Here is a 54,317-nt window from a genome sequence, read left to right on the forward strand (position 1 = left end):
CCGACCACTGCTCGTCAGAAAGATCCCCTCGCCCCACACCGAGATCATCACGGCACAGGGCGAGAGACGGAGCCCACTTCTAAAACACGGCCTAGTCGCGTTCCACGCCGTCGCGCCAGATGACGGTGACCGGGCGGCCGAGGCCGCGGGCGTACGTCACGATGTCGCCGGTGCCGCCGAGGCCCCGGGCGGGGCGGCCGTCCCAGACGGCCAGCAGCCGGTCGCAGTGGTCGGCGATATAGGTGCCGGCCGCGTAGTAGGCCTCGTCCGTGGAGTGCGGGAAGCCGAGCCTGACCTCGCGTGCGGCACGGGCCTTGAGGGCCCGGTAGCGGGCCAGTTCGGCGCCGTCGGCGAAGCAGTCCTCGTAGTCGCCGCTGGGGATGACCGCGGTCAGCCGGGCGCCATGGGCGAGGGCGAGGTCGGCGAAGATCTGGTCGGCCCCGACGGCCAGGCTGGAGAGCGCTTCCACACAGCCGTCGATGCCGCCGAGCGCCGCCCGCATCGTCGCGAGGACATGCTCGTGCACCTCCTGCGGAATGCTGCGATGGCCGGTCACTCCGATGCGTTTCACGGACCTGGAACCCCCTGGGGTGTCTGCCGGGGGTCCCGGAGGGCATCCCTCCGGGAAGGCACAGCATCCGCCCCCGTTGCTCCTGCGCGACCGTCCTGCGGCACATCATCTCAAAAGCCGCGGGGTCCGCGGGAGCCCCCGCCCGCGATTCGGGCGGGGGCTCGGGGTGTTCGACCGGCGCATTCGAGGCTCGGCCGGCTCCGGAGCGCGGAGCCGGCCGGACCGGCGTCAGTAGACGCTGACGCCGTACGCGCTGAGCGCCTCGGTGACCGGCTGGAAGAACGTCGTGCCGCCCGAACGGCAGTCGCCGCTGCCGCCCGAGGTCAGGCCGATCGCCTTGGAGCCGGAGTACAGCGGGCCGCCGGAGTCGCCGGGCTCGGCGCAGACGTTCGTCCTGATCATGCCGTAGACGATCTCGCCGTTGCCGTAGTTGACCGTGGCGTTCAGCCCCGTGACGCTGCCGCTGTGGATGCCGGTGGTGGAACCGCGGCGGGTGACGGACATCCCGACCGTGGCGTTGGCCGCGCCGGTGATGTCGACGCTGCCCACGGTGCCCTCGTGGCTGACGGAGGCGTTGTCGTAGCGGACGATGCCGTAGTCGTTGTTCGGGAAGCTCGACCCGACGGTCGGGCCGATGGACGTGGTGTTGGAGGAGTTGGTGTACCAGGGCGGGTTGCCGTCGGTGCAGTGGCCCGCCGTCAGGAAGTAGTACGTGCTGCCGCTGCGGACGTTGAATCCGAGCGAGCAGCGCCAGCCGGGCGCGTAGATGGCGTCGCCGCCGGAGAGCAGCTTGCTGAACGTGCCGGAGGTGCGTTCGACGCGCAGGGCTCCCGCGTTGGCACCGGCGGATTCCTTGATGTGCCGGATCTGCGCGTCGGTGACCCGGCTGTCGACCGTGACGACGACCTTCTTCGTCACGGGGTCGACGTTCCAGGCCGTGCCGGCCACATCGGCGCCGAGCACGGCGTCGCTCGCGGCGGAGAGCTGGTTCGCGCTGTACGTGCCGGTGGTGCTGGCCTGCGCGCTGGGTACGGCGAGCGCGGCGACCGCCACGAGACCGGCGGCCAGGGCGACGGCCCGGCTGCGTCTGGCGGTACCGCTGAGGGGGGTGGTGCGCTTGATCCTCACTTGTTCCCTCCCGAGGGGGGTCGGGGGTCCGCCTGTGGGGTGGTCGGACCCGTGAGGCGCAGTCAGGCGCACGGCGGCCGTCCGCATTCCGGAACCGCCGTGTCCCTGACAAGCGCTGCAGCGGAGTATTCAAGGCGTCAACTTCCGGCGCAAGACCACCTTTTGGCCTCAGGTCGCGTCCCCCCAACAACCGACGGCCCCGGCGCGGGACACTCCGCCGGGGCCGTCGCTTACGGCGGCTCAGCCGTCGATCCGCCGCCGCTCCCCCGCCTCGACGGCCACCGGAAGCGTGTTGCCGGGCGGCGGGAAGGGGCAGATGAAGTGGTCGGCGAAGGCGCACGGCGGCAGCAGCGCCCGGTTGAGGTCGACGGTCACCGACCCGTCCTCCGCCGGGGCGGCCGGCCGCAGGAACCGGAAGCGGTAGCTGCTGTTCCCGCTGGTGGCGTCCGCGAAGACCGCCCAGAGCGAGCCGTCGCTCTCCACCGCGACCCGCAGGGTGTGCGGGTCGCCGTCCAGGGTGAAGGAGATCTCCCCGCCGAGCCCCAGCCCGCGCTCCACGCCGTCGGCGTTCTCCACCCGCACGCTGTGCGCGGCCTCGTACGGGCGGAAGGTGCCCGGCACGCTCCAGCGCGGATCGTAGGGCGTGGCCTCGATGGTCCGGAAGGCCCGCCGGGCCGGCGCGTCCGGGTCGAAGTCCCGTACCGCCCACAGACCTTCACGGCTCAGCACCACCAGCCTGCGCCGCCCCGCGGCCACCCGGGAGGCGTCGATCGGGCCCCGGTCCGCGCCGAGCAGCACCCGCCCGGCGAAGGGCTCCCCGTCGACGGTCAGCCCGTCCTCGGGCCCCGCCGTGAGCGCGATCCGGTCGCCGTCCTCCCGCCAGGTGCCCGGGACGGCCGGAATTCGACCCTCCGGGTGGTCCGAGAGCCAGTGGGTGCCGGTGAGGGAGAGCGGCCCGTACGGTGCCGCGACCGCCGCCGTCCGCTCCTCGTGCCAGTGGTTCCAGTCCCGTACCGCCTGCGCCTGCGCTTCCGTGCTCATGGGATCAACCCTTCCACACCGGCTCGGCGAGTCCGAGGTGCGACCGCAGCGTCGAGCCGGTGTACGCGGTGCGGAACACCCCCTGTTCCTGGAGGAGCGGGACCACCCGGTCGACGAATTCGCCGAGGCCGCCCGGGGTGAGCCGGGGGACGAGGAGGAAGCCGTCGGCGGCCCCCTCGGCCACGTACTCCGTCAGCCCGGCCGCCACGGTCCGCGGGGAGCCGACGAACGGCTGACGGTCCGTCGAGCGCTGCGGCCTGATCCCCGCCGCCCGCCGCCGCGCCTCGGCGTCGCTGTCCCCGAGCACCACCCCGATGCCCGGCAGGATCTTCAGCTCGTCCGGGCGCCGTCCGTGCGCGGCCAGGCGCTCGTCCAGATCCGCGCGCAGCGCCCGCCCCCCGGCGGGGGTGCCGAGCGGGGCGACGAGCACATCGGCCGAGGCCGCGGCGGCGGCGCGGTCGCCCGGCGCCTCCCCGGTCCGGATGACCACCGGGCGCCCCTGCGGGCAGCGCGGGACGGTGAACTCTCCCTCGGCGGTGAAGTGCCGGCCCCGGTGGGCGAAGGGGCGCGGGGTGCCGTCGGGTTCCCAGGAGTCCCACAGGGCCCGGACGACGGTGAGGAACTCCTCGGCGCGCTCGCCCGCCGGGTCGCCGCTGCCGGGCTCCACGGCGGCGTGCCACCCGGCCCGGCCCGCGCTGAGGTGGTCGAGCGTGGCGAGCCTGCGGGCGAGGAGGTACGGCCGACCGGGCGCGGTGCCCGCGGTGGCGGCCAGGCCGATCCGGTCGGTGACGGCCGCGAGCGCGCCCAGCGCGGTGAGCGGATCGGGGTATCCGGCCCCGCTCCCCGCGTCCCGCGCTCCCGCGTGCGCCGGCGGCCGGGGCGGCTCGGGGAGGAGGAGGAAGTCGAACAGGCCGCGCTCGGCCGTGCGTGCGAGGCGTTCGAGGGCGGAGAACTCGTTCCGGGCCGTCGCACGGGGGGCCGTCCGGGCACTCGTACCGTTCGCATCCGGGAAGTGCACGGCGAGACACATCTGTTCCGGGGCGTTCGTCACACCCGTTCCCCCTCCCGCCTGCGGCGGCCGGCCGGGCGGGCCAGCCCCAGGTGCTCGCGGAGCGTCCCGCCGGGATGGAAGGTGCGGAAGAGGCTGCGGTGCTGAAGCAGGGCGACGGTCCCGTTGACGATCCGTTCGAGATCGCGTCCGGGGGTGATCGGGGTGAGGTGGAATCCGTCGACGGCTCCGCAGCGGTGCCACCGGGTGATGAGGTCGGCGAGGTCGACCGGGCCGCCCCGGTAGTACGTGCCGTGCCCGGCGAGCGGCGGCCCGCTCGCCAGCCCGGGTTCCGGGGGTGCTTCGGCGTCCCCGAGATCGACGGTGAGCGCGGCGAGGACCCGCAGGTCACCGGGGCCGCGTCCGTGGTCCGCAGCGCGGCGGAGCACATCGTCGCAGATCTGCGCGGTCCGCTCCGGGGTGGTGGCCCGGACCAGGACCACATCGGCGTGGCGGGCCGCGACCGCCCTGGCCGGTTCGGCCGTGCCGTCCACGACGGTCACCGGGCGGCCCTGCGGGGGCGGCGGCGGTGCGGCGCCCCGCCGCCGGGGAGCACCGTCCGCCTCCGCCTCGGGCGCCCCGTCCGCCCAGCCGTCCCACAGCCGCTCCCCCGCCCCGGCGGACGCGGCGGCCGCGCGCCACAGTCCGGCCGCTGGTGCGGCGCGGCGGCCGAACAGCCGGGCCTCGGCCTCGGTCGTCGACACGTCCACGTGCCAGCCCGCCCGGCCCCGGCTGACCCAGTCCAGCGTGGCCACGGCGGAGGCCACGGCGAACGGTTCGGTGTGGGTCGTGGCGATCCTCGGGACGAGCCCGATCCTGCGGGTGGCGGGCGCGACCCGCGCGAGCACCGCGAGCGCGTCCGGCCCGGGGCGGGCGAAGGAGTCCCCGAGCGTGACGAAGTCCAGGGCTCCGCGCTCCGCGAGACGGGCGAGCCCCGTGTAGTGGGCCGGGTCGTACCGGGGCGGGCCGCCGATCTCGGCGGCCAGATGGAGCGGTCGGAAGGGAGACATGACGGGCTCTTTCACCAGGGTCGGGGAGGGTCCGCGCCACGACGGACCGGTACGGCATCCGGCCGTACGGCGCCCGGCGCGGGCGGGGCCCCTCGGGAGGGTCAGGACCGGTCCGGCGGATCGGGGACGGGTCCGGGTACGGGTGCGGGGTCGGGGCCGGAGCGGGAGCCGCCTCCCCGGCGGGGCCGGGGCGACGCCGCGGTGCCGCGCGCCGCGGCGCCGGAGGTCACGGCTCCGTTCCGGGGCGCGTCACCGCCCCCACGGGACCCGGAACGGGGCTCCGCTCCCCCGGCCGTGGCGGCACCGGCCTCCTCGCCCCCGGCCGCGATCCGCCGCAGGGACTCCAGGGCGGCGCGCGCGGTGGCGTCGTTCTGGGCGAAGGCCGGGCCCCCGGTGCGCGGTCGGGTGAAGGCGCCGCTGGTCCGGGCCGAGGTGTGGGGTCCGAGCGCGAAGCGGCGGGGGTGGGCGGTGCCGTCGCGGCCGAGGATCCGGCCGTCGGCCGGGTCGACCGCGAGCAGCCCGGTGGCGGTGGCCGAGGCCCCGTCCTCGTACAGCGCGCGGAGCAGGGCGGAGCGGGTGCGGCGGGTCGAGGGGTCCGGGAGCCGGGCCTCGACCAGCGCGCGGGCCTCGGTCCGCTCCCCCGGGACGGTGGCGCCGGCGGCGCGGAAGAGGCCCTTCTCCTCGTCGGTCTCGACGGTCGTGCCGGCCCCGAGGAAGCGGACGATCCCGGCCTCGGACAGGGCGAGGAGCTGACGCAGCCGGGGGCCGGGCGGTCCGGAGGCGAGATAGCTGAAGAAGCCGTGCCAGTGGTCGCCGATGTCGCCGAGCCCGGCCAACTGGCCGTATACGGAGAGGAGTCCGAGGAAGACCGCGAGGTCCTCGCTGTGCTCCGGGTCGTGACGACGGGCGAGGTCGGCGGCGATGTAGGCGCGGGTCGCTTCCTGGAACGCCTCGGCGGAGTCGTACCGCACGCCCTCCAGCGGGCGGTCGAGCGCGTCCAGGTCGAGCCGGTCGGCGGGGTCGGGGACGGCGGCGGCTATCAGGTCCCTCAGCTCGGCGCTGCCCGGTGCGGCGGCCTCGTACTTCTCCTCGAAGGAGGCCCAGTCGGACGCGGTGCGCGCGGGGTGGGCGGTGAAGAGCCGGTGGTAGTGGGCGTGGCCCAGCTCTTTGTCGATATGGGGCCAGAGGTCGCGGCGGAAGTCGAGCGGGCCCTTCCTCTCCCGGAGTTCCGCGGTCCGGCCGGGCCCGAAGAAGCGCGGCAGGGCGGGCCGCTCGCCCTGCCACCCGTAGCCGATCTTGGAGTGGTACGGGACGCCGCGCCGCGATCCGACGTACAGCACGGGTTCCCGGCCGGAGGGCAGGTACGCGCCGTTCTCGTACCGACCGCCCCGGCCCTCGGTGAGCAGCACCATCAGATCGATGAAGGCGAGTCCGAAACCGCGCACGATGACGGGCTCGCCCGGGGTGAGGGCGTCGAGATCGGTGTCGGCGGTGAAGTCGGGCGGCAGGTGGACGAGCCCGTGGCGGCGGGCGAAGTCGGCGAGCCGGCGCTGTTCGGGGTCCGGTTCGCCGTCCAGGTGGCCGAGGGTGAGGACGACGAGGTCGGCGTCGAGCGGGGGGCCGCCCTCCAGATGGACCCGCTGGCGGCCCTCGCGCGGGCCGGTGACGCGCAGGGCGCGGCGGCGGTGCTCGTGGACGGTGACGGAGGGCGGCAGCGCGGCGACGGCCTGTTCGTACACCCAGCGCAGATAGGCGCCCTGGAGCCGCCTGCTGGGGAAGTCCTGGCCGCGCAGGCCCTCGATCTCGGCGCGGAGCCCGGGGTCGTCGGTGACGGACGCGGCTTCGGACGCGCGCAGTCCGGCCGCCCAGGCGTCCAGGGCGGGTCCGGGCCGGACGGGGCCCTCCAGGCGGACGGTCTCGTCGGTGAACATGGTGACGTCCTCCGCCATGGAGTTCATCCACAGCAGGGGTGACTGGCCGTCACGCCAGATCCGCCCGGCGCCGGGCGGGTAGGGGTCGACGAGGTGGAGGTCGAGCGGGCGGTCGCCCCACAGGGCGGGGGCGTTGGCGGCGAGGCGTTCGACGAGGCCGGTGCCGCGGGGGCCCGCGCCGACGACGACGAGGGACACGGCGGGCGTCACCGGGCACCCGCGCGGGTGCGGCGGTGCGGGGCGGGGAGGACGGGAGCGGGTGCGGAAGGCACCGGCGGACGAGGGTGCGGCTGCGCGGGCATGCGGAGACTCCGTGGATGCGGCGATCGAGCACGGCGCGCGCCCCCGGCACGGAGAACAGCTTTCGGTACAGCACGCGGACGGGCCCCTCAGCCCGGTCCGGTGCTTCGAGACAATCCCGGTGCACGGGGTGCTGTCAAGCCTGTCCACACTGTGAGCCGTGCGTCCGGGGGCAGTTGACGGTTCACCCGGATGCCTGGTCCACTGGCGCCATGCATTCGCAGCAGTGGCTGGTCAGGCGCTCCCACATCGACTTCGGTCGCGTGTGGTCCTGTTCCTGTTGAGCGCGCCCCCTGCTTCTCCCGTTCTCCCGCTCGCGCCGTGACCGGCGTACGAGCCCCTTTCCCAGCGCGCCCCCGGACACACAGCTCCGCACCACCCTCCCCTCACCGGTCCCGTCCGTCGGACGGGACCACGTCCGTACGCCGGTTTCCGAAGGTGACGCGGCCTCAGCAGCTGCAGTCGCAGCAGTCACAGCCGTCGCAGCAGTCGCCGCAGTTGCTGCAGCAGTCGCACGCGTCGCAGCAGTTGCCGCAGTCGCACTGGCTGCACAGTCCTTCGCGGCGCTGCCCGCTCCACGGGTCCTCGAAGGTGCCGCAGCACATCTGGCAGGTGCAGGCGAGTCCCGCCCACACCAGGCAGCCCATGATCAGCCCGCGCCGGTCGCGCGGGGGCTCGGGCGGCGGCTGCGGCGGGCCGAAGGGCGCGCCGGGCCCCGACGGGGCGTACGGATTGCCGGGAGCCGGGCCGAACGAGCCCGTGAGCACGGTTTCTGACGGTCCGCCGGTCGCGGTGAGCAGGCCGCCCTCCCGGTGCGAGCAGCTGTCCGTGGCGAAGGCCCGGTCGACCGAGCGGCGCAGTTCGTGGGCGAGCAGCACATGGGCGAGGCGGCCGTCGGTGAACTCGGCGTCGCGCAGCGCCAGCCGTATGCCGTGGAGTGCGTCGTCGCAGAGCCTGCGGGCCTCGGCACGGGAGGTGCCGGTGGCGGTGAGCGGGTTCCAGGCTCCGGACGCGGCGTCGGCCTCCTGGTCCTCCACGGCGTCCAGGAGATGGGCGAGGCGCCCGAAGAGCCGGCCCGCCTCGGCCAGGGGTTCGGCGTTCCGGGGCCGGCCCGCGAGGACGGCGGTGTGGGTGAAGGCGGCCGCGGTGGCGGTCTCGGTGGGTTCGGTGACCGTGAGCACCGGGGTGCCGGGGCCGGCGAGCCGTTCGATGCCGGTCTGCCGGTCGACGGCGTCGACGAGGACGGCGGTGTCGAAGCCGAGCCGGGCCCCGGCGCGAGCCCCGGCCCGGTCCCAGCCGGCGGCCACGCGACGGGCGGCGGCGGCCACCGGGCGGCGCGCCAACAGCCCGTCCCGGTCGGCGACGTGGTCGCGCACCTTGGCGGAGGCCAGCACGAGGGAGACGGCGGCGGCGAGCCGGGCGCCCTCGCCGTGTGCGACGGGCGCGGTCCGCATCGCGCGGAGCGGGCAGGGACCGGCGGTGCGGCGCCGGCCGGGGGCGCGTTCGGCCTGAGCCTCCGTCAGCACCGAGACGATCAAACCGTCATAGTTCGTGACGATCCGGGCGAACTGCCCGTGGTCGGAGCGAAGTGCCAGACAGAGCCCGCAGAGATGGGCCATCCACTCGGTCTTCAGCCCCTCCGACAGGCGGTGGGCACAGGGCCTGACGATTCCGAACACGGCCATCCCCCGGGAGTCGTTCAGTTGTACGCGGCGCTCGGCCGCCTGCGCGACGTGCATCGTATCGAGTGATCCGTTCACCCGTACGTCCCCCAGGTCACCCATACGGACCGGAGAAGCATATTTTCCTATGTCCAGGGGCCGTATGCGGGACGTACCTTGACGAATCGCCACATGTTCTGCACCAGTACCGTCACGAATGCCCTGCGCGCCGCCTATCCCCTTGGCGCACGATCCGCATGATGGACGACCATAGGGATACGAAAGACATGCGGAACACCAAGGAACCGCGGTGAGAGGAGGCGTCCATGGGATCGGTGCGCAAGGCGAGTGCCTGGCTGGGCCTCGTGGAGGACAACGACGAGCGGTACTACGACGACGAGGAGTACGTCGAGGGCGCGCGGACCGGGACGACCGGTCAGGCCCAGGCCTGGGTGACCGACCCCCGGGTGAGGGTGGCCACCGAGACGGCCGAGGAGACGGGCCGCCGCATCGCCACCGTGACCCCCGAGAGCTTCCGGGACGCCCGGAGCATCGGCGAGCTCTTCCGGGACGGCGTCCCGGTGATCATGAACCTCACGTCCATGGACGCGGCCGACGCCAAGCGCGTGGTGGACTTCGCCGCGGGCCTGATCTTCGGACTGCGCGGCTCGATCGACCGCGTGGCCACCCGGGTCTTCCTGCTGAGCCCCGCCGACACCCACGTCGTCAGCGGCGAGGCCGTCGGCCGGCCGGCCGACGGCTTCTTCAACCAGAGCTGAGCAGGGTGCTCACCGGAAAGCGTCGAGACCGGTGAGCGCCTTGCCCAGTACCAACTGGTGCATCTCCACGGTTCCCTCGTAGGTGAGCACCGATTCCAGATTCGTCGCATGCCGCATCACCGGGTACTCCAGCGAGATCCCGTTCGCGCCGAGGACCGTGCGCGCGGTGCGGCAGATCTCGATGGCCTCCCGCACGTTGTTCAGCTTCCCGAAACTGACCTGCTCGGGGCGGAGCCTGCCCGCGTCCATCCGGCGGCCGAGGTGGTGGGCGAGCAGGATGCCCTTGTGCAGTTCGACGGCCATGTCGGCGAGCTTGGCCTGGGTGAGCTGGAAGCCGCCGATGGGCTTCCCGAACTGCTCACGCGTCCGCGCGTAGTCGACGGCCGTCTCGAACGCCGACCTGGCCGCGCCCATGGCCCCCCAGACGATGCCGTAGCGGGCGTGGCTGAGACAGCTGAGCGGGCCGCGCAGCCCGGTGGCGCCGGGCAGCACCGCGTCGGCGGGCAGCCGCACCCCGTCCAGGATCAGCTCGCTGGTGACCGAGGCGCGCAGCGACCACTTGTGCCTGATCTCCGGCGCGGAGAAGCCGGGGGTGCCGGCGGGGACCAGGAATCCGCGGATGCCGGCGGCCCCGCCGTCCCGGTCGGTCTGCGCCCAGACGACGGCGACCCCGGCGACGGAACCGTTGGTGATCCACATCTTGCGGCCGTTCAGCACCCAGTCCTCGCCGTCCCGCTCGGCGAAGGTCCGCATGCCCGCGGGGTCGGAGCCGTGGTCGGGTTCGGTGAGGCCGAAGCAGCCGATGGTCTCACCGGCCGCCATACCGGGCAGCCACCGCCGCTTCTGCTCCTCGGAGCCGAAGCGGTGGATCGCGTACATGGCGAGGGAGCCCTGGACGGAGACGAGCGAGCGGATGCCCGAGTCGGCGGCCTCCAGCTCCAGGCAGGCCAGTCCGTACTGGACGGCGGTGGCGCCCGCGCAGCCGTAGCCCTCCAGGGACATGCCCAGCGCCCCGAGCGAGCCGAGTTCGCGGGCCAGCTCGCGGATGCCGGGCAGTTCGCCGTTCTCGTACCACTCGGCGATGTGCGGCAGAACCCGGTCGGTGGCCCAGGACCGGACGGTGTCGCGGATCGCGAGGTCCTCGGCGCCCAGCAGATCGTCGATGCCGATCGGGTCGCGGGGGTCGAAGGGCGGCAGTTTGGCGGACGGGGCGGTGGACATGAGGGGGTGCCTCCGGCGGCTCGCACGGTACGGGGGTCGATCGGGCGACCGGGGTCGGTGGACGACCGGGGTCGGCACGCCGAAAACTAGCAGTGCTAGTCGGGCGCCGTGCCGACGGTACGGCTCAGTGTGCCGTGCGTCCAGAGCCCGTGGCCTCGGCGGGGCGGCGGCGCGCCGGGAGGCGGAGCAGGACCTCGGGCCGGTCCTGGGACGGCGGCTCGCACGGGGCGGGGACGGCGCCGCGCACGGCGGTCTCCGCCGCGGGGCGGGGCGCGGGCATCGGGTGGCCGGAGCCGGCGCGGGCGGGCTCGCGGTGCGGCGGCGGGCACTCCATCAGCCGGGGCAGCCGGAGTGCGGCGAGCGCCCCGAGCAGCAGCAGACCGGCGCTGACCAGCAGGGTGAGGTGCAGTCCGGAGACGAACGCGTCCCGGGCGGTGCTGCGCAGCAGGGCCCCGAGCGGGCCGCCGAGCCGGGCGGCCTCCTGGTATGCCTCGCCGAGGGAGTGGGCGGCGGCGGCGCCGGCGGCGGCCGGGACGCCCTCCTTGGCGAGTCCGGCGAGGCCGGGGGCGTACGCGGCGTTCATGACGCTCCCCAGCAGGGCGATGCCCATGCCGGCCCCGAGCTGGTAGGAGGTCTCGCCGATCGCGGCGGCGCCGCCCGCCCGGTCGGCGGGCGCGTCGCTGAGCATCGACTCGTACGCGCCGAACAGCGTGGACTGGAGGCCGAAGCCGAGCACCACGAAGGCGGCGGTCAGCAGCGCGGGCCGGTCGTGCGCGCCCATCGCGGTCAGCGCGAGCACCGCGGCGGCCGTCAGCACGAACCCGGCACCGACCATCCGGCGCGGGCCGACCCGGCGCAGGGTGTACGAGCCGGTGGCGCCGGCCGCGATGGCGGCGAAGGTGAGCGGGAGCAGCCGCAGCCCGGTCTCCAGCGGGCTCAGGCCGAGGACGAGCTGGAGGTACTGGACGGCGATCAGCTCCAGGCCGACCAGGGCCAGCATGGCGAGGACGATGCAGCCGACCGCGGTGGAGAAGGCGGGCCGGGCGAACATGCCGATGTCGACCAGCGGATGCGTGCGCCGCTTCTGCCGGCGGACGAAGGCGGCGAGCAGCCCGGCCCCGGCCAGCAGCGGAAGGACGGTGGCCGGGGCGAGCGGCCCCTCGCCGCCGCCGGCCCGTTTGACGCCGAGGACCAGGCCGAGGACCCCGGCGGCGGCCATCAGCGCGCCGAGGACGTCCCAGGGTCCGTCGTGGCCGCCCCGGGACTCGGGGAGCAGCAGCCGGGCGACCGGCAGGATCAGGGCCATCAGCGGGATGTTGATCAGGAAGACCGAGCCCCACCAGAAGTGCTCGACGAGGAAGCCGCCGATGACCGGCCCGGTGGCGGCGCCCACGGCGGCGACGGCGCTCCACACGCCGATGGCCACGGCCCGCTCCCGCCGGTCGGGGAAGACCTGCCGGAGGAGGGAGAGGGTGGCGGGCATGATCATCGCGCCGCCGACGCCGAGCAGCGCACGGGCGGCGATGAGCACCCCGGCGCTGTCGGCCAGGGCCGCGACGGCGGAGGCGACGCCGAAGAGCGCGTAGCCGAGCAGCAGGACGCGCCGTCTTCCGACCCGGTCACCGAGCGTGCCGAAGAGGATCAGGAGCGAGGCGCAGACCAGCGGGTAGGCGTCCACGATCCACAGCAGGGCCTCGGCGCCGGGGCGCAGGTCCTCGGTGACGGCGGGGACGGCGACGTGGAGCACGGTCGCGTCGAGCGCCACGAGCAGCAGGCTGAGGCAGAGCACGACCAGGACGACCCAGCGGTTGGCGCCGCCGGCGGCTTCGCGCAGACGGATGCGGGCCGTGGTCGTTCCTGACATGCAGCTACCTCCCAAGAAGTCGCTCGCGCTCGGCGGGCGCCCCGGGGACGCGGCACCCGCTGTCCCCCGGACCCGGCATCGACGGGCGAGTGATCCGCAGCGTACGCGAGTTCGGCAGGGCCACACGTGGCCGATCTCATAGCCCCCGGCGCCGTCGAGTGTGGCGTACGCCACTGCGCCGGGTTCCGCCGCCCCCCTACCCCGCCCCCGGCCGCGACCTGCGCGGACCGGTCCGGGAGCCGGTCCCGGGGGCCGTCCGGCCCCCTCGGCGCCCCTCGGGCGAAGCCCTCCCGTAACCGGACCGCCACCGTCCGTTCAGCCCGGAGAGCCCGGGGATACGGCTGGAATACGCGCCGGTAGTTTTTTCCGTCCATCACCGAATGCTTTTATGGAAAGACCTCCGGCGGAATGCGGAAAAGGCGATCGGGAAATCCGTCGCGGCCATGGAAAACGGGCCCGGACGAGACACGGGCCACATCACATCGTCATCACAAAGCGCCCGGATCGACCGGGTCACCCACTCACTCGCTGTAACGTCGATTGGGTGCGTACCGACATCTTTGCCCGCCTGGACCGGGAGCCGGAGCCGCCGAAGATAGAGACACCGCGGATGAGCCGTCACCGCATCGCTCTCTTCGGCGGGACGTTGGCCTTCTATGTGGCCATCGTCATTGCCGTGCTCATGTCGTCCTGGCTGGTGGCCCTGGACTGGAAGGTCATGCTCTTCCGGCCGTACCAGCAGTGGCCCGGCATCCACGCCTTCCTCGACTACTACGTCGTCCTCGGGCAGCGCGGACCGACGGCCGTGATGGTCGCCTGCTGGCTCGGCTGGCGCTCCTGGCGCCAGCACACGCTGCGGCCGCTGCTCACGCTCGGCGCCTCGCTGCTGCTGCTCAACCTGTCGGTGGGCGCGGTCAAGATCGGCCTCGGCCGGCTCGGCCCGCACTACGCGACCCGGATCGGATCGGCGGAGCTCTTCGCCGGCGGCGATATATTTCCCTCGGGTCACACCGCGAACGCCGTCGTGACCTGGGGCATCCTCGCCTATCTGGCCGCCACGCCGAGGGCCAGGCGCTATCTGTCGGCCATGTCCGCGCTGGTCTCCCTGGGCGTCGGCCTCACGACGGTCTACCTCGGCACGCACTGGCTCAGCGACGTGCTCCTCGGCTGGGCCGCGGGGCTGCTGATCCTGCTGGGCCTGCCGTGGGTCGAGCCACTGATCACCCGGGCCGAGAACTGGATCTTCGCCGCCCGCGAGTGGCTGTCCGCCCGCGGCCGGACCCCGGCCCCGGCGGGGCCCGTCGCCGCCGACACCCCGCGCCCCGCGCCCGCGGCCCTGCCGGCCGTCGGCGAGGGCGCCCCGCGGAACACCGTCCGCGAGACCACGGGGGGCGGGCACCCCCCGGCGGTCGTGACGGCCACGGGGGCCCGTCCACGCGCCCTCTCGGGGCCGTCCGGGCACCAGGGCCACCCGGCCCGCTCCGAGCGGCCCCCCGTCCCGCCGTCCGGCAGCCGCCGCCCGGCCCCGCATCCGGACCGTGCGCCGCGCGGCGGCGCGGCCCCGGCCCGGCCCGTGACCGGCGGCTGACCCCGGACACGGCGAAGGCCCCGACTGCGGTCGGGGCCTTCGCCGTGTCCGGGCCGGAGCGGGCCTCAGCCCGTCCAGCAGCGCCGGACGACGCCCGCCTCGACCTCGAAGTTGATCCGGCCGGCCTGGAACTCCATGGTGATCACGGTCCCCGGCGGCAGCGCTCTGACAGTGGCCCAGCCGCGCTCCCGGGCGCGCCGCTCGGCGGCCTCGGAGGGGAGGCCGACATACGCGCCCGGCGTGTCGTCGGGCTGGGCCGGGGGGTTCGGTACGGGTGCCATACCCCTCACCGTAGGCGGCCCGGGACGGCGGCGGAAGCGGGGGCACCACCCGGTCGCAGGGCATCCGCATGCCCCGCGCCGGTCACACTTGTGTCACAAGATCACTACACACGTTCGCCCCATAACCCTTCGGCCTAACGTGCGATTTCGCAACGGGCACACAGTAAGCACACAGTCTCTGAAAGGATCATCACACCGGGCCGAATGGGCGACGGAAACAAGCGGAATAACCACTACCGGTTGACGCCCGTTTCCCTCTCCCCTGTCCACTCGTAAAGAAACACACCACCGGGAATTCACTCATCCTTATCGCAGCCTTATCCGGAGGAGGTGATATCCACACCATCCGACCGCCCCGCCCCTTCGGCCCCCTTCCGCCCGTATACCGGACATCCGGAACCTCCGCATTCCGCCCCCGCTCCGGGCCCCCGCCGACGGCTGGCGACCGATCGTCCCGGACGCTCCGCGGGCCCCGCCCGCGCGGGCCCGCGCGCCCCCGGCCCGGTGCCGGTTCGATTCCGTTCGCCTTCCCGCGTGACCCCGGCGGCGGATCGCCCGTTGTCTCCTTCATGAGCCGGGAACCGCCCGGCGCACGTACCGAGTTCGAGGAGCCACCCGTGCCGCGCATGCTCGACGTCAGCGAGGACGTACGCGCCGAGATCGGCGACGCCGAAGCCGACCGGCTGCTCATCGGCGACAACGCCCCCGGCAGCTACGACTGCACCTCCTGCCGGACCCCCGGCGACTCCGAACAGGAGCGCACCAGCACGGTGCTCTTCGTCGGCGAGGAGACCGCCGTCCTCGCCTTCGCCCACGCGACCTGCATTCCCTCCCAGGTCGTCCAGGTCGCCGAGGAGCAGTTGCAGGGGGCCGTGCGCAGCATCACCGGGGGCGATCCGGAGGACCTCGACCGGGCCCCCGATCAGGCGGTGCTCGGCATCACCAGCGGCCTCGTCCTGATCGACGACGAGCTGCACCCCGCCCTGGTGGTCGAGCCGACCGGGCCGATCGCCCGCCCGGGGACCGACGGCGCCGGCGGCGACGAGTTCCTTCCGCTCCTGCTGGAGCAGGGCTTCCGCCCGGTGCACCGGATGGACCAGGTCCCCGAGGTGCTGCACGGCTGGTCGATCCTGCTGGCCATGGGGCAGCTGCACGCGGTGCTCCAGCCCGGTACGGGCGGCGGTGCCCCGGTCGCCTGGTGGCAGGCGCACGCGCCGCTCCAGGTCACCGAGGGCTGGCGGACCGCCGCCAACAAGTCGCAGACGGTGCTGGTGTACGCGGCGCCGGCCGGCTCGATCGGCCAGCAGCCCCGCGAGGACCTGCTGCGCGACGCGCTGGAGAAGGCCACGGCGAGCGGGCTGCTGGTCGCCGCCGCGATGCCGCTGGCCGGGACCTGATCATGGCCGCGCGACCGGCGCGCGCCGGTCTTTCTCCCGTGGGGCCGCATCCGACGGCGGGCGGGGTCGTTGGCACCTACGTGCACGCATACGACCCCTCTCACCAGCGCCCGAGCCCGATCCCCGCGATGCGTCCCGCGCGGGACCCCTCGGGCGGCCCCTCCCAGACCCCGATCTACGACGCGCTGTACTCCGAGTACCGCCGCTCGTTCCGGGCGCTGCCGGGCGACCGGAGCGGCGAGGAGGGTCTGGCGATGCCGGCCTTCGGCGCCGGACTCTTCGCCACCCGCGCCCCGCTGGGCGTCCACTCGGCCGCCTCCGGACCGGGTGGCGGTGCGGGCGGCCCCGGCGCCTCCACGGGCCGTGCGGGCGGTCTGGGCTCCTGGCAGCGGGTCGGACGGCACGCGGGCCGCGGCAGGCCGCCGGCGGCCCTGCCACCGGGCTCCGGGGGCGCCTGACGCGGGACGCCCCCGCACGACGGAGCCCCTGGCCCACTCGTCCGGCGAGTGGGCCAGGGGCTCCGTCGTGCGTCCCCGTGCGGGGCTACTTGTTGCGGCCGCGCTTCTCCCGGACCCGCACCGAGATGTGGATCGGGGTGCCCTCGAAGCCGAACTCCTCGCGCAGGCGGCGCTCCACGAAGCGGCGGTAGCCGTGCTCCAGGAAGCCGGAGGCGAAGAGCACGAAGCGCGGGGGCTTGGTGCCGGCCTGGGTGCCGAAGAGGATGCGGGGCTGCTTGCCGCCGCGCACCGGGTGCGGGTGGGAGGCGACGATCTCGCCGAGGAAGGCGTTCAGCCGGCCCGTGGGGACCCGGGTCTCCCAGCCCTCAAGGGCCGTCTCGATCGCCGGGACCAGCTTCTCCATGTGCCGGCCGGTGAGGGCCGAGACGTTGACCCGGGGGGCCCAGGCGACCTGCCCGAGCTCCGTCTCGATCTCGCGCTCCAGGTAGTAGCGGCGCTCCTCGTCGAGGGTGTCCCACTTGTTGAAGGCGAGGACGACGGCGCGTCCGGCCTCCACGGCCATGGTGACGATGCGCTGGTCCTGGACGCTGATCGACTCGCTGGCGTCGATCAGGACGACGGCGACCTCGGCCTTCTCCACGGCGGCGGCGGTGCGCAGCGAGGCGTAGTAGTCCGCGCCCTCCTGGAGGTGGACGCGGCGGCGGATGCCGGCCGTGTCGATGAACTTCCAGGTGATGCCGCCGAGCTCGATCAGCTCGTCGACCGGGTCGCGGGTGGTGCCTGCCAGCTCGTTGACGACGACGCGCTCCTCGTTGGCCACCTTGTTCAGCAGCGAGGACTTGCCGACGTTGGGGCGGCCGATCAGCGCGATCCGGCGCGGTCCGCCGGGGGCGCTGCCGAAGGACTGCGCGGGCGCCTCGGGGAGCGCCTCCAGGACGGCGTCGAGGAGGTCGCCGGTGCCGCGGCCGTGCAGCGAGGAGACCGGGTGGGGTTCGCCGAGGCCGAGCGACCACAGCGCGGTGGCGTCCGCCTCGCCGCTCTGCCCGTCGACCTTGTTGGCGCAGAGCACGACGGGCTTGCCGGCCCGGCGCAGCAGCTTGACGACGGCCTCGTCGGTGTCGGTGGCGCCGACGGTCGAGTCGACGACGAACACGACGGCGTCGGCCGTCTCGATGGCGTACTCCGCCTGGGCGGCCACGGAGGCGTCCAGGCCCAGCACGTCCTGCTCCCAGCCGCCGGTGTCGACGACCTTGAAGCGGCGGCCCGCCCACTCGGCCTCGTAGCTGACGCGGTCGCGGGTGACGCCCGGCTTGTCCTGGACGACGGCCTCGCGGCGGCCGATGATCCGGTTCACCAGGGTCGACTTGCCGACGTTCGGCCGGCCGACGACGGCGAGCACGGGCAGCGGGCCGTGACCGGCCTCACCGATGGCGCCCTCGACGTCCTCGGGGTCGAACCCCTCCTGCGCGGCGAGCTCCATGAACTCCGCGTACTCGGCATCGCCAAGCGCTCCGTGCTCGTGGTCCGAGCCGCCGGAGTGAATCTGGTCGTTCATGAAGTCCGTTCCTCTTTGCATCATCATCGATGGACCGCGCCGCGCGCGGTCCACTACTCATGTCTTACCCGGTACGCCCGGTGAGGCGTCCGGCGTGCTCCAGGTGGCCGGTCAGCCGGGCCCGGATGCGCAGCGTGGCCTCGTCCAGCGCCGTGCGTGTGCGCCTGCCGCTTCCGTCACCGGCCTCGAAGGGTGCTCCGAAGACGATGTCGACGCGGCTGCGCAGCGGCGGCAGTGCCGATATCAACCGTCCGCGGCGCTCGGTGCTTCCCAGGACGGCCACGGGGACGATCGGCGCTCCGCTGCGGACCGCGAAGTACGCCAGTCCGGCGCGCAGCGAGGCGAAGTCCCCGTCGCCCCGGGTGCCCTCGGGGAATATCCCGAGCACCCCGCCGCCCTCCAGCACCCCGAGGGCCCGGGTGACGGCGGTGCGGTCGGCGGTCGTACGGTCCACGTCGAGCTGACCGATTCCGCGCAGGAAGGGGTCGAGCGGGCCGACGAACGCCTCTTTCTTGATCAGGAAGTGGACGGGCCGGGGCGCGGTGCCCATCAGCATCGGCCCGTCGATGTTGTGCGAGTGGTTCACCGCGAGTATGACGGGTCCGGAGGCCGGGACGCGCCAGGCGCCGAGGACACGGGGCCGGAAGAGCCCGTACATCAGGCCGATCCCGATGCCGCGTCCGATCGCCGCTCCGCGCGGCGAGGGCGCGGACGTGACGGGTGTCACTTCGCGGCCCGCGTCTCCCCGACGAGGGTAACGACGCACTCAATGACCTGCTGGAGGGTCAGCTCGGTGGTGTCGACCTCGACGGCGTCGTCCGCCTTGGCGAGCGGGGAGGTCTTGCGGCCGGAGTCGGCCGCGTCCCGCTTGATCAGCGCCTCCTTGGTGGCGGCCAGGTCGGAGCCCTTGACCTCGCCGCTGCGGCGGGCCGCGCGGGCCTCCGGGGACGCGGTGAGGAAGATCTTGATGTCGGCGTCGGGCAGCACGGTGGTGCCGATGTCGCGGCCCTCGACCACGATGCCCTTCTCCGCGCCGGCCGCGATGGTGCGCTGGAGCTCGGTGATGCGGGCGCGGACCTCGGGGACGGCGCTGACCGCGCTGACCTTGGAGGTGACCTCCTGGGTGCGGATGGGTCCGGAGGCGTCCTCGCCGTCGACCGTGATGGTCGGGCCGGCCGGGTCGGTGCCGGAGACGATGACCGGCTTGCCGGCCGCGGTGGCCACCTCGACCGGGTCGTGCACGTCGATGCCGTTGTTCAGCATCCACCAGGTGATCGCCCGGTACTGGGCACCGGTGTCCAGGTAGCTCAGGCCGAGCTTGGCGGCGACGGCCTTGGACGTGCTGGACTTGCCGGTGCCGGAGGGGCCGTCGATGGCGACGATCACGGCGGCCGGGGCGGTCCGGACGGCGGCGCTTGCGGTTTCCACGGTGGTGGACACCTTCCTGGTTGCACGGGGCGGGCGGGACGGGACGCGTGAAACCCGCCCCGCACCAGGTTACCGAGTGCCGGGGCGGGTCCGACCACCCCTGTGGACAACCGCGCGCACCGCCTCAGGGACGGATCGACCAGCCGCGCTCGCGCAGGGCCGCGGCGAGGGACGGGGCGGCGCTCGGTTCGACCATGAGCTGGACCAGGCCGGCCTGCTGGCCGGTGGCGTGCTCGATCCGCACGTCCTCGATGTTGATCCCGGAGCGGCCCGCGTCCGCGAAGATGGCGGCCAGCTCGCCCGGCCGGTCGCTGATGAGGACGGCCACGATCTCGTACGAGGACGGGGCGGCGCCGTGCTTGCCGGGAACCCTGACCCGGCCGGCGTTGCCGCGCCGCAGGACGTCCTGGATGCCCTCGGTGCCCTCGCGCCGCTTCTCCTCGTCGGCGGACTGGAGGGCGCGCAGCGCGGAGACGGTCTCGCCGAGGTCGGCGGCGACCCCGGCGAGGACGTCGGCGACGGGCCCGGGGTTGGCGGAGAGGATCTCCACCCACATCCGGGGGTCGGAGGCGGCGATCCTGGTGACGTCGCGGATGCCCTGGCCGCACAGGCGCACCGCGGTCTCGTCGGCGTCCTCCAGCCGGGCCGCGACCATGGACGAGATCAGCTGCGGGGTGTGGGAGACCAGGGCGACGGCCCGGTCGTGGGCGTCGGCGTCCATGACGACGGGGACGGCCCGGCAGAGCGCGACCAGCTCCAGGGCGAGGTTGAGCACCTCGGTGTCGGTGTCCGGGGTGGGCGTGAGCACCCAGGGGCGGCCCTCGAACAGGTCGGCGGTGGCGGCGAGCGGGCCGGAGCGCTCCTTGCCGGCCATGGGGTGCGTGCCGATGTACGGGGCGAGGCCGACGCCGAGCGCCTCCAGCTCGCGCCGCGGTCCGCCCTTGACGCTGGCGACGTCGAGGTAGCCGCGGGCGACCCCGTCGTTCATGGCGGCGGCCAGGACGGTCGCGGTGTGGGCCGGGGGCACCGCGATCACGGCGAGGTCGACCCGGCCCTCGGGCGGCTCGTCCGTACCGGCGCCGAGCGCGGCGGCCGTGCGCGCGGACTCGGGGTCGTGGTCCACGAGGTGGACCGTGATGCCCCGGCCCGCGAGGGCGAGGGCGGCGGAGGTGCCGACGAGGCCCGTTCCGATGACGACGGCGGTTCTCACTGGGCGATGTCCTTGCGCAGGGCGGCGGTGGCGCCGAGGTAGACGTGGGAGATCTCGGACTTGGCGAGATAGGTCTCCACGTGGGCGAGGACCCGGACCACCCGGGGCATGGCGCCTTCGATGTCCAGCTCCTGGGCGCAGATCAGCGGTACGTCGACGATGCCCAGGCCCCGGGCGGCGGCGGCCGGGAAGTCGCTGTGCAGATCGGGCGTCGCCGTGAACCAGATGCTGATGAGGTCGTCGGGGACCAGGCTGTTGCGCTCCAGGACCTCGGTCAGCAGCGCGCCGACCCGCTCGTCCATGTGCCCGGCCTCGTCCTGGTCCAGCTGGACGGCTCCCCGGACCGCTCGTACCGCCACGTCGTACTCCTTGCCTGTGCTGCCCCGTGTGTGCCGGGTTTCAGCCTAGAGGGACCGGCGGGCCGGGCGCCGCTTCGCTCTGTCCGTGAGATGCCCTCCGGCGTGCGGACTTTCCCGTACGCTCCCCCGCATGATCACCCCCGAGGACGAGGCGCTGGTGCGCGACCACACGGTCTACTCCTGCGTGATGGGCTCGCGGGCCTTCGGGCTGGCCACGGAGGGCAGCGACACCGACCGGCGCGGGGTCTTCCTGGCCCCGACCCCGCTGTACTGGCGGTTCGACAAGCCGCCGACACATGTCGAGGGCCCGGCCGACGAGCAGTTCTCCTGGGAGCTGGAACGGTTCTGCTCCCTGGCGCTGCGGGCCAATCCGAATGTGCTGGAGTGCCTGCACTCGCCGCTGGTGGAGCGGATCGACGCGACGGGCCGGGAGCTGCTGTCGCTGCGCGGGGCGTTCCTGTCCCGGCGGGTGCACGAGACCTTCGCCCGGTACGCGGCGGGGCAGCGCCGCAAGCTGGAGGCGGACGTGCGGCACTACGGGGCGCCGCGCTGGAAGCACGCCATGCATCTGCTGCGCCTGCTGGCCTCCGCTCGCGATCTGCTGCGCACCGGGGAGCTGGTCATCGACGTCGGCGCGCAACGGGAGGTCCTGCTGGCGGTCAAGCGCGGGGAGGTGAGCTGGGAGGAGGTGGAGCGGTGGATGAACCGGCTGGCCGGGGAGAACGACGAGGCGGCCCTCCGCTCACCGCTCCCCGCCGCTCCCGACCGCGCCCGCGTCGAGGACTTCCTGGTCCGCGCCCGCCGCGCCTCGGCGCTGGCCACCGAGGCGCGGCACGGCACCCCTTAGGACCCGAGCCGGACGCGCACCACCAGGTCGTGGAGCGCGTCGAAGCCGCCCGGGGCGTCCGGGAGCCGCGTCTCCTCCCGTGCCGTCTCCAGGACGGCGTGCAGCGCCGCCACGTCCCGCGCGGCCGTCTCGCGGTCCGCCGCGTCGGCTCCCCCGTGCTCGGCGGCGGCCTTGGCCTCGATCAGGGCGGGGAGGTAGCCGGGCGCGGGCACCCGGTCGAGCAGGGTGGGCAGATGGGCCAGCACCTCGCCCGTGCGCATCAGATGGACTCCGGTGAGCAGGGCCCGGAAGGTGTAGAGGAGCGGTTTCAGCAGCCCGGTGCGCTCGAAGAGCCGCCACTGGGTGGTGGCGAATCCCCGGTAGTGGTGGGCGTGGTGGCGGGTGAGGACGTCCGGGGCGAGGGCCACCAGTTCGGCGTGGGCCGGGGTGGTGTGGACGACCAGCGGCGAGAGGAGCTGTTCCAGGACGTAGCCGTTCGGCTTCAGCATCAGCCGGACGAACTTGCGCAGATCGTGGGTGACGAGGTCCATCTCGACTCCGTCGCCGTCCCACATCCGCGAACGGGTCTCCTCCGGCTGCCGGAGCCCCAGCAGGTCCTCGGCGGGCAGGACGTGGACCCCCCGAAGGTCCACGTCCGAGTCGCGCGAGGGGAACCCGTACAGATGCGCCCCGGAGACCGTGGCGAACAGCAGCGGGTGCGTCTCGGCGGCGACGACCGGGGCGAGGTCGGTGACCGGCAGCCCGGCGTCCCGGAGGAGTGCGGTGTCCGTATGCATGGCTCAAGCGTCCCAGAGGGCTCCCAGGGACAGCAGGTCGCTCCGGTACTCGATGCGCTCGGACCATTCCTTGGGCCAGGCCGCCGAGCCGAGGTGGGCTCCGGCGAAGGCCCCGGTCAGGCAGCCGAGCGAGTCCGAGTCGCCCCGGGTGCAGGCGGCGCGGCGCAGGGCCGTGACGGGTTCGTCGGGGAAGAGCAGGAAGCAGTGCAGGGCGGTGGCGAGGGCGTCCTCGGCGGTCCAGCCGTCTCCGGTGGCCTCGCAGGGGTCGGTCTCCGGGGACGGGTGGCGCAGGGCGTCCTGGACCCGGGCGAGGGCGGCGAGGCATTCGTCCCAGCCGCGCTGGATGTACTGCTCGGGCGAGGAGTCCCCCGCGTAGCGCCAGAGGTCGCCGAGCCAGCGGGTGTGGTACCGGTTGCCGTTCTCGTAGGCGTAGCTGCGCAACTGGCCGACCAGCCCCATCGGCTCGGCGCCCTGCGCCAGCAGGTACACCGCGCGGGCCGTGAGGTCGGAGGCGGCGAGCGCGGTGGGGTGGCCGTGGGTGAGGGCGGCCTGGAGCTGGGCGGCGCCGGCCCGCTGCTCCTCGCTGAGGCCGGGGACGAGGCCGACGGGCGCCACGCGCATGTTGGCGCCGCAGCCCTTGGAGCCGGTCTGGCTGGCCTCCTGCCAGAGGCGGTCGCTGTCCAGCAGCCGGCAGGCGGTCATGCAGGTGCGGCCGGGGGCGCGGTTGTTGTCGGGCGAGTGGTACCAGTCGACGAACTCGTCGCGCACCGGGCGCACCAGCCGCAGCGGGGTGAGCAGTCCGCGGTCGGTCGCGGTGCGGATGCCCCGGGCCAGCGCCAGGGTCATCTGGGTGTCGTCGGTGACGTACGCCGGCTTCGGCAGCCGCATCTGGCGCCACGGGCCGCACTTGGCGAGGATCGAGGGGACGTTGTTGAACTCGGTCGGGAAGCCGAGTGCGTCGCCGAGCGCGAGTCCGGTGAGGGCGCCGGTGGCGGCCTGTTTGGTGAGGGTCCTGGTCACGATCACGTGCTTTTTCCTTCCGGTCGCAGCAGTGGGGGGTGCAGCGCGGTGGCGGCGCCCGCCCGGTGGAGGGCGGCCGGTTTGCCCCGTCCGCCGGTGCGGCGCGGCGGTCCCTCCACGGCCTGGACGAAGCCGGGCGTGGCGAGGACCTTGCGCCGGAAGTTGGGCCGGTCCAGTTCGACGTCCCAGACCGTCTCGTACACCTGCTGGAGCTCTCCCAGGGTGAATTCGGGCGGACAGAACGCGGTGGCCAGACAGGTGTATTCGAGTTTTGCGCCGATCCGGGCGCGGGCGTCGGCGAGGATCCGGTCGTGGTCGAAGGCGAGGGGGCCGAGCCGTCCGGCGTCCCACCAGCGGGCGCTGGCGGCGTCGCCGCCGCCGCGCGGCTCGGGCAGATCGGGGACGAGGGCGGCGTAGGCGACGGAGACGACCCTCATCCGGGGGTCGCGGTCCGGGTCGCTGTAGGTGCGCAACTGCTCCAGGTGGAGGGCCGAGACGGTGTCCTCGGTGAGTCCGGTCTCCTCGGCCAGCTCCCTGCGGGCCGCGTCCTCGGCGGACTCCCGGGGCCGTACGAAGCCGCCGGGCAGCGCCCAGTGGCCCTTGTACGGGTCCTCGCCGCGTTCGACGAGGAGGACGTGCAGCCGGGTCTCGCGGACCGTGAAGACGGCCAGGTCGACGGTGACGGCGAACGGTTCGAAGGCGTGCGGGTCGTAGCCCGGCGGGGCGGTGGCGCTCATCGGCGCTCCGGGAGGGGCGCGGCGAAGTCCCAGCCCCTCGCGAGCAGGGCGTCGACCGCCTCGACGGCCGCGGCGAGGCGTTGCTCACGGCTGCCGGTGATCTCGGTGAACGGGCGCCCGGTGCGGGTCAGTTCGGCCCGAAAGCGCTCGGTCATCCAGGGGCGCAGCTCCTCGCCGTCGCGCAGTCCGTCGTCCTCGAAGGCGACGCCCTCGTGATCGGTGAGGAGCCAGAGGTGGTGGGTGACCCGGTCGGCGATGCGCTCGACGAGGGGGTTGCGTCCGCCGACGTACCGCTCGTGCCACACGGTCGTGGCGAAGGAGTCGGTGTCGCAGACGAGCAGCGGGGAGCCGGTGCGGGCGGCGGCCTCCTCGTGGGCGTTCTGGGTCTCGGCGATGAGCGGGAAGTCGTGGGTGGTGAAGGAGACGTCCTCCCACTGGGCCCCGGGCCACCGCTCGCGCAGCGCGGCGAGCTTCTCCTCGCTGAACGCGCGTCCGTACTCGGCGACATAGCCGGTGTGCGCCCAGATCCCGCCGCGCCGCCGGTAGTGGCCGGCGAGGTCGCGGGCCAGGGTGGTGGTGCCGGTGGACTCGGCGCCCAGCACGACGACGCGACGGGCGAGGGCGGCCCGGACCGGTGGTTCCAGGAAGTCCCAGCAGCCGGCCGGGTCGGCGCGGACGGCGGTGCCGGAGACCGGGAAGACCGTGCGGCCGGGGTCGACGCAGACGGATTCGGCACCGAAGCGGCGGGCCAGCTCGTCCCCGTACGACTCGGAGGTGAAGACGGCGTCGACCCGTTCGGGCACGGCTCCGGTGAAGGCGGCCATGTGGGCGTCCCATATCGCCGGGTCGTGGAGATCCATCCGGGTGTCGTCCATGGCGCCGACGACGGTCACGTCCGGGTGGACCTCGCGCATCCAGGCGACCCGGTCCGCGAGCGGCACGGACTCGACCGAGGCGGCGCAGACCAGCACGGTCAGCCGCTCGCAGCGGTCCCGGGCGGTGCGGACGAGGTGGTGGTGGCCGGCGTGCGGCGGGTAGAACTTCCCGAGCACCAGTCCGTGGGCGTAGCGCTTCACGCGGCGCCCCCCACGGTCTCGCGGCGGGGGACGGCGGTCTCCGAAGGCCCCGGGTCCCGCGCCCAGGAACGCAGCCCGATCAGGCACAGCGTCAGGAAGCCGACGTACAGCAGCGAGGTCAGATACAGCTCCTTGTGCGCGTACAGCGGGATGTAGACCACGTCGGCGGCGATCCACAGCCACCAGGACTCCAGGAGCTTGCGGCACTGCCCGTAGGTCGCCGTGAGCGAGAGCGCGGTCGTCAGGGCGTCCCAGAAGGGCACGGTCGAGTCGGTCGCCCGGTCCAGGAGCACGGTCAGCGCGAGGGTACCCACCGCCCCTGCCGCGAGCAGCCAGGCCCATTCGGTGCGGGTGGTGCGCCGCACCGGAAGGGCGTCGGTCCCTGGTCCACCCCCGTGGGTCCAGGTCCACCAGCCGTACGCGGCAAGGGCGATGAAGACGATCTGGAGACCCGCGTCCGCGTACAGCCCGGACTGGGTGAACAGCAGGATGAAGAAGACGTTGTTGGCGATGCCGATCGGCCAGTTGGCGAGGTGCTGGCGGGCCACGAGCCAGACGCAGAGCGCTCCGCTGCCGAAGCCCAGGACCTCGGTCCAGCTGACCGGGGTGTCCAGGACCGTCACCAGGGGTCGTTGCAGGGGATCCAGCACATCCGCGAGACTCACGCCCGCCTCCTTAATAGTCACTCTGACTATAAAGAAGGATCGGGGACGGCAAAAGGCCCGCGGCCGGTTCTCGTACGGGAATCTCGCCGTACGGGAACCGGCCGCGGGCCGGAGCGGTGGTGCGGTCCGCCTACAGGCCGACTTCGCGCATGAGCATGCCCACCTCGGTGTTGGTGAGCCGGCGCAGCCAGCCCGACTTCTGGTCGCCCAGCGGGATCGGGCCGAAGCCGGTGCGCACGAGCCGGTCGACGGGGAAGCCGGCCTCGGCCAGCATCCGCCGCACGATGTGCTTGCGGCCCTCGTGGAGGCTCACCTCGACCAGGTAGTTCTTGCCGGTGTTCTCGACGACGCGGAAATGGTCGGCGCGGGCGTAGCCGTCCTCCAGCTGGATGCCGTCCTTGAGCCGCTTGCCCAGGTCGCGCGGGAGCGGGCCCTGGATGGCGGCGAGATAGGTCTTCTTCACGCCGTACTTCGGGTGCGTGAGGCGGTGGGCCAGCTCGCCGTGGTTGGTGAGCAGGATGATGCCCTCGGTCTCGGTGTCCAGCCGGCCGACGTGGAAGAGCCGCGTCTCCCGGTTGGTGACGTAGTCGCCGAGGCACTGGCGGCCGTCCGGGTCCTCCATGGAGGAGACGACGCCCGCGGGCTTGTTCAGGGCGAAGAAGAGGTACGACTGCGCGGCGACCGTGAGGCCGTCGACCTTGATCTCGTCCTTGTGGACGTCGACGCGCATGCCCTGCTCGACGACGATCTCGCCGTTCACCTCGACCCTGGCCTGCTCGATCAGCTCCTCGCAGGCGCGCCGCGAGCCCATGCCGGCACGGGCGAGGACCTTCTGCAGCCGCTCGCCCTCCTGCTCGGCGCCCGGGTGGGTCTTGGGCGTCCGGATGTCGGCCTTGCCCGCGTACCGGTCGCGGTTGCGCTGCTCGATCTTGGCGTCCAGCTCGCGCGGACGGGCGGGGGCGCCGTACGGGCCGCGCCGGGCGCCGCCCTTGGAGCCGCCGGACGCCGCCTTGGGGCCGCCCTTGGCACCGCCCCGGGCCGCGGCGCCGCGGCCCTTGCGGGCACCGCCGTCGCCGCCGGGCCGGTCCGGGCCGGTGTCGTAGCGCCGCTCCTCGGGCCGGGGCTTGCGGGGGCGCTCCTCCCGCTGCTGGTCGCGCTCGGAGCGGGGGGCGCGGGCGTTCGGGTTGCTGTTGCGGCCCGTGCCGCTGTTGTTCCGCGCTCCGCCCCGGCCGCCGCCGCTCCGGCCGCCGCTGCCTCCGCTGCCGCCACCGCGGCCGGTGCCGCCGCTCCGGCCCGCGCCGCCGCTGCCGCTTCCGCTGTTCCTGCCACTGCTTCGCATCAAAAATCCGTCTTGTCGTCTGCGTGAGTATCCGGGGTGTCCGGTGCGTCCGGATCGAACGACGGCACACCCTCTAGCGTCTCGGCCTCGATCGCGTCCGCCTCGGGGAGGAAGGGCGCGAGCTCCGGGAGCTCATCCAGGCCACGCAGGCCCATCCGCTCCAGAAAGTAGTTCGTCGTCCTGTACAGGATCGCACCTGTTTCGGGTTCCGCGCCCGCTTCCTCGACCAGGCCCCTCTGGAGCAGGGTCCGCATGACCCCGTCACAGTTCACTCCGCGGACCGCGGAGACCCGGGAACGGCTCACCGGCTGCCGGTAGGCGACCACCGCCAGGGTCTCCAGCGCGGCCTGGGTGAGCCGGGCGTGCTGCCCGTCCAGGACGAAGCGCTCGACCGCCGCCGCGTACGCCGGGCGCGTGTAGAAGCGCCAGCCGCCGGCCACCAGCCGCAGGTCGAAACCGCGGCGCTGCACGGTGTAGTCGTCGGCCAGCTCCCGCAGCGCGTCCGCCACGGCCCGCCGGGGCCGCTCCAGCACCTTGGCCAGGTGCTCCTCGGTGGCGGGCTCGTCGACGACCATGAGCACGGCCTCCAGGGCCGGCTTGAGGTCCAGGTCCGCCACGCCTCCGGTGGCCTCCGGCCCGCTCACGCCGTCACGCCCCGCCGCTCGTTCCGCACGTCCGCCGCCTCCTGGTCGAACTCGTCGGTCACCGTCGGTTCCGTTCCCTCTCCCCCGGTCCAGCGCACCATCAGCTCCCCGAGCGCCTCGTCCTGGTCCAGCACGACGGCCTTCTCCCGGTAGAGCTCCAGCAGCGCCAGGAACCGTGCCACCACGGTGAGGGTGTCCGGGGCGTCCTCGGTCAGCTCCCGGAAGCTGACCGAGCCCGCCCCGCGCAGCCGCTCCACCACCACGCCCGCCTGCTCGCGCACGCTGACGAGCGGGGCGTGGATGTGGTCGATGTAGACCTGCGGCCGGGGTCTGGGCTGCATCGCCTTCACCGCGAGCCGGGCGAAGCCCTCGGCGCCGATGCTGATGACGACGTCGGGCAGCAGCTCGGCGTGGTGCGGTTCGAGCCCCACGGTACGGGGGAAGCGGCGGCCCTCGGACTCCAGGCGCTCGCTGAAGATCTCGGCGATGCGCTTGTACGCGCGGTACTGGAGCAGCCGGGCGAAGAGCAGGTCCCTGGCCTCCAGGAGCGCCAGATCGGCCTCGTCCTCGACCTCGGCGGCGGGCAGCAGCCGGGCGGCCTTCAGATCGAGCAGGGTGGCCGCGACGACCAGGAACTCGGTGGTCTGGTCGAGGTCCCAGTCCGGCCCCATGGCGCGGATGTGGGCCATGAACTCGTCGGTGACCTTGGAGAGGGCGACTTCCGTCACATCCAGCTTGTGCTTGGAGATCAGCTGGAGCAGCAGGTCGAAGGGGCCCTCGAAGTTCGCGAGCCGCACGGTGAAACGCCCGTCGTCGGGCTCGGGCACGGCTGCGGGCGCGGGCGCGGACTCCGGCTCGACCGGGGCCTCGGGGACCGCCTCGGGCGCGGTCTCGGCCTCTGGATCGGGCACGCCTGGCGGCACGGTCCCGGGCTCGGGTGGCGGCGCGGGCACGGTCTCCGGCTCGGGCGCGGGTGGCGGCGCGGGCACGATTTCCGGCTCGGTCGTCTCCGCCGCCGGCTCCCGGTCCGGCTCCACGCCGCCGCCCCCCGGCCCACGGCCCAGGGGGCGGCGGCTGGAGCGGGCGGGCTGGTCGGACGTCGGCATGGGGTTCCAGGGTGCGGCGGGACACGGGCGGGGGTTCCGGGCCTCGTCGGCCGGGTGCGGACCCCCGGTGCAGGCTACCGGCGCCGCGCCGGTCAGCGGCCGCGCAGCCGCCGTACGAGAATGCTCGCGTCGCCCCGGGACTCCAGGTCCGCCAGGACGACGGCGACGGCCTCGCGGACGATCCGGCCCCGGTCCACGGCCAGGCCGTGCTCGCCGCGCAGCACCAGCCGCGCGTGTTCGAGGTCCATCAGCTCCTCGGCGGAGACATAGACCGTGATCTTCTCGTCGTGGCGCTCCCGGCCGCTGGGCCGGCGGTTCGCCCCCCGGCCGCCGCGCCCGCGCTGCGGCTGGACGGCCGGCTCCTGCGCGGGCGGCGGGGTGCGGCGGGTCTGCGGGGCCACCGCGGCCCGGTCGCGTTCGCCGGCCCGGCTGCGCGAGTCCCCGGCGTCGGCGCCGGCGGCGGAGTGCTCCTCCCGGGCGGGGTCGGCGCCCTCGGGGGCCTCCGGGCCCTCGCCGGACGCGCCGGCCTCGCCCTCGCCGGCCGGAGCCGGTACCCGGGTCTCGCCGTTCGCCTTGCGGCGACGCTCCGCCGGGGAGGAGGACTGGAGCCCCATCCCTCCGGTGGTGCGGAACAGTTCGTCGGCCCCGGGCAGACTCACTCGGCGTGACACCGGGCGAGCACCTCCCTGGCGAGCTGGCGGTAGGCGGCGGCACCGACGGAGTTGGAGGCGTAGGTGGTGATGGGCTCGCCCGCGACCGTGGTCTCGGGGAAGCGGACCGTGCGCCCGATGACCGTGTGGTAGACGTGGTCGTCGAATGCCTCGACGACGCGCGCCAGGACCTCGCGGCTGTGCACCGTACGGGAGTCGTACATGGTGGCGAGGATGCCGTCCAGCTCCAGCTCGGGGTTGAGCCGCTCCTGGACCTTCTCGATGGTCTCGGTGAGCAGGGCGACGCCGCGCAGCGCGAAGAACTCGCATTCGAGCGGCACTATCACCTTGTGGGCGGCGGTCAGCGCGTTCACCGTGAGCAGGCCGAGCGAGGGCTGACAGTCGATCACGATGTAGTCGTAGTCGGCCATCAGCGGCTTCAGGGCGCGCTGCAGGGTGGACTCGCGGGCCACCTCGCTGACGAGCTGGACCTCGGCGGCCGACAGGTCGATGTTGCTCGGCAGCAGGTCCATGTTGGGCACGGCGGTCTTCAGGAGGACCTCGTCGGCCGCCATGCCCCGCTCCATGAGCAGGTTGTAGACGGTGAGGTCGAGCTCCATCGGGTTCACGCCGAGGCCGACGGACAGGGCTCCCTGCGGGTCGAAGTCGACGAGCAGGACGCGCCGTCCGTACTCGGCCAGCGCGGCGCCCAGGTTGATGGTCGACGTGGTCTTGCCGACGCCGCCCTTCTGGTTGCACATCGCGATGATCTTCGCGGGGCCGTGGTCGGTCAGCGGACCCGGGATCGGGAAGTAGGGCAGGGGCCGGCCGGTCGGGCCGATCCGCTCGCGGCGCTGCCGGGCGGCGTCGGGCGCGAGGGTGGCCGCGTACTCCGGGTCGGGCTCGTACTCGGCGTCGGGGTCGTAGAAGTGCCCCTGGGGTGTTTCGTCGAAGTCGGCGAGGCGGGCGGTGTCGCGGCCGCTCTCGTTGCCGGCCATGGCGTTCACGTGTAGGCCGTCCATCGTCTGGGGGGCTGTCGTCATGTGCTGGTGGGTGGCGAAGGTGCGGACAGCGACGGAGCCGACAGCCTCCAGCCCCACCGGGCTCTGGCCCTGTGCGGGCATCCCTGGTTGAACACCCCCGGGAGTAAATGTCGACTCATTCACAAGTCGTCTTACCTCCTTGGACGTGACCAGGAAACTTATCGATAGGTCAGCGTGGCACCATGCCGACGATGGGCGACTCTATGGCGTGTCACCGGTCCGCAGCAACACAATCCGCCGGACCCGGCCCGATGTGTCGGCAATCGAACACCCCGCTGTCAAGGGTGCGCAGCCCCTCGGGCACACTTTTCGACGGGGAACGAATCGGTTGAACGGTTACGTTCGAGGCGAGTTGCCCCGCGCCCGGCACGACGGCGGCCGGACCTTGCTCGGCAAGGTCCGGCCGCGGTCGCGAGGTTGACGCCGGGGGTTGACCCGTCAGCCCAGAAGGGTGCTCAGGTCGACGTGCGGCAGGCCGTGCGCCTCGGCCACCTCGCGGTAAATGACCTGTCCGTCATGGGTGTTGAGGCCCTTGGCCAGCGCGGCGTCGCGGCGCAGGGCGTCGGCCCAGCCCCGGTTCGCCAACTCCACGATGTAGGGCAGCGTGGCGTTGGTCAGGGCGTAGGTGGAGGTGTTGGGGACCGCGCCGGGCATGTTCGCGACGCAGTAGAAGACCGAGTCGTGGACCATGAAGGTCGGCTCGGCGTGCGTCGTCGGATGCGAGTCCTCGAAGCAGCCGCCCTGATCAATTGCAATGTCGACAAGTACACTTCCGGGCTTCATCTTGGCGACGAGCTCGTTGGTGACCAGCTTCGGGGCCTTCGCTCCGGGGATCAGCACGGCGCCGACGACCAGGTCCGCCTCGACGACGGCCTTCTCCAGCTCGAAGGCGTTGGAGACGACGGTCTGCACCTTGGTGCCGAAGACCTTGTCGGCCTCGCGGAGCTTGTTGATGTCCTTGTCGAGCAGCGTGACGTGGAAGCCGAGGCCGACGGCGATCTGCGTGGCGTTCCAGCCGGAGACGCCGCCGCCGATGACGACGGCGCGGCCGGCCGCCGTGCCGGGGACCCCGCCGGGCAGCACGCCCCGCCCGCCGGCCGAGCGCATCAGGTGGTACGCGCCGACCTGCGGGGCGAGCCGGCCCGCGACCTCGGACATCGGGGCGAGCAACGGCAGGGCGCGGTTCGCGGTCTCGACGGTCTCGTAGGCGATGGCGGTGGTGCCGGACTCCAGGAGCGCGTCGGTGCACTCGCGGGAGGCGGCGAGGTGCAGATAGGTGAAGAGCGTCTGGTCCTTGCGGAGGCGGTGGTACTCCTCGGCCACCGGCTCCTTGACCTTGAGCAGCAGGTCGGCGGTGGCCCACACCTCGTCGGCGGTGGGCAGGATGCGCGCCCCGGCCGCGATGTACTCCTCGTCCGTGATGGAGGAGCCGGCCCCGGCGTCCTCCTCGACGACGACCTCGTGGCCGTGACGGACGAGCTCGTGCACACCGGCAGGCGTGATCGCCACGCGGAACTCGTTGTTCTTGACTTCGCGGGGGATGCCGACCTTCACGTCGATCACGGTCCTTGGGCTCAGAGGGTCATCCGGACATGGCTATACATACCCGGATGAACACCGTGTAAATGGAGACACCGCGAACACCCGCGGCACAGCCAGTCTAATGAAGGGTTTCGCGCTGTCTAGCCTTACAAAGCATTAATTTTCCGTCGCGGCACTACGGATTTCGTAGGCCATGCTCTCCTCGCCCAGCAGTCTCTCGGCCGCGCCCCGGTGGAGCCCCGCGGCGGCCGGGTCTCCGAGCCGGTCGAGGGTGTCCGCGAGCCGCAGCTCCAGGGCCGCCTGCAGCCGCAGGTCCTCGGCCCGCCGGGCCCACTCCACGGCCTCGCGGCAGGTCCGCAGCGACTCCTGCGGGCGGCCCGCGTACTCCTGCACCCGGGCGATCTCGCTGAGGGCGCGCGCCTGGGCCGGCAGATCCCCGAGCCTGCGGTAGCCGGCCGCCGCGGCGCGCCAGCTGCGCAGCGCCTCGCCGTACCGCCCGGCGTAGGTGTGGACGGTGCCCAGCCGGCCGTACAGCCGTGCCTCGTCGGCCCGTTCGCCCTGGGTGAGCCGCTGGGCCAGCGCCCTTCCGTACCAGTCCGCGGCCCGCTGGTAGTCGCCCAGTTCCGCGTGGGCGCCGCCGATCGACTCCATCGCCCGGCCGGTGGCGTACGGGTCCTTCGCGGCCCGGCCCGCGTCCAGCGCGGCCCGGTAGCGGACCAGCGCCTCACGGGTCCGGCCGGTCCCCGCGTCGAGGTCCGCGAGGTTGAGCAGGGCCGCCGCCCGCTCCCGGGGCAGTTCCCGCCGCTCCGCCACGGCGAGCACCAGACCGTGCAGCCCGTAGAGGTCGGGGGCGGCCGCCTCGGTGCCCTCGTGCACGGCCAGCGCGCGCACCAGGGCCGCGACCAACCGCCGTGCCAGCGTGTCCAGTTCACCGTCCTCGACGGCGACCGCCGCGCAGGCCAGCAACGCGGGCCTGCGGTGGCGCAGCCAGTCGGCGGCGGCCTCGGGGTGCGGGAAGCGCAGCGAGCGCGGCAGTCCGGCGAGCCTGCGCCGGGACGGGGAGCCCTCGGGGTCGGTGACCGCCCGGCAGGACTGGAGCAGGCGCACGGTCCGCTCCAGCATCCTGGCCCGGGCGAGCTGGATCTCGGCGGGCCGGTCCCGCTCCTCCAGCAGCGCGCGCAGCATCGGCGCCAGACAGCCGGGCACCTCGTACTGCCGGTGCTCGGCCCCGTCGGCGCGCAGCAGGCCGAGCCGGACGAAGTCGTCGAGCGTGGTGCGGGCGGCGGAGACGGAGCAGCCGGCCAGCGCCGAGGCGGTGTGGGCGTCCGCGAGTCCCGCGGGGGCCAGCGCCAGCAGCCGCAGTATCCGGGCGGGGGTCGGCGCGAGGGAGTCGTGGACCAGCCGGAAGGCCCGCGCCAGGGGCCGTGCCCCGGTGGGCACCTCGGTGTCCTCGGGCAGCTCCCGCAGTTGTTTGGCGACATCGGCGACCGAGGCGGCGGGGCGGTCGGCGAGCAGGCCGCCGACCAGGACGAGCGCGGCGGGCAGTCCGCCGCACTCCTCGGCCAGCGCCTCGGCGGTGAGCGGGTCGACCGTGACCCTGACCTGCCCGATCTCCCGGGAGAGCAGCTGGACGGCGGAGGCGGCGTCGAGCCCCCCGAGGGTGCAGGGCCGCACCCCGGGGATGCCGGTCAGCGGCCCCTCGGCGGTGGCGACGACGAGGCAGTCGGGGTTGTCCGGCAGCAGCGGGTCGACCTGCTCGGCGTCGGCCGCGTCGTCGAGCAGCAGGACGGCCCGGCGCACGGCCAGGGCCTCGCGGACCAACTCGGTCAGCTCGTCCTCGTCCGCGCCGGGCGGCCCGGCCACGTCCAGCTGGCGCAGCAGCTCACGGGCGGCGCGCTCGCCGGGGACGCGGGCTCCGCCGGGTTCGCCGAGGCGCGCCCGGAGCACCCCGTCGGGGTAGTCGCCGGAGTCGAGAAGCCGGCGGGAGAGTTCCTCGGCGAGTGCGGTACGGCCGGAGCCGGGGCGTCCGGCGATCAGCAGGACCCGGGCCCGGCCGCTGCGGCGGCCGGCCATGGTGTCCAGGCCGGCCCGCTCGATATCGGCCCGCAGCTCCTTCAACTCGCGTGCGCGGCCGAAGAATCGGGGTGGTGCGACGGTGACGGGCCCCTCGGTCCCCGCTGCCTCGGCCGGGCCGCTGGTGTCCACCGCCTGATCCGTCACGGGCCACGCTCCACTTCGCCGCACGCGTCGCCCGCCGGGACTCCGGTCCGGGCATGCAGAGCGTAGTTCAGGCGGGTGGCCGTATCGGGCGGAGCGCGGCGGGGACGTCCCCCGATCGGATCAGCATCTTGTCCGACCGGGGGTGTGCGGACGGTCCCGGACGGCCGTACGGGACCTCAGGCCTCGAACGGCCGGGCGGGCCAGGGCGCCTCGGCGGGCCGCAGCGCGTCGAGCCCGTCGCCCGCGAGCGCGGCGGCCAGTGAGAGCACGCCCACCACCAGGCAGTTGTTGTGCAGCTCCCCGGCGAGGACGCCCCGCACCAGCTCCTGGAGCGGGATCCGGGCCTGCTCCATGTCGGCCTCCTCCTCGGAGACCGCGAAGCGCTCCCCGTCCGCCTCGGAGATGTTCCGGGCGAGGAAGATCCGTACGGCCTCGTCGCAGCCGCCGGGCGTGGTGTAGACGTCGGTGAGGACCCGCCAGTCCTCGGCCTTGACGTAGGCCTCCTCGTACAGCTCGCGCTGCGCGGCGTGCAGCGGGTTCTCCCCCGGGACGTCGAGCAGTCCGGCCGGGATCTCCCACAGCTTGTGGCGCACCGGGTGGCGGTACTGGCGCAGGACGAGGACGCGGCCCTCGTCGTCGAGCGCGAGCACGGCGACCGAGCCGGGGTGGACCTGGTAGTCGCGGCGCACGACCGAGCCGTCGGGCATCTCCACGTCATCGGTGCGGACGCTGGTCTTGTTGCCCCGGAACGGGATCTCGGTCGCGGTGACCGGCCATTCCTCGGGCGTGTCCTGGATACCCATCTACGTCCTCCCACAAAAAACAGTGACCGGGACGCGCGTCCTCGGAGGATGCGCGTCCCGGTCCACCGTAACGCCTGCCGGGCCGCCGTTACTTGCCCTCGGCCGCGCTCACCTTGCGGGCGACGGCCGCCTTGACCAGGCCCGCGAACAGGGGGTGCGGGCGGGTCGGGCGGGAGCGCAGCTCCGGGTGGGCCTGGGTGGCGACGAGGTAGGGGTGCACCTCGCGCGGGTACTCGACGTACTCGACGAGCTTGTTGTCCGGGGAGGTGCCGGAGAAGACCAGTCCGGCCTTCTTCTCCAGCTCGGCCCGGTAGGTGTTGTTGACCTCGTAGCGGTGGCGGTGGCGCTCCTCCACGTACGGCTGGTCGTCGTATGCCTCGCGGACGATCGAGCCCTCCGCGAGCTTCGCCGGGTACAGGCCGAGCCGCATGGTGCCGCCCAGGTCGCCCGCGCCCTCGACGTAGGCGAGCTGCTCCTCCATCGTCGAGATGACGGGGTGGGCGGTCGCGGCGTCGAACTCGGTGGAGTTGGCGTCGGGGATCTCGGCGAGGTTGCGCGCGGCCTCGATCACGATGCACTGGAGCCCCAGGCAGAGGCCGAGCAGCGGCACCTTGTTCTCGCGGGCGAACTGGATGGCGCCGACCTTGCCGATGACGCCGCGCTCGCCGAAGCCGCCGGGGATGCAGATCGCGTCGACGTCACCGAGCGCGGTGCGCGCGCCTGCGGGGGTCTTGCAGTCGTCGGAGGCGACCCACTTGACCTTGACCCGGGCCTTGTTGGCGAAGCCGCCGGCCCGGATGGCCTCGGTCACCGAGAGGTAGGCGTCGGGGAGGTCGATGTACTTGCCGACCAGGGCGACGGTGACCTCGTGGTCGGGGTTGTGGACCCGGTCCAGCAGATCGTCCCAGGTCGTCCAGTCGACGTCACGGAACGGCAGGTCGAGCTTGCGCACGACGTAGGCGTCCAGGCCCTCGGTGTGGAGCACCTTGGGGATGTCATAGATCGACTTGGCGTCCACACAGGCCACCACGGCGGCCTCGTCGACGTCGCACATCAGCGAGATCTTGCGCTTGATGGCGGTCGGCACGTCGCGGTCGGCGCGCAGCACGATGGCGTCCGGCTGGATACCGATGTTGCGCAGTGCGGCCACGGAGTGCTGGGTGGGCTTGGTCTTCAGCTCGCCGGAGGGGCCGATGTAGGGCAGCAGCGAGATGTGCACGACGAAGACGTTGTCCCGGCCGACCTCGTGGCGGACCTGGCGGACGGTCTCCAGGAACGGCAGCGACTCGATGTCGCCGACCGTGCCGCCGACCTCGGTGATGACGACGTCGACGTCGTCGGTGGCCATGCGGCGGATGCGGTGCTTGATCTCGTTGGTGATGTGCGGGATGACCTGGACGGTGTCGCCCAGGTACTCGCCGCGCCGCTCCTTGGCGATGACCTGGGAGTAGACCTGGCCGGTGGTGACGTTGGCGGAGCCGTCGAGGTCGACGTCGAGGAAGCGCTCGTAGTGGCCGATGTCCAGGTCGGTCTCGGCGCCGTCGTTGGTGACGAACACCTCACCGTGCTGGAACGGGTTCATCGTGCCCGGGTCGACGTTCAGGTACGGGTCGAGCTTCTGCATGGTGACCCGGAGACCGCGCGCCTTGAGCAGGGCGCCGAGGCTGGAGGCAGTCAGACCCTTGCCGAGGGACGAGGCGACACCCCCGGTGACGAAGATGTGCTTGGTCGTCGTGGATGTGGGCTGCATAGCCAAAGGGGGCTCCCGTGGTCGCGATCGTGAGGTGCGTGCCGGCCGCCGTCCGGTGATTGCCGGAGATGCCGTCGCTGCGGTTCGGGGGCCTCGTCTGCTGTTGCGGACGACCACCGGTCCACGGGCTACCAGGGTATCAGCGACGGCGGGAGCCTGCTTCCGGCCACTCCGCACACCACGGGGCACGGGCGCAACCCCTGTGGCCCCCGGTCCCCCGCGTCCCGGCCAGTCAGCTCACCAGTCTTGTCAAGAGCGTCGCGCGGATCACCCGGGTGCGTCGTATCCTGCTCGGACACTCGCCCCGGGCGAGGTACGAATTCGCGGGTTTCCCCCAGTTCAACCCCCCGCAACGACCCCTTGACCCGCAGTAAGCGCCCCACGGGGCGACATGGCCGTTCGACTGGAGACGCACGTGGCCGGGCGCATCGAGGATTACGCACTCATCGGAGACATGCAGACCGCCGCCCTGGTCTGCCGGGACGGCACGGCCGACTGGCTGTGCCTGCCCCGCTTCGATTCCCACGCCGTCTTCGCGGGACTGCTGGGCACCGAGGAACACGGTTTCTGGCGCCTGGGCCCGGCCCGCGCCGAGGGCACCGAACCCCCGGCGGCGGACCGCCGCCGCTACCGCGGGGACTCCCTGATCCTGGAATCGGAGTGGGACACCCCGCGCGGCACCGTGCGCGTGACGGACTTCATGCCGCCGCGCGACGGGGCGCCCCAGCTGATCCGGATCGTGGAGGGGGTCAGCGGCCGGGTGCCGATGCGCTCCGAACTGCGGATGCGGTTCAGCTTCGGGCGCGTCACCCCGTGGGTGCACAAGGTGGACGGCCGTACGGTCGCCGTCGCCGGACCCGATTCCGTGTGGTTCGACACCCCGGCGGAGACGTACGGCGAGAACCTCACCACGTACTCCGACTTCATCGTCACCCCGGGCGACCGGATCGCGCTCACCATCAGCTGGCAGCCCTCGCACCGCGAGCCGCCCGCGCTGCCGGACCCGGAGGGGTCCCTGGAGGCCACCGCGGACTTCTGGCGCGAATGGGTCGAGCAGTGTACGTACCACGGCCCCTACCGCGAGGCCGTCGTCCGCTCGCTGATCACCCTGAAGGCGCTGACGTACGCGCCGACCGGCGGCATCGTCGCCGCGCCGACCACCTCCCTGCCCGAGGACATCGGCGGCTCCCGGAACTGGGACTACCGCTACACCTGGCTGCGCGACGCCGCCATCACCCTCTCCTCGCTGCTGCGCACCGGCTACCGCGAGGAGGCCCGCGCCTGGCGCGAGTGGCTGCTGCGCGCGGTCGCGGGCGACCCGGAGAACCTGCAGATCATGTACGGGATCGCGGGCGAGCGGGAGCTGGGCGAGGCGGAACTGGACTGGCTGCCGGGCTACGAGGGCTCGGCCCCGGTCCGGGTGGGCAACGGGGCGGCGGGCCAGCTCCAGCTCGACGTGTACGGAGAGGTCACCGAGGCGCTGCACCTGGCGCACATGACCGGGCTGACCCGCAACGACTACGCGACCGGCCTCCAGCTCAAGCTGATCGAGTACCTGGAGAAGCACTGGGACGAGCCCGACGAGGGCATCTGGGAGGTGCGCGGTCCGCGCCGGCACTTCGTGCACTCCAAGGTGATGGCCTGGGTCGCGGTCGACCGCACGATCAAGCTCATCGAGTCCGGGGACTCCGAGGGCCCGCTGGAGCGCTGGCGGGAGCTGCGCGACGACATCCACCGGGACGTCTGCGAACGGGGCTACGACAGGGAGCGCAACACCTTCACCCAGTCCTACGGCTCCAAGGAGCTGGACGCCTCCCTGCTGCTGATCCCGCAGATGGGCTTCCTGCCGCCCGACGACAAGCGGGTCATCGGGACGATCGAGGCGATCCAGCGGGAGCTGTCCACCGAGGACGGCTTCGTCCTGCGCTACCCGACCTCGGGCGAGGACGCGGGCGTGGACGGGCTGGAGGGCGACGAGGGCGCGTTCCTGGCGTGCTCGTTCTGGCTGGCCGACGACCTGGCGATGATCGGCCGGGTCGACGAGGCCCGGCAGCTCTTCGAGCGGCTGCTCTCGCTCCGCAACGACCTGGGCCTGCTGGCCGAGGAGTGGGACGCCCGGCTCCAGCGGCAGGTGGGCAACTTCCCGCAGGCCTTCAGCCACGTCCCACTGATCGACACGGCCCTGCGGCTGACGGCGAGCGGCGCGTACGTGGGCTGACGGCCCGCTGACGGCGGCCGGCCCCTCGGGGCCGCCGCCGTCGGGCCGCGGTCTCAGTCGCCCGTGACCACCGGGCGGTCCTCGGAGGGCAGCCCCCATTCGCTCCAGGAGCCGTCGTACACCGCCGCCCCGCCCCGTCCGGCCAGGGCGGCGGCCAGCGCGGGCACACAGGCGGTGACGCCCGATCCGCAGCTGAACAGCAGCCTGCTCCGGCCCGGGGCGAGGGCGTCGAACAGGGCCCGCAGCTCGGCCGCCGGACGCATCCGGCCCTCGTGCTGGACCTCGGTGAAGGGCAGGTTCACCGCCCCGGGCATATGGCCGCCGCGCAGGCCCGGACGCGGTTCGGGCGCCGTCCCCCGGAAGCGTTCGCGGGACCGGGCGTCGCACACCGCTGCCGCCGGATCGGTCAGCGCGGCGGCCACCTCTTCGGCGTCCACGAACAGGCCGGGGCGCGGCACGGCCGTGAAGTCGCCGCGCGCCGGGGGCCCGTCCGGGACGCCCTCCTCGGTGGGCAGTCCGGCGGCCGTCCAGCCGGGCAGCCCGCCGTCGAGCACCGCGACCCGGTCGAAGCCCATCGCCCGGAGCATCCACCAGGCGCGCGCGGCGGAGTAGAGCCCCGCCGCGTCGTAGACCACGGCCGTGTCGCCGTCGTGGAGGCCGAGGGCACGCATCTCCCGGGTGAACCGGGCGGCGTCGGGCATGGTGTGCGGCAGCGGTGAGGCGGGGTCGGACAGCGCGCCGTCGAGGTCGAAGGGGCGCGCCCCGGGGATCCGCGCGGGGGCTCCCCGGTGGGCGCCGACCGAGGCGTCGAAGACCCGCACCCCGGGCCGGCCGAGCCGGGCGGCGAGCCATTCCGGGCTTACGAGCGGGCCGGGCACGCCCTCCTCGTCCGCAGGTGCCGCGTCGTCCATGGGTCCTCCCCCGTGCCGGTGCCGGTGCCGGTGCCGGTGCCGGTGCCGGTGCCGGTGCCCGTGCCCGTGCCCGTGCCTGTGCCGAAGGGTCAAGATCGCAGCGGGGCCCCCGGCTGTCAACGGCCCGCCGCCCCGGCGGTGCCGCCGGCCCCGGCGGCCGGTACCTTCCTGACCGGGGCGCCCGCGCGTGCGCGCGCCCGGTCCGACGAAGCGAAGCGCGAGGCCAGAGTCGATGGAGACCCAAGGCGGCATCACCGTGCAGCGTGCCCTGGAGCTGCCCGGACTGCGCGGCGGGCTGCCCGAGGTGGTGGCGTGCGCCGACCGGCTGGGCCGGACCGTGCGCTGGGTGCACGCGGGCGAGGTCCCGAACATCGCCTCGCTGCTCAAGGGCGGCGAGCTGCTGCTGACCACCGGTCTCGGGCTCGGGACCCGCCCGGCCGAGCAGCGGGCGTTCGTCCGCAGGCTGGCCGACCGGGGCATCGCCGCGCTCGTCGTGGAGCTCGGCCCGCGCTTCGGCCGGCTGCCCTCCTCGATCGTGGACGCGGCCCGCGCGGCCGGGCTGCCGCTGGTGCAGCTCCACCGCGAGGTGCCGTTCGTGGCGGTGACGGAGGAGATCCACACCGAGATCGTCAACGGGCACTACGCGCTGCTGCGGCAGGCCGAGGACGTGCACCGGCGCTGCACCGAGGCCCTGCTCGGGGGCGGCGGGGTGCCGCAGGTGCTGGGGATCCTGGCGGACTTCGCGGCCAATCCGGTGTTCCTGGAGACTCCGGACGGCCGGCTGCTGTACGCGGCGGGGCCGGGCTCGGGTCCGGTCTCGGCCGATCCGCTCCAGGTGTGGGACGGGATGCGGGGCGGGCGGGCGGCCCGGGAGTCACCGCCGTCCGGGGCGGTCCTGGTCGATGTGCCGGGCGGCGGGCCGGGCACCGGCGCGGTGCGGGCCCGGCTGGTGCTGCTGGCGGTGGGCGGTCCGCTGGTGACCGTGCACCGGATGGCGGCGGAGCGGGCGGCCGGCATCCTCGCGGTGGTGCTGATGCAGGCCCGTCAGGAGGAGGAGCTGGCGGCGCGCGGCCGGGGCGACTTCCTGACGGATCTCGCCGAGGGCCGGATCACGCCCGAGGACGCGCCCGCCCAGGCCCGGGTGCTGGGGTTCAGGCCGGGCGAACTGCCGCTGCTGCCGGTCGTGATGCGGCTGGCCCCGGAGCTGTCCCCGTCGGGCAGCTGGGCGCTGCTGGCCCGTGCGGTCCTGGACGAGCTGGCCTCCGTGGGCGTTCCGGTGCTGCTCGGGGTGCGGCCGGTGGAGGGCCGGGTGCCGCTGCTGCTGGGGCTGCGCTCGGAGACGGAGCGTACGGCGGTGGCCGACCGGGTCGCGGCGGCGCTGCGGGCCGGGGTGGAGCGGGCCGGGCTGGAGCGGGCGGGTTCCCGTCCGCCGGTCGTGGTGGTCGGCGTCGCGGGCGGCTGGGCGGCGGCCGGGGCCGGGCTGCGGCACGCGGCGGAGACGGCGGCGGCGGCGCAGGGGCTGGACCAGCGGCCCTGGTACGACGCCCGGCGCCTGGACATCGATCTGCTGCTGTGGCGGCTGCGGGACCATCCGGACCTGGCGGCCTTCGTGGAGCGGGCGATCGGCCCGCTCCGGGACCACGACCGCACCTCACGGCCGCCGCTGCTGCCGACGCTGGAGACCTATCTGGCGCATGCGGGCCGCAAGGCGGAGACCGCGCGCGAACTGCATCTCAACCGCCAGACGCTGTACAACCGGCTGGCCCGCATCGGTGAGCTGCTGGGCACCGATCTGGACGACCCGCAGGCCGTGCTCGCGCTGAGCCTGGCCCTGCGCGCCCGCCGCCACGCGGGGTGAGGCCCGGGGCTCAGCGGACGCGCGGCGCTCCGAGGGGCTGTGCCAACTCGTCGTAGACGCTGAGGACATGGGCGATGGTGTCGTCCTCGGTCGGCCAGCCGGCCGCCTGCCGGATGCCCGCGGCGGCCAGCCGGTCGCGGGCATCCGGGTCGTCGAGGAGCCGGGCCACGGCACGGGCCAGCGCCTCCGCGTTGCCGTAGGGCACCAGTTCCGCCGCGTCGCCGACGAGTTCGGGTACGCCCCCGACGGCGGTGGCGACCAGCGGCACTCCGGCCCGCAGCGCCTCCTGGGCCACCAGGGAGCGGGCCTCCCAGCGGCTGGGCAGCACCACCAGATCGGCGGCGGACAGGAGTTCGGGGACGTCCTCGCGGGTGCCGAGCAGCGCGACGGGCAGGTCCTCGGCCTTGATCCGGCGTCGCAGGACGGCCCGCTCCCGCCCCTCCCCCGCGATGGCGACCAGGGGCGCGGGGTCGAGCCGCCGCCAGGCGCGTGCCGCGTCGAGCAGGGTGCCGTAGCCGTGCTGCGGGACGAGGCTGCCGACCGCCAGGACCAACGGCCGTCCCACCGCGCCGAGTCCGGCGCGCACCTTGTCGCCGTCGACCCGGGCGGCGCTTTGGGCGAGGGGGACGGCGAGGGGCGCCAGCCGGGCGTCGCGGGCGCCGCGCCGCCGGGCCCGGTCGACCAGGTCCGAGGAGGCGCCGAGCACCACGGAGGCGGTGCGGGCCGCCCGCCGCTCCAGCAGGTGCAGGAGCCGGCGGCGGGCGCCCTCGGCGTGCGCCCGGGTGTGCCAGGTGAAGACGAGCGGGACGCGGCGGCCGCCGAGTGCCAGCGCGGTGCGCACGGCGGCGTGCAGCCCGTGGGCGTGCACGACGTCGGCGTCGGCGCAGGCGGCGCGCAGCGCGGCCAGCGAGGCGGGGTCGGCGCGGCGGGGCACGGGCGCGAAGCGGGCGCCGGCGGCGGAGTAGCCGTAGGCGCGTTCCAGTCCGGCCGGGGCGCAGACGGTGACCCGCAGGCCGCGCGCGACCAGCCCGGCGGCCAGCGATCCGACATGGGCGCTGCTGCCCGCGCTGCCGCCGCCCAGCACTTGGACCGTACGCAGCTGTGACACGTTGAATGGCTCCCGGGGCTCCCGAGTCGGCGGCAGGAAGGTCCCGCGTTCGGGGCTGCCCGACCCTCTCCGTTACACGCCAAGGATGCCAGCCCGTACGCCCGTTCCGGCACGGGCGGACGGTCGCTTGCGTCCTCACCCCCGCGAAACCGGCGTGGCGCACCACTCGCACGGGTGAAATTCGCGCGCCCCCGTCCGGCTGCGGACGGGGGCGCGCGGCGAACGGGTCTACGCGTCCGTCCGCGCGGCGGCGAGCAGTTCCTCCGCGTGGGCGCGGGCGGTCTCGGAGTCCTCCTGGCCGGCGAGCATCCGGGACAGCTCCCGCACCCGGTCCTCGCCCTCCAGGACGGTGACGCCGCTGCTGGTGACCGAGCCGTCCACGGTCTTCTCGACCAGGAGCTGCCGGTCGGCGAACGCGGCCACCTGGGGCAGGTGCGTGACGACGACGACCTGGGCCGAGCGGGCGAGCTTGGCCAGCCGGCGGCCCACCTCCACGGCCGCCTTGCCGCCGACGCCCGCGTCGACCTCGTCGAAGAGGTAGGTCGGCACGGGGTCGGAGCCCGCGAAGACGACCTCCACGGCGAGCATCACCCGGGACAGCTCACCGCCCGACGCGCCCTTGGCGATGGGGCGGGGCTGGGCCCCCGGGTGCGGGGCGAGCAGGAGCTCGACCTCGTCGGCGCCGGACGGCCCGTACGCGACGTTCCGTCCGCCGATCTCGATGCCGGAGGACTCGTCGGGCGCCTCGGTCTGCCGGATCGCGAAGGAGACCCGGGCGTGCGGCATGGCCAGCGAGGCCAGTTCCTCGGTGACCGCCCCGGCGAAGCGGTCCGCGGCCTCCGTCCGGGCGTCGGTCAACGCCTGGCCGAGCACGGAGAGTTCGGCGCGCAGCGCGTCCCGTTCGGCGGTCAGCTCACCGATCCGGTCGTCGTCGCCCTCCAGCTCGGTCAGCCGGGCCGCCCCGTCCCGCGCCCAGGCCAGGACGGCGTCGATGTCCTCGCCGTACTTGCGGGTGAGGGAGGTGAGAGCGGCGCGCCGCTCCTCGACGGCGGCGAGCCGCAGCGGGTCGGCGTCCAGCTGGTCGGCGTACCCGGACAGTTCGCCCGAGACGTCCGCGAGGAGGATGGAGATCTCCCCCACCCGGTCGGCCAGCGCGGCGAGCGCGGCGTCGTGGGAGCGCACCCCGTCCAGCGCCTGCCGGGCCGCGGCCACGACGGTCGTCGCGTCCAGGGCCTCGGGGTCCTCCGGATTGCCGGCCAGCGCGGTGTGCGCGAGGGCGGCGGCGGAGGCGAGGGCGTCGGCGTGGCCGAGCCGCTGTGCCTCGGCGGCCAGTTCGGCGTCCTCGCCGGGCAGCGGTTCCACGGCGGCGATCTCGTCGAGCCCGAAGCGCAGCAGATCGGCTTCCTGGGCCCGTTCGCGGGCGCGGGTGGTCAGCTCGTCCAGTTCCCCGGCCACCTCGCGCAGCCGCCGGTAGGCGGTCGCGTAGGCGGCGTGGGGCACGGCGACGCCGTCGCCCGCGTAGCGGTCCAGGGCCTGCCGTTGCCGGGCCGGCTTGAGGAGCCCCTGCTGGTCGGTCTGGCCGTGCACGGCGACGAGGTCGTCCGCCAGCTCGGCCAGGACGCCGACGGGCACGGATCTGCCGCCCAGGTGGGCCCGGGAGCGGCCCTCGGCGGACACGGTACGGCTGACGAGCAGCGCACCGTCCTCGATCTCGGCCCCGGCCTCCTCGGCGCGCAGCGCCGCCGCGTCGCCCTCGGCCACCGTGATCCGGCCCTCGACGACGGCGGCCTTGGCGCCGATCCGCACCAGGGCCGGGTCGGCGCGCCCGCCGAGCAGCAGCCCGAGGCTGGTGACGACCATGGTCTTGCCCGCGCCGGTCTCACCGGTCACCGCGGTGAAGCCGGGTGACAGCTCCACCACCGCGTCGTCGATGACTCCGAGCGACCGTATCCGCATCTCCTCCAACACGCACATGACCATACGAGGTTTCGTGCCCCGCGTGCACACGGGCCGGGGCCGGGACGCCGGATCGGGTGGTGCGGGGCGCCGGGTTCAGTGCGGCGCGCCGCGCCATCCCGAGACCGGCAGGGCGAACTTGGCGACCAGCCGGTCCGTGAAGGACGCCTGGTGCAGCCGGGCGAGGCGGACGGGCACCGTGCCGCGCCGCACCTCGACGCGGGCGCCGGCGGGCAGCTCCACGGTCCTGCGGCCGTCGCACCAGAGCACCCCGTGCGGGGTGTGCGGCTGGACCTCGACGGCGAGCACCGAGGTCGGCGAGGTCACCAGCGGTTTGGCGAACAGGGCGTGGGCGCTGATCGGGACCATCAGCAGCGCCTCGACCTCGGGCCAGACGACGGGGCCGCCGGCCGAGAAGGCGTACGCGGTCGAGCCGGTCGGGGTGGCGCAGACGATGCCGTCGCAGCCGAAGCCGGTGACCGGGCGGCCGTCGATCTCCAGCACGACCTCCAGCATCCGCTCGGGCGACACCTTCTGCACGGCGGCCTCGTTGAGCGCCCAGTCGGTGTGGACGACGTCGCCGTTGCTGTGCACGACGACGTCGATCGTCATGCGCTCCTCGACGGTGTAGGCGCGGGTGACGACCCGGTCGACGACCTTGTCGAGGTCGTCGCGCTCGGCCTCGGCGAGGAAGCCGACGCGGCCCAGGTTGACGCCGAGCATGGGCACCCCGGAGGCGCGGGAGAGTTCCGCGCCGCGCAGCAGGGTGCCGTCGCCGCCGAGGACGATCAGCAGTTCACAGCCCTCGACCGGGGCGGCCGTGGCGTCGGTGACCGTCTCGACGGACGCCGGGAGCGGCAGGTCGGCCGCCTCGGTGGCCAGGACCCGGACGCCGAGTCCGCTGCGGAGCAGCCCCTGGACGACGAGTTCGGCACTGCGGATCGCGGCCGGACGGCCGGTGTGCGCCAAAAGGAAGACTGTTCGTGCCGCATTCGTCGTCAACGAGGCCCCTCCGCCACTGCACGGTCGACATCCGCGGGATCCAGTTCCGGTGCTCCGGCCCGCAGCCACAGAAAGTACTCGACGTTCCCCGAGGGCCCCGGCAACGGGCTGGCCGTGACGCCCCGGACGCCCAGGCCGAGCGCCCAGGCCCGGCGGGCCACCTCGCGGACCGCCTCGGCCCTCAGCTCGGGGCTGCGCACCACACCGCCGCTGCCGAGCCGCTCCTTGCCCACCTCGAACTGGGGTTTGACCATGAGGACGAGGTCGGCGTCCGGGGCGGCGCAGCGGGCCAGGGCCGGCAGCACGAGTCCGAGCGGGATGAACGACAGATCGCCCACCACCAGGTCGACGGGCTCGCCGTCGATGGCGTCGAGCGTCAGCTCGCGGACGTTGGTCCGGTCCTTGACGACCACCCGGTCGTCGGACTGGAGCGACCAGGCGAGCTGGCCGTAGCCGACGTCCACGGCGACGACCCGGGCGGCCCCGGCGCGCAGCAGCACGTCGGTGAAGCCGCCGGTGGACGCCCCGGCGTCCAGCGCCCGCCGCCCCTCGACGGCCAGGCCGAGCGGGACGAACGCGGCGAGGGCGCCGGCCAGTTTGTGGCCGCCGCGCGAGACGTAGTCGGGGTCGCTGTCGTCCTGGGTGACGACGAGGGCGGCGCTCGTCTCGACCTGGGTGGCCGCCTTGGTCGCGGTGGTGCCGCCGACGGTCACCCGTCCCGCGGCGATCAGCTGGCTCGCGTGTTCGCGTGAGCGGGCGAGCTTTCGGCGTACCAGCTCGGCGTCGAGGCGGCGACGGGCCACTCCTGCCACGTTCGGTTCAGCTCCTGGTGTCGTACGGGGGCGCCGGTACGGGGGCCGGTGCGGGCCCGGCGTCCAGCGCGGTCAGCGCGGAGCGCAGACCACGGTGTACATCCTCGTACACCTCGATGTGTCCGTCCGCCGCGAGGTGGTCCGCGTCGGCCAGCCGCTCCAGCGCCGCGTCCACCCCGGGCTCGCCCGTGGGCGTGCGGACGAGGCCCAGCGGCGCGGGTCCCGCGGGCTCGGTCGGCACGTCCCGCGGCGGCGCGCCGGGCGGTGGTGCGGCGGCCTCCTCCGGCCCCGGCATCGAGTCGCTCATACGGCGAACGCTACCGCGAAGCGCTGGGGTACCGTCGGTCGCGATGGCGACCATGGAGGAGTGCCGCGGCGCACTCGACAGACTTTCCGACACCCTCGCGGGGGCCGACGGCGATGTGCGCGGCGCGGCCGCGCTGGACCGTTCGCTCAGCTGCCACATCACGGATCTGGACGTGACGTTCACCGGCCGCCTCGGCGACGGCCGGATCCGGGTGCTGGACACGGTCGAGGGACCGCCCCGCGAGAAGGCCGAGATCCGGCTCGCGATGACCGGGGACGATCTGGTGGCGATGGTGGACGGCCGGCTGAACTTCGCGCGTGCGTGGGGCTCGGGCCGGGTCCGTCTGGAGGCGGGCTTCCGCGATCTGCTGAGACTGCGCTCCCTGCTGTAGCCCTCAGGCCCGTGCGGGGCGCGCGGCGCGCTGCCGGGCGGCGGGCACCACCAGCGGCGTGCCGGTCTCCGGGTCCTCGATCACCTGACAGCGCAGCCCGAACACCCGCTCCACCAGCTCCGCCGTGACGATGTCGCCGGGCGCGCCCTCCGCGACGACCCGGCCGTCCCGCATGGCGATGAGGTGGGTGGCGTACCGCGCCGCGTGGTTGAGGTCGTGCAGGACGGCCACCAGCGTGCGGCCCTGGGTCTCGTGCAGTTCGGCGCAGAGGTCGAGCACGTCGATCTGGTGCTGGATGTCGAGGTACGTCGTGGGCTCGTCGAGCAGCAGCAGCGGGGTCTGCTGGGCGAGGGCCATGGCGATCCAGACGCGCTGGCGCTGACCGCCGGACAATTCGTCGACATAGCGATCCCCCAGTGCCGCGACGCCGGTGGCCGCCATCGACTCCTCGACAATGCGCTCGTCCTCGGACGACCACTGGCGCAGCAGCCCCTGGTGCGGGTAGCGGCCGCGGGCGACCAGATCGGCGACGGTGATGCCCTCGGGCGCGATCGAGGACTGGGGCAGCAGCCCGAGGGTCCTGGCGACCTTCTTGGCGGGCAGGGTGTGGAGGGACTCCCCGTCCAGCAGCACCCGGCCCCGGCTGGGCCGCAGCATCCGCGAGAGCGCCCGCAGCAGGGTCGACTTGCCGCAGGCGTTGGGGCCGACGATCACGGTGAACGACCGGTCGGGGATCTCGACCGAGAGGTTCTCCGCGATGACCCTCTGGTCGTAGCCGAGGGTCACCGAATCCGCGGTGAGGCGCTGCATGGTCGTACTCCGGGGGTCGTTCGGTTCGGATGCGGTGGACGGGGCGCCGGCGCGGCCGGTCTCCCTGGTGCGGGCCCTCATATGCGGCCCGCCCGGCGTTCGGTGACCAGCAGCCAGAGCAGGTAGCAGCCGCCGAGCACCCCGGTGACGACGCCGACGGGCAGCTGCCGGTCGCCGAAGGCCCGCATCGACACCCAGTCGGCGACCAGGAGCAGCGCGGCGCCCATGAAGGTCGCGGCGACCAGGTTGGGCCCGGTGGAGCGGGTGAGCCGGCGGGCCAGCTGCGGGGCGCTCAGCGAGACGAAGGTGATCGGCCCGGCGGCGGCCGTGGCCACGGCGACGAGCAGCACCGCCGCGCCCATGAGCAGGAGCCGGGTCCGTTCCACCCGCACCCCGAGCGCGTACGCGGCGTCGTCGCCCATCTCCATCATCCGCAGGGCGGGCCCGTGCGCGTAGACCGGCGGGAGCAGCAGCGCGCAGACCGCGAGGAGCGGCCAGACCTGGGCCCAGTCGCGGCCGTCGAGCGATCCGGTCATCCAGACGACGGCCCGGGTGGCGTCCACCAGGTCGGCCTTGGTGATGAGGTACTGGGTGCCGGCGGTGAGCATGGCGGCGGTGCCGATGCCCACCAGGACCAGCCGGAAGCCGTGCACCCCGCGCTTCCACGCCAGCAGGTACACGGCGACTCCGGTGAGCAGTCCGCCGGCGATCGCGCCGCCCGCGACCGCGGTCGCCCCGCCCTGGAAGAGGACGATCACGCTCAGCGCGCCCACCGTGGCGCCCTGGCCGAAGCCGAGGATGTCGGGGCTGCCGAGCGGGTTGCGCGAGAGGGTCTGGAAGACGGCGCCGCCGGCGCCGAGCGCGGCGCCGACCAGCAGCCCGACCAGGACCCTCGGCAGCCGCAGGTCCGTGACGACGAACTCCTGCTGGAAGGTGCCGTGCCCCAGGAGCGTGCGGACCACTTCGGCGGGGGTCAGGGAGAAGTCGCCGGTGCCGATGAGGACGACGGCCGCGCCCGCCGCGACCACGGCGAGCACCACGACGACGAGGACGGCGCGCACATCCGTACGGAACGAGTGGCCGCCCGGGGTGCGGACGGCCCGCACGGACCGCTTCCCGGTGGTGGTGCTCACAGCTGGACCATCCTCTTGCGGCGTACGAGGTGGAGGAAGACGGGCCCGCCGAGCAGGGCGGTGACGATGCCGACCTGGAGTTCGGACGGGCGGGCGACGATCCGGCCGACGACGTCGGCCCCGAGCAGCAGCACCGGGGCGAGGACGGCGGAGTACGGCAGGATCCAGCGCAGGTCCGGGCCGGTGAGGGTGCGCACCACGTGCGGGATCATCAGCCCGATGAAGACGATCGGCCCGCACGCGGCGGTCGCGGCCCCGCACAGGAGGGTCACGGCGAGCATGGCGAGGACCCGGGTCCTGGTCAGGTGCGCGCCCAGCGAGCGCGCCGTGTCGTCGCCCATCTCCAGCGCGTTGAGCGGACGGGCGAGGAGCGCGGTGAGCAGCACGCCGAGCGCGATGAACGGCCAGACCTTGCCGATCGTCCCCGGGCTCGCGGAGGCGAGCGAGCCGACGGTCCAGAACCGCAGCCGGTCGAGGGCGGCGGAGTCCAGCAGTTGTACGGCGTTGACGTAGCCGTACAGCGCGGCGGTGACGGCCGTCCCGGCCAGCGCGAGGCGCACGGGGTTGGCGGAGCGGCTGCCGCCGAGCAGATAGACGGCGGCCGAGACCAGCGCGGCTCCGGCGAACGCGAACCAGACGTACCCGGTCAGCGAGGTGACGCCGAAGAAGCCGATCGCGGAGACCACGGCGGCGGAGGCCCCGGCGTTGACGCCGAGCAGCCCGGGTTCGGCCAGCGGATTGCGGGTCAGCGCCTGCATCACCGCGCCGGCCAGCCCGAGGGCCGCTCCGACGAGCAGTCCGAGCACGGTCCGGGGGACGCGCACCTCGCGGACGAGGACGTCGTCGCCGCTGCCGCCGTAGTGGAACAGGCCGTGCCACACATCGGCGAGCGGCAGCGGCTTGGCGCCGACCGCGACACTCGCCATACAGACCAGCACCAGCAGCCCCACGGCCACCAGCAGTCCCGTGGCACGCAGCGCGTGACGCCGGGGCGGCGCGGCCGCCGGGGCGGGCACGGCGGACGGGCCCGGACGGGGGTTCGGAGGACTCTCAACCAACACGCGGTTAGGTTAGCCTACCCTCCCCAAGCCGCCGGTCGGTGGTCGGAGAGACCGCCCGGGGCCGGTCCGGGCCGACCAGGGGCCGGTTCAGGCCGACCCTGGGCCGGTCCGGGCCGACCAGAGGCCGGTTCAGGCCGACCCGGGGCCGGCTCGGGAGATCCCGGGTTCGGCAGACCTCCAGTACGGCGAGCCCTTACCGCGCCCTACAGCCCGAGCCGCGCGACCGCCTTCTCCGCGTCGAGCCCGCACGCCCCGTCCCCGGCGTGCGTCCAGGCCGCACCGCACAGGGCGCGCAGCCCGTCGAGCGGGTCGCCGTCGCCGTCCAGCACCAGGGCCTCGTCGCGCACGGAGGCCGTCCAGCCGCCGCAGACATGGCCGCCGCCCACCGGCACCACCTCGGGCTGACCGGTCAGCAGCCCGCGCAGATCCCGGTCGACGTACGTGGGCCGGTGGGCGGGCACCGCGGACAGCAGCCCCGCCGCGCCGGTCACCCCGGTGAGCACGAGCAGCGAGTCCACGCCCCCGTTGAACGCCCCCTCGATATCGGTGTCCAGCCGGTCCCCGACAACCAGCGGACGCTCCGCCCCGGTCCGCAGCACCGTCTCGCGGTGCATCGGCGGCAACGGCTTCCCCGCGACGCGCGGCTCGGCGCCGGTGGCGATCCGCACGACCTCCACGGCGGCACCGTTGCCCGGCGCGATGCCCCGGGCGCCGGGGATCGTCAGGTCGGTGTTGGACGCGAACCACGGCAGCCCGCGGTTGATCGCGTAACAGGCCTCGGCGAACCGCCCCCACGCCAGGTCCGGGCCCCCGTATCCCTGCGCCACGGCCGCCGGATCGTCGTCGGCCGACTCCACCGGCACGAGCCCGCGCTCGCGCAGCGCCACCCGCAGTCCCTCGCCGCCGATCACCAGCACCCGCGCCCCGGCGGGCAGCTGATCGGCGATCAGCCGGGCGACGGCCTGGGCGGAGGTGATCACGTCGGCGGGCTCGGCGGGCACCCCCAGCTCCGTCAGATGCTCCGCCACGGCGGCCGGCGTGCGCAGCGCGTTGTTGGTGACGTACGCGAGACGCATCCCGCCGTCCCGCGCGGTGCCGAGCGAGGCGACGGCGTGCCCGATCGCCTGCCCGCCCGCGTACACCACTCCGTCGAGATCGAGCAGCGCCGTGTCGTACGCCTCGTTCAGCGGGGTGCCGCTCCCGCCGGGCCTGGTCCTGCTCGCGCCACTCATGTTCCGGTACTCCTCTTCGCCTGCGTCTCCCCCGATCATCGCGCATCGGGCGGGCGGACCTACGATGCTGGGATGAACACACGAGGCCCGGCGATCCCGGGACTGCGTCTGGTTCCGTTCCGCGGGCTGCGCTACGTCCCCGACCGGGTCGGCAGTCTCTCGGCGGTGACCTCGCCCCCGTACGACGTGGTCGTGCGCCCGGACGGCCTGCACCACCTCGAATCGGCCGATCCGCACAACATCGTGCGTCTGATCCTGCCCCAGGGGGAATCGGCCACCGCCCGCCACGAACAGGCCGCCGCGACCCTGCGCCGCTGGCTGGCCGAGGGCGTCCTGGCGCCGGATCCCGCACCCGTGCTGTACGTGTACGAGCAGCGGGGCGACGGCATCCTCCAGCGCGGGGTGATCGCCGCCCTGGAGCTGTCGGAACCGGGTGAGGGGATCGTGCTCCCCCACGAGGACGTGATGGACCACGTCGTGGAGGACCGCGCCGATCTGATGCGGACGACGGGGGCCCATCTCGAACCGCTGCTGCTGACCTATCCGGGCGACGACGGCCCGACGGGCACACACGCGGTGATCGGGCGGACGGTGGACCGGCCGCCGCTGCTGGACACCACGACGGAGGACGGTTTCCACCACCGGCTGTGGGCGGTCACGGACGCCGGGGACCGGGCGGAGATCGAACGGGACCTGGCCGGCCACCAGGCGCTGATCGCCGACGGCCACCACCGCTGGGCCACCTATCTCCGGCTGCGCCGGGAGCACTCCGGCCCCGGGCCCTGGGACTTCGGCCTGGTCCTTCTCGTGGACACCGCCCACTATCCGCTGCGGGTCCGCTCGATCCACCGGCTGCTGCACCGGCTTCCCGTGGCCGACGCGCTCGCCGCGCTGACGGGCCTGTTCCGGGTCCGCACCGTGGAGGGGCCGCTTCCCCGGGCGCTGGAGGCACTGGCCGGCGCGGCGGCGCAGGGCAACGCGTTCCTGCTGGCGGGCGACGGCGCCTTCCACCTGGTCGACCGCCCGGACGAGACCCTACTCGCCCGGACTGTCCCGGCGGACCGCCCGGCCGCCTACCGCTCCCTGGACGCGACGGTCCTGCACGCGGCGCTGCTCGGTGAGGTGTGGCGGGTCCCCGACGACGATCCGGCCGAGATCGCCTACATCCACGACACGGCCGCCGCCGTCGAGCAGGCGGAGCGGCACGGTGCGACGGCGGTGCTGATGCATCCGGTACGCGAGGAACTGGTCCGGGACCTGGCCCGGCAGGGCGTCACCATGCCGCGCAAGTCCACGTCGTTCGGGCCCAAGCCCGCCACGGGTCTGGTCCTGCGCAGCCTGGACCTCGACTGACCCGCCCCACCACGCGAAAGAGGGCGGCACCCCGTGCGGGGTGCCGCCCTCTTTCCTCGCCTCAGGCCCTGGCCGGGCCCTCGTACTCGTCGTCCTCGTCGTCGTCCTCGGAGACGTCGTCATCGGCGGCGGCGCTCACGGCAGGCGTCTCCACCGTGCCGGTCTCGTCGCCCTCGTCGCCCTCGTCGTCGAGGGCGTCCACGAACTCCACGCCGTCGAGTTCGGCCAGCCGGTCGGAGGCGTCCGTCGCACCGTCCTTGTCGGCCTCCAGCGCCTTGCCGAACCACTCGCGGGCCTCGTCCTCGCGCCCGGCGGCCAGCAGGGCGTCCGCGTACGCGTAGCGCAGACGCGGCGTCCACGCGTGCACGGCGCTGGAGGCCAGCTCGGAGCTCTGCAGGGTCACGATGGCGGCGTCGAGCTGCCCCATGTCCCGGCGGGCACCGGCGGCGACCAGCCGCATCTCGACCTGGCCCGCCTTGTCCAGCTTCTGCACCTCGGGCTCGCCGGCCATCGCCAGGGCGCGCTCGGGCCGGCCCAGCCCGCGCTCGCAGTCGGCCATGACGGGCCACAGCTCAACGGACCCGGTCATCCGCCGCGCGGCACGGAACTCGGCCAGCGCCTCGGCGTACTTCTGGGTCGCGTACGCGGCGAAGCCCGCGGCCTCCCGGACCGCGGCGACCCGCGAGGCCAGCCGCAGGGCGATGCGCGAGTACGCGTACGCCTGGTCGGGGTCCTCGTCGATGTACCGCGCCACCATGACGAGGTTCCGCGCGACGTCGTCGGCCAGCGTCTTCGGCAGGCTCATCAGCTCCTGACGCACGTCCGGGTCGATCTCGTGCCCGGTGACGTCGTCGGGGATGGGCAGCCGCTTGATGGGCTCACGGTCTCGGTCGTCCCGCCGGTCGTAACCGCCACGGTCGTCACGCCCCCGGTATCCGCCCCGGTCCCGGTCGTCACGCCCCCGGTAGCCACCGCCCCGATTGTCGTCCCGGCCCCGGTAACCGCCGCCGTACGAGCCGCCACGGTTGTCGTCGCGGCGCGGGCCACGGTCCCGGTCACGGTCGTCGCGGCGGAACCCGCCACCACGGTTGTCGTCATCGCGACGGAAGCCACCACC

49 protein-coding genes are annotated in these 54,317 nt (G+C 74.0%); 9 read left to right on the forward strand and 40 right to left on the reverse strand.

The window, feature by feature from the left end:
• Positions 1 to 91: 91 nt before the first annotated feature.
• The 7 genes from ACWCXC_RS33835 to ACWCXC_RS33865 all read right to left on the reverse strand — a co-directional run bounded on the left by ACWCXC_RS33835 (position 92) and on the right by ACWCXC_RS33865 (position 8,708).
• Positions 92 to 571, reverse strand: a complete 480-nt coding sequence (locus ACWCXC_RS33835) for a hypothetical protein (RefSeq protein ID WP_450685464.1) — start codon at positions 569 to 571, stop codon at positions 92 to 94.
• Between the two features lie 228 nt (positions 572 to 799).
• On the reverse strand, positions 800 to 1,699 hold the full coding sequence (locus tag ACWCXC_RS33840; protein ID WP_450685465.1) for a S1 family peptidase: 900 nt from the start codon (positions 1,697 to 1,699) through the stop codon (positions 800 to 802).
• A 240-nt stretch (positions 1,700 to 1,939) separates the two neighbouring features.
• Positions 1,940 to 2,740 (reverse strand): DUF1684 domain-containing protein, encoded by an 801-nt coding sequence (locus ACWCXC_RS33845; RefSeq protein ID WP_450891497.1) that lies wholly within the window; start codon positions 2,738 to 2,740, stop codon positions 1,940 to 1,942.
• Between the two features lie 4 nt (positions 2,741 to 2,744).
• The gene (locus ACWCXC_RS33850) at positions 2,745 to 3,770 is read right to left on the reverse strand and encodes an LLM class flavin-dependent oxidoreductase (RefSeq protein WP_450891511.1); all 1,026 of its coding nucleotides are present in this window, start codon (positions 3,768 to 3,770) and stop codon (positions 2,745 to 2,747) included.
• Between the two features lie 17 nt (positions 3,771 to 3,787).
• Positions 3,788 to 4,798 carry an LLM class flavin-dependent oxidoreductase gene (locus ACWCXC_RS33855; RefSeq protein WP_450891498.1) on the reverse strand — a complete coding sequence of 337 codons (1,011 nt, stop codon included), beginning with the start codon at positions 4,796 to 4,798 and terminating at the stop codon, positions 3,788 to 3,790.
• Between the two features lie 101 nt (positions 4,799 to 4,899).
• On the reverse strand, positions 4,900 to 6,939 hold the full coding sequence (locus ACWCXC_RS33860; RefSeq protein WP_450891499.1) for an FAD/NAD(P)-binding protein: 2,040 nt from the start codon (positions 6,937 to 6,939) through the stop codon (positions 4,900 to 4,902).
• A 539-nt stretch (positions 6,940 to 7,478) separates the two neighbouring features.
• Complete coding sequence (locus ACWCXC_RS33865) at positions 7,479 to 8,708, reverse strand: DUF5685 family protein (protein ID WP_450891512.1); 1,230 nt, start codon at positions 8,706 to 8,708, stop codon at positions 7,479 to 7,481.
• 308 nt (positions 8,709 to 9,016) lie between these two features.
• On the opposite strand from ACWCXC_RS33865, the gene ACWCXC_RS33870 reads away from it, so the two are divergent.
• Complete coding sequence (locus tag ACWCXC_RS33870) at positions 9,017 to 9,469, forward strand: cell division protein SepF (protein ID WP_450685469.1); 453 nt, start codon at positions 9,017 to 9,019, stop codon at positions 9,467 to 9,469.
• Positions 9,470 to 9,478: 9 nt separating this feature from the next.
• On the opposite strand, the gene ACWCXC_RS33875 is transcribed toward ACWCXC_RS33870, so the two are convergent.
• Both ACWCXC_RS33875 and ACWCXC_RS33880 read right to left on the reverse strand, forming a co-directional pair.
• Positions 9,479 to 10,690 carry an acyl-CoA dehydrogenase family protein gene (locus ACWCXC_RS33875; RefSeq protein ID WP_450685470.1) on the reverse strand — a complete coding sequence of 404 codons (1,212 nt, stop codon included), beginning with the start codon at positions 10,688 to 10,690 and terminating at the stop codon, positions 9,479 to 9,481.
• Positions 10,691 to 10,814: 124 nt separating this feature from the next.
• Positions 10,815 to 12,554 carry an MFS transporter gene (locus ACWCXC_RS33880; RefSeq protein ID WP_450891500.1) on the reverse strand — a complete coding sequence of 580 codons (1,740 nt, stop codon included), beginning with the start codon at positions 12,552 to 12,554 and terminating at the stop codon, positions 10,815 to 10,817.
• Positions 12,555 to 13,098: 544 nt separating this feature from the next.
• Here ACWCXC_RS33880 and ACWCXC_RS33885 point away from each other — a divergent pair.
• On the forward strand, positions 13,099 to 14,142 hold the full coding sequence (locus ACWCXC_RS33885; protein WP_450891501.1) for a phosphatase PAP2 family protein: 1,044 nt from the start codon (positions 13,099 to 13,101) through the stop codon (positions 14,140 to 14,142).
• A gap of 65 nt (positions 14,143 to 14,207) precedes the next feature.
• On the opposite strand, the gene ACWCXC_RS33890 is transcribed toward ACWCXC_RS33885, so the two are convergent.
• Entirely contained in the window at positions 14,208 to 14,423 is a 216-nt protein-coding gene (locus ACWCXC_RS33890) for an I78 family peptidase inhibitor (protein ID WP_450684947.1), read from the reverse strand.
• A 617-nt stretch (positions 14,424 to 15,040) separates the two neighbouring features.
• On the opposite strand from ACWCXC_RS33890, the gene ACWCXC_RS33895 reads away from it, so the two are divergent.
• Complete coding sequence (locus ACWCXC_RS33895; protein WP_450891502.1) at positions 15,041 to 15,820, forward strand: hypothetical protein; 780 nt, start codon at positions 15,041 to 15,043, stop codon at positions 15,818 to 15,820.
• Positions 15,821 to 15,948: 128 nt separating this feature from the next.
• Entirely contained in the window at positions 15,949 to 16,278 is a 330-nt protein-coding gene (locus ACWCXC_RS33900; RefSeq protein ID WP_450891503.1) for a hypothetical protein, read from the forward strand.
• 85 nt (positions 16,279 to 16,363) lie between these two features.
• Here ACWCXC_RS33900 and der read toward each other — a convergent pair whose 3' ends face one another.
• From der to aroH, 5 genes are all read right to left on the reverse strand, one after another.
• Positions 16,364 to 17,833, reverse strand: coding sequence for a ribosome biogenesis GTPase Der (gene der / locus ACWCXC_RS33905; protein WP_450684944.1), 1,470 nt, complete (start codon positions 17,831 to 17,833; stop codon positions 16,364 to 16,366).
• Positions 17,834 to 17,897: 64 nt separating this feature from the next.
• Positions 17,898 to 18,560: a lysophospholipid acyltransferase family protein gene (locus ACWCXC_RS33910; protein ID WP_450684943.1), complete on the reverse strand. Its 663-nt coding sequence runs from the start codon at positions 18,558 to 18,560 to the stop codon at positions 17,898 to 17,900.
• Positions 18,557 to 19,273 (reverse strand): (d)CMP kinase, encoded by a 717-nt coding sequence (cmk, locus tag ACWCXC_RS33915; protein ID WP_450684942.1) that lies wholly within the window; start codon positions 19,271 to 19,273, stop codon positions 18,557 to 18,559. Before cmk ends, ACWCXC_RS33910 begins: the two co-directional genes overlap by 4 nt.
• 112 nt (positions 19,274 to 19,385) lie before the next feature.
• Entirely contained in the window at positions 19,386 to 20,471 is a 1,086-nt protein-coding gene (locus ACWCXC_RS33920; protein WP_450684941.1) for a prephenate dehydrogenase, read from the reverse strand.
• Positions 20,468 to 20,830: a chorismate mutase gene (gene aroH, locus ACWCXC_RS33925; protein WP_450684940.1), complete on the reverse strand. Its 363-nt coding sequence runs from the start codon at positions 20,828 to 20,830 to the stop codon at positions 20,468 to 20,470. The genes ACWCXC_RS33920 and aroH overlap by 4 nt, the downstream gene beginning before the upstream one ends.
• 130 nt (positions 20,831 to 20,960) lie before the next feature.
• Between aroH and ACWCXC_RS33930 the strand changes: the two genes are divergently transcribed.
• Positions 20,961 to 21,677 (forward strand): nucleotidyltransferase domain-containing protein, encoded by a 717-nt coding sequence (locus ACWCXC_RS33930; protein WP_450684939.1) that lies wholly within the window; start codon positions 20,961 to 20,963, stop codon positions 21,675 to 21,677.
• Here ACWCXC_RS33930 and ACWCXC_RS33935 read toward each other — a convergent pair.
• The 14 genes from ACWCXC_RS33935 to ACWCXC_RS34000 form a co-directional block, all read right to left on the reverse strand.
• Positions 21,674 to 22,453 carry a nucleotidyltransferase domain-containing protein gene (locus ACWCXC_RS33935; RefSeq protein WP_450684938.1) on the reverse strand — a complete coding sequence of 260 codons (780 nt, stop codon included), beginning with the start codon at positions 22,451 to 22,453 and terminating at the stop codon, positions 21,674 to 21,676. The two genes, ACWCXC_RS33930 and ACWCXC_RS33935, sit on opposite strands and share 4 nt — an antisense overlap.
• Positions 22,454 to 22,456: 3 nt before the next feature.
• Positions 22,457 to 23,479: an ADP-ribosylglycohydrolase family protein gene (locus ACWCXC_RS33940; RefSeq protein ID WP_450684937.1), complete on the reverse strand. Its 1,023-nt coding sequence runs from the start codon at positions 23,477 to 23,479 to the stop codon at positions 22,457 to 22,459.
• Positions 23,476 to 24,210, reverse strand: a complete 735-nt coding sequence (locus ACWCXC_RS33945) for an NUDIX hydrolase (protein ID WP_450684936.1) — start codon at positions 24,208 to 24,210, stop codon at positions 23,476 to 23,478. Before ACWCXC_RS33945 ends, ACWCXC_RS33940 begins: the two co-directional genes overlap by 4 nt.
• Positions 24,207 to 25,286, reverse strand: coding sequence for an AAA family ATPase (locus tag ACWCXC_RS33950; RefSeq protein WP_450684935.1), 1,080 nt, complete (start codon positions 25,284 to 25,286; stop codon positions 24,207 to 24,209). The genes ACWCXC_RS33945 and ACWCXC_RS33950 overlap by 4 nt, the downstream gene beginning before the upstream one ends.
• Entirely contained in the window at positions 25,283 to 25,951 is a 669-nt protein-coding gene (gene pnuC, locus ACWCXC_RS33955) for a nicotinamide riboside transporter PnuC (protein ID WP_450684934.1), read from the reverse strand. Before pnuC ends, ACWCXC_RS33950 begins: the two co-directional genes overlap by 4 nt.
• A 130-nt stretch (positions 25,952 to 26,081) precedes the next feature.
• The gene (locus ACWCXC_RS33960; RefSeq protein ID WP_450891504.1) at positions 26,082 to 27,290 is read right to left on the reverse strand and encodes a pseudouridine synthase; all 1,209 of its coding nucleotides are present in this window, start codon (positions 27,288 to 27,290) and stop codon (positions 26,082 to 26,084) included.
• Entirely contained in the window at positions 27,290 to 27,934 is a 645-nt protein-coding gene (gene scpB / locus ACWCXC_RS33965; RefSeq protein ID WP_450684932.1) for an SMC-Scp complex subunit ScpB, read from the reverse strand. Before scpB ends, ACWCXC_RS33960 begins: the two co-directional genes overlap by 1 nt.
• Positions 27,931 to 29,040 carry a segregation and condensation protein A gene (locus tag ACWCXC_RS33970; protein WP_450891505.1) on the reverse strand — a complete coding sequence of 370 codons (1,110 nt, stop codon included), beginning with the start codon at positions 29,038 to 29,040 and terminating at the stop codon, positions 27,931 to 27,933. Before ACWCXC_RS33970 ends, scpB begins: the two co-directional genes overlap by 4 nt.
• 92 nt (positions 29,041 to 29,132) lie before the next feature.
• A complete protein-coding gene (locus ACWCXC_RS33975; RefSeq protein WP_450684950.1) occupies positions 29,133 to 29,699 on the reverse strand; it encodes a hypothetical protein in 567 nt (188 codons plus the stop codon).
• Entirely contained in the window at positions 29,696 to 30,814 is a 1,119-nt protein-coding gene (locus ACWCXC_RS33980) for a ParA family protein (protein WP_450684930.1), read from the reverse strand. Before ACWCXC_RS33980 ends, ACWCXC_RS33975 begins: the two co-directional genes overlap by 4 nt.
• 357 nt (positions 30,815 to 31,171) lie before the next feature.
• Entirely contained in the window at positions 31,172 to 32,287 is a 1,116-nt protein-coding gene (gene ald / locus ACWCXC_RS33985) for an alanine dehydrogenase (RefSeq protein ID WP_450684949.1), read from the reverse strand.
• A gap of 144 nt (positions 32,288 to 32,431) precedes the next feature.
• The gene (locus tag ACWCXC_RS33990; protein ID WP_450891506.1) at positions 32,432 to 34,495 is read right to left on the reverse strand and encodes a tetratricopeptide repeat protein; all 2,064 of its coding nucleotides are present in this window, start codon (positions 34,493 to 34,495) and stop codon (positions 32,432 to 32,434) included.
• 176 nt (positions 34,496 to 34,671) lie between these two features.
• Positions 34,672 to 35,298 carry an NUDIX domain-containing protein gene (locus ACWCXC_RS33995; RefSeq protein ID WP_450684928.1) on the reverse strand — a complete coding sequence of 209 codons (627 nt, stop codon included), beginning with the start codon at positions 35,296 to 35,298 and terminating at the stop codon, positions 34,672 to 34,674.
• An 88-nt stretch (positions 35,299 to 35,386) separates the two neighbouring features.
• Entirely contained in the window at positions 35,387 to 37,048 is a 1,662-nt protein-coding gene (locus tag ACWCXC_RS34000; protein ID WP_450684927.1) for a CTP synthase, read from the reverse strand.
• 415 nt (positions 37,049 to 37,463) lie between these two features.
• On the opposite strand from ACWCXC_RS34000, the gene ACWCXC_RS34005 reads away from it, so the two are divergent.
• Complete coding sequence (locus ACWCXC_RS34005; RefSeq protein ID WP_450891513.1) at positions 37,464 to 39,266, forward strand: glycoside hydrolase family 15 protein; 1,803 nt, start codon at positions 37,464 to 37,466, stop codon at positions 39,264 to 39,266.
• Positions 39,267 to 39,319: 53 nt separating this feature from the next.
• On the opposite strand, the gene ACWCXC_RS34010 is transcribed toward ACWCXC_RS34005, so the two are convergent.
• Positions 39,320 to 40,177, reverse strand: a complete 858-nt coding sequence (locus ACWCXC_RS34010; protein ID WP_450891507.1) for a sulfurtransferase — start codon at positions 40,175 to 40,177, stop codon at positions 39,320 to 39,322.
• Positions 40,178 to 40,409: 232 nt separating this feature from the next.
• Here ACWCXC_RS34010 and ACWCXC_RS34015 point away from each other — a divergent pair, with 232 nt between their 5' ends.
• Entirely contained in the window at positions 40,410 to 42,035 is a 1,626-nt protein-coding gene (locus ACWCXC_RS34015; RefSeq protein WP_450684925.1) for a PucR family transcriptional regulator, read from the forward strand.
• A gap of 10 nt (positions 42,036 to 42,045) precedes the next feature.
• Here ACWCXC_RS34015 and ACWCXC_RS34020 read toward each other — a convergent pair whose 3' ends face one another.
• From ACWCXC_RS34020 to ACWCXC_RS34040, 5 genes are all read right to left on the reverse strand, one after another.
• Positions 42,046 to 43,143: a glycosyltransferase family 4 protein gene (locus tag ACWCXC_RS34020; protein WP_450891508.1), complete on the reverse strand. Its 1,098-nt coding sequence runs from the start codon at positions 43,141 to 43,143 to the stop codon at positions 42,046 to 42,048.
• Between the two features lie 228 nt (positions 43,144 to 43,371).
• Positions 43,372 to 45,117: a DNA repair protein RecN gene (gene recN / locus ACWCXC_RS34025; protein WP_450684923.1), complete on the reverse strand. Its 1,746-nt coding sequence runs from the start codon at positions 45,115 to 45,117 to the stop codon at positions 43,372 to 43,374.
• A gap of 78 nt (positions 45,118 to 45,195) precedes the next feature.
• Positions 45,196 to 46,101, reverse strand: coding sequence for an NAD kinase (locus ACWCXC_RS34030; protein WP_450684922.1), 906 nt, complete (start codon positions 46,099 to 46,101; stop codon positions 45,196 to 45,198).
• Positions 46,098 to 46,913 (reverse strand): TlyA family RNA methyltransferase, encoded by an 816-nt coding sequence (locus tag ACWCXC_RS34035; RefSeq protein ID WP_450684921.1) that lies wholly within the window; start codon positions 46,911 to 46,913, stop codon positions 46,098 to 46,100. The genes ACWCXC_RS34030 and ACWCXC_RS34035 overlap by 4 nt, the downstream gene beginning before the upstream one ends.
• A 7-nt stretch (positions 46,914 to 46,920) precedes the next feature.
• Positions 46,921 to 47,220 (reverse strand): hypothetical protein, encoded by a 300-nt coding sequence (locus ACWCXC_RS34040; RefSeq protein WP_450684920.1) that lies wholly within the window; start codon positions 47,218 to 47,220, stop codon positions 46,921 to 46,923.
• A gap of 43 nt (positions 47,221 to 47,263) precedes the next feature.
• On the opposite strand from ACWCXC_RS34040, the gene ACWCXC_RS34045 reads away from it, so the two are divergent.
• Complete coding sequence (locus ACWCXC_RS34045) at positions 47,264 to 47,611, forward strand: SCP2 sterol-binding domain-containing protein (RefSeq protein WP_383649734.1); 348 nt, start codon at positions 47,264 to 47,266, stop codon at positions 47,609 to 47,611.
• A 3-nt stretch (positions 47,612 to 47,614) separates the two neighbouring features.
• Here ACWCXC_RS34045 and ACWCXC_RS34050 read toward each other — a convergent pair whose 3' ends face one another.
• The 4 genes from ACWCXC_RS34050 to ACWCXC_RS34065 form a co-directional block, all read right to left on the reverse strand.
• The gene (locus ACWCXC_RS34050) at positions 47,615 to 48,421 is read right to left on the reverse strand and encodes an ABC transporter ATP-binding protein (RefSeq protein ID WP_450684919.1); all 807 of its coding nucleotides are present in this window, start codon (positions 48,419 to 48,421) and stop codon (positions 47,615 to 47,617) included.
• A 77-nt stretch (positions 48,422 to 48,498) separates the two neighbouring features.
• Positions 48,499 to 49,554 carry a FecCD family ABC transporter permease gene (locus tag ACWCXC_RS34055; RefSeq protein ID WP_450684918.1) on the reverse strand — a complete coding sequence of 352 codons (1,056 nt, stop codon included), beginning with the start codon at positions 49,552 to 49,554 and terminating at the stop codon, positions 48,499 to 48,501.
• Entirely contained in the window at positions 49,551 to 50,615 is a 1,065-nt protein-coding gene (locus ACWCXC_RS34060; RefSeq protein ID WP_450684917.1) for a FecCD family ABC transporter permease, read from the reverse strand. Before ACWCXC_RS34060 ends, ACWCXC_RS34055 begins: the two co-directional genes overlap by 4 nt.
• 203 nt (positions 50,616 to 50,818) lie before the next feature.
• Positions 50,819 to 51,847 (reverse strand): HAD hydrolase-like protein, encoded by a 1,029-nt coding sequence (locus tag ACWCXC_RS34065; protein WP_450891509.1) that lies wholly within the window; start codon positions 51,845 to 51,847, stop codon positions 50,819 to 50,821.
• Positions 51,848 to 51,919: 72 nt separating this feature from the next.
• Here ACWCXC_RS34065 and ACWCXC_RS34070 point away from each other — a divergent pair, with 72 nt between their 5' ends.
• On the forward strand, positions 51,920 to 53,200 hold the full coding sequence (locus ACWCXC_RS34070) for a DUF1015 family protein (protein WP_450891510.1): 1,281 nt from the start codon (positions 51,920 to 51,922) through the stop codon (positions 53,198 to 53,200).
• Positions 53,201 to 53,261: 61 nt separating this feature from the next.
• Here ACWCXC_RS34070 and ACWCXC_RS34075 read toward each other — a convergent pair whose 3' ends face one another.
• On the reverse strand, positions 53,262 to 54,065 hold the full coding sequence (locus ACWCXC_RS34075; RefSeq protein WP_450891514.1) for a hypothetical protein: 804 nt from the start codon (positions 54,063 to 54,065) through the stop codon (positions 53,262 to 53,264).
• Positions 54,066 to 54,317 lie beyond the last annotated feature (252 nt).

The sequence above is a fragment of the Streptomyces sp. NPDC001515 genome, from assembly GCF_053597115.1.

What these genes read in the sequence shown, in the direction of transcription:
- ACWCXC_RS33845 (WP_450891497.1), bottom strand. Translation starts at nt 2,740, where the DNA reads ATGAGCACGGAAGCGCAGGCGCAGGCGGTACGGGACTGGAACCACTGG.
- ACWCXC_RS33850 (WP_450891511.1), bottom strand. Translation starts at nt 3,770, where the DNA reads ATGTGTCTCGCCGTGCACTTCCCGGATGCGAACGGTACGAGTGCCCGG.
- ACWCXC_RS33855 (WP_450891498.1), bottom strand. Translation starts at nt 4,798, where the DNA reads ATGTCTCCCTTCCGACCGCTCCATCTGGCCGCCGAGATCGGCGGCCCG.
- ACWCXC_RS33870 (WP_450685469.1), top strand. Translation starts at nt 9,017, where the DNA reads ATGGGATCGGTGCGCAAGGCGAGTGCCTGGCTGGGCCTCGTGGAGGAC.
- ACWCXC_RS33875 (WP_450685470.1), bottom strand. Translation starts at nt 10,690, where the DNA reads ATGTCCACCGCCCCGTCCGCCAAACTGCCGCCCTTCGACCCCCGCGAC.
- ACWCXC_RS33880 (WP_450891500.1), bottom strand. Translation starts at nt 12,554, where the DNA reads ATGTCAGGAACGACCACGGCCCGCATCCGTCTGCGCGAAGCCGCCGGC.
- ACWCXC_RS33890 (WP_450684947.1), bottom strand. Translation starts at nt 14,423, where the DNA reads ATGGCACCCGTACCGAACCCCCCGGCCCAGCCCGACGACACGCCGGGC.
- ACWCXC_RS33900 (WP_450891503.1), top strand. Translation starts at nt 15,949, where the DNA reads ATGCGTCCCGCGCGGGACCCCTCGGGCGGCCCCTCCCAGACCCCGATC.
- der (WP_450684944.1), bottom strand. Translation starts at nt 17,833, where the DNA reads ATGAACGACCAGATTCACTCCGGCGGCTCGGACCACGAGCACGGAGCG.
- ACWCXC_RS33930 (WP_450684939.1), top strand. Translation starts at nt 20,961, where the DNA reads ATGATCACCCCCGAGGACGAGGCGCTGGTGCGCGACCACACGGTCTAC.
- ACWCXC_RS33935 (WP_450684938.1), bottom strand. Translation starts at nt 22,453, where the DNA reads ATGCATACGGACACCGCACTCCTCCGGGACGCCGGGCTGCCGGTCACC.
- ACWCXC_RS33945 (WP_450684936.1), bottom strand. Translation starts at nt 24,210, where the DNA reads ATGAGCGCCACCGCCCCGCCGGGCTACGACCCGCACGCCTTCGAACCG.
- ACWCXC_RS33960 (WP_450891504.1), bottom strand. Translation starts at nt 27,290, where the DNA reads ATGCGAAGCAGTGGCAGGAACAGCGGAAGCGGCAGCGGCGGCGCGGGC.
- ACWCXC_RS33970 (WP_450891505.1), bottom strand. Translation starts at nt 29,040, where the DNA reads ATGCCGACGTCCGACCAGCCCGCCCGCTCCAGCCGCCGCCCCCTGGGC.
- ACWCXC_RS33980 (WP_450684930.1), bottom strand. Translation starts at nt 30,814, where the DNA reads ATGCCCGCACAGGGCCAGAGCCCGGTGGGGCTGGAGGCTGTCGGCTCC.
- ACWCXC_RS33995 (WP_450684928.1), bottom strand. Translation starts at nt 35,298, where the DNA reads ATGGGTATCCAGGACACGCCCGAGGAATGGCCGGTCACCGCGACCGAG.
- ACWCXC_RS34000 (WP_450684927.1), bottom strand. Translation starts at nt 37,048, where the DNA reads ATGCAGCCCACATCCACGACGACCAAGCACATCTTCGTCACCGGGGGT.
- ACWCXC_RS34010 (WP_450891507.1), bottom strand. Translation starts at nt 40,177, where the DNA reads ATGGACGACGCGGCACCTGCGGACGAGGAGGGCGTGCCCGGCCCGCTC.
- ACWCXC_RS34015 (WP_450684925.1), top strand. Translation starts at nt 40,410, where the DNA reads ATGGAGACCCAAGGCGGCATCACCGTGCAGCGTGCCCTGGAGCTGCCC.
- recN (WP_450684923.1), bottom strand. Translation starts at nt 45,117, where the DNA reads ATGTGCGTGTTGGAGGAGATGCGGATACGGTCGCTCGGAGTCATCGAC.
- ACWCXC_RS34040 (WP_450684920.1), bottom strand. Translation starts at nt 47,220, where the DNA reads ATGAGCGACTCGATGCCGGGGCCGGAGGAGGCCGCCGCACCACCGCCC.
- ACWCXC_RS34045 (WP_383649734.1), top strand. Translation starts at nt 47,264, where the DNA reads ATGGCGACCATGGAGGAGTGCCGCGGCGCACTCGACAGACTTTCCGAC.
- ACWCXC_RS34050 (WP_450684919.1), bottom strand. Translation starts at nt 48,421, where the DNA reads ATGCAGCGCCTCACCGCGGATTCGGTGACCCTCGGCTACGACCAGAGG.
- ACWCXC_RS34065 (WP_450891509.1), bottom strand. Translation starts at nt 51,847, where the DNA reads ATGAGTGGCGCGAGCAGGACCAGGCCCGGCGGGAGCGGCACCCCGCTG.
- ACWCXC_RS34070 (WP_450891510.1), top strand. Translation starts at nt 51,920, where the DNA reads ATGAACACACGAGGCCCGGCGATCCCGGGACTGCGTCTGGTTCCGTTC.